Source organism: Streptomyces sp. NPDC054887, from assembly GCF_053610585.1.
Genome location: NZ_JBSGYQ010000012.1, coordinates 55,104 through 112,085, shown reverse-complemented (window position 1 = coordinate 112,085; position 56,982 = coordinate 55,104). Strand labels below are relative to the sequence as shown.

The following is a 56,982-nucleotide window of genomic DNA, read 5'->3' as shown; positions in this document are numbered from 1 at the left end:
ATGGGGGAGGTGGAGGCGGCCCTCGGCCACCGGGCCGTGGGGCTCACTCTGACCAACTGCGGCAAGGATCCCCACCAGGTCTTCGGTTACCCGAGCGTCCAGGCTCTAAGGACCGACGGCGAAGTGCTCGACGTCTGGGTGAGGCGCGGCTCCTCGTACATGGGCAGGGACGAGGGGCCCGTCCCGGTGCTCCTCGCCCCCGGCGAGAGCGTGCGGTCGCTCCTCTCCTGGACCAGTAATCCCAAGACCGGTCGACTGCAGCAGGCTTCCGCCCTGGAGATCGCCCCGGCCGCCGGTGAGAAGGCGCGGAGGTTTCCGCTGGAGGGCAGCGATGTGCGCACGGTGGACGAACTGACCCTGACCGCCTGGCGTTCGGCTCCCCGCGACTGATTCCGGCGGACGTCGTGACCGGTTGGGGCGGCCGCAGAACGCACATCGCCGGTGGGTCCTGGTGTGGGGGTGGCCGCGGCTCGCGGGCTTGACCTCAACCATGCTTCGGGTTCGAGCATGGGGATCACGAGAGGGCGCCGCCGGTGCCCCGGTGAGGAGGATTCGCCATGTCCGTACGAGGAGCGCAGGTCGGCATCCGTCCCGTGGTGGGGCGTTCGGACGTCGGTGTGACGCTGGTGAGCACCTGGCGGGTCGGTACGCCTGAGCGGCAGCGTGCGGTCGTCGAGGCGGTCGGGCGGGCGTGGCGCGGCCGTCCGTGGCCGGGCGAGGGGTTGCTCTCGTACAGCCTGTACGTCGGCGAGGACGGTGACACTCTGCTGCACTACTCGCAGTGGCGGGGCATGGGCGACTACCGTGCGTTCGCCGCCGGTCCCCGGGACGAGCGCAACGCCGAGATCGACGCGGCCGTACCCGGGATCGAGCGGTTGAGCGTGCGTTCCTACGAGTTGTATCGCAGTACGCCGCTGACGCCGGGTGGCGGCGACCGCGAGCCCGGGTGCGTCGTGATCGTGGACGTCGAGTTCGACGGGGCCGACGCCGCCCGGCAGCGGGACTGGGTCGACACGGTCTTCGAGGCGCTCGCCACCGACCCCGGACTGCACCCCGGCGGGATCGCCGGTCACTTCCACGTCGGCACGGACGGGACGCGTGTGCTCAACTACGCCGAGTGGGAGAGCGCCGGGGCGCACATCGAGGCGCTGGGGGGCACGGGGGGAGTGGGCGCGGCGACGCCGCAGTGGCGCAGGGTCCACGGCTACCCGGGTGTGACGGGCGGTGGCGTGCGGCGGTACACGCCCGCGCTCAGTCTGAGCGCGGGCGTGTGACCGACTACGGGCGGAAGCGGAGGACCTGGGGGTCGTGGTCGCTGTTCTGCTCGGCGAACTCGGCGTTGATGTGCACGCTGTCGTAGCTGAACTTCTTGATCGACGGGCTGGTCAGGATCTGGTCGAGCACCTGGCTGTTGCCCTGGAAGACGTACGAGTAACGCTCCGACCTCGGCAGTGACTTGACCGCCGGGTAGAGCGCGCCGTCCGCCGTGAGGGCCTGCGTCGTGGCGGAGAACTCGAAGTCGTTGATGTCGCCGAGGACGAGGACGTCCGCGGAGCGCTGCGCCTTGAGGATGTCCTTGACGAACGCGTTGACGGACTGCGCCTGCTCCAGCCGCTTGACCTCCGACTTGCGCACCGGCGGCTGGTGGTGCGACGGGAGACCCTCGTCGCCGCCCTTCGACCCGAAGTGGTTCGCGATCACGAAGACCGTACGGCCGCGGAAGGTGAATTCGCCGGCGAGCGGCTTGCGGCTGTTCTCCCAGGCGGCGTTCGCCGGGTCGATCCGGCCGGGGGAGTGGGTCAGGGCCGCGCGGCCGTCCTCCTGGACGACACCGGTCGCGGTGGCGGCGTCGCCGGCCCCGCGGTCGGTGAAGGAGACGCGCTCGGGGTTGAAGAGGAAGACCTGGCGGATGTTGCCGCCGGGCTCGCCGCCGTCCTTATTGTTCGCCGGGTCGATCGTGCGCCAGGCGTACGCCGGGCCGCCGGCCGCGGTGATGGCGGCCGTGAACTTCTTCAGCGTCTCCTCGGCGGAGACCGTGCCGTCGTTCTTCGCGCCGTTGTCGTCCTGGATCTCCTCCAGGGCGAGGATGTCGGGCGAGGCAAGGTTGTCCACGACCGCCGCCGCCAGCGCGTCGAACTTGTCCTGCGGGTCGCCCGGGTCGAGGTTCTCGACGTTGTACGTCGCCACCGCGAGCTCGCCGCGGCGCTGCGGGCGGGTCGACTCGCGCTCCAGCCCCCGGTCGGTGACCGTGCCCAGCGTGCGGGCCGTCAGGGTGTAGCCGCCGAACTGGTTGAAGTCCAGCGGGCCTTCGGTCGTACCGGAGAGCACGTCGCCGACGTTCGCCTTCGGGAACGGCTTCTCGGAGATCGGCGCGAGCTGCTGGATCTGGAGCCGGCCGGTGTTCTGCGAGGTGTACGAGCCGTAGACCGCGCCGCCGCGGCGGTTGTCGTTCTCGTGCGGCTTCACCGTGACCCAGAGCTCGGAGTACGGGTCGGTCGCGCCGACCACGCGGGAGGAGCCGATGCGGATGTTGCTGCCCTCCAGCGACTCGTAGTAGTCGAGGGCGTACGAGCGCGGCCGCAACGGGAGCGCGTTGATGCTGCCGCCGGCCGCCGGGTCGCCCTCGGGGGCGTACTCCGCCGGCACGGACTTGGCCGAGACGGTGACCGGCGCGGGCAGCGGGTTGCCGGAGGACACCACGGTCACGACCGGCTTGGTGATCTGGGTGAGCGACTGGTTGCCGGAGGCCGTGCCGCCGGGGACGTACTCCCCGACCGTGCCGGACACCTTGACCGCGTCGCCGACGGCGACCGTCGGCGCGGAGCCGGTGAAGACGAAGACGCCCTCGCTGGTGGCCGCGTCGGCGTCGGCCTCGGGGTCCTGGAACCAGAACCCCTTCGAGCCGTACGCCCGGACACCGGTGACGATGCCGGACACGTCGGTGACCTGCTGCCCGACGAGCGGGGATATGCGCGTGGTGCCCTGGATGTCGTGGATCCGGATTTCCGCGGCGGAGGCGGCCGTTGCGGCCGGGGGAGCCGAGGCGGAGGCCGAGCCCGCCAGCAGTCCGCCGGCCAGTGCGGCGGCTGCGACGGCCGCGGCGGCGGCGGATCCGGGGAGGGAGGAACGGGAAGTCATCTCGTGGCTCCGAGTGCGATGGATGAGGGGTGGAGCAGTGTTCTACGCGCGTCAATCTCTTGTGTGCGACCGGGGGTTGTCAAGGGTCGCCGGGTGTACGGATTCTGACGGGTACATGAACCCGGTGGCATGGGGGCAAATACGTCTACGCTGGGGGCCGCCCGACCCGCATGCGTCAAGGAGAACCCCCAGATGTCCGGTGACCGCCCGACCCTGCCGCCGGTGCGGCTCCACTCCGACGCCGAGCTGGCGCGGGCGGCGCTCGCCTCGCCGCTGCTCGCGCGCGCCGCGAGCCTCGCCCGGTGGGCCGGACCCGCCACGCGGGTCGGAGCCGGCGGTGAACTGGCCGACGAGCAACTGCCGGAGGCCGCCGCACACCTCGGCCTCGCCGCCGACGCGGACGGTGCGGCGGAGGCCAGCGAGGCGTGGCGGCTGGCCGTCGACACGGGGCTCGTCGACGTGACGGACCCCACCGAGGACCCCGGGGGTGCGGAAGGCGCCGAGGACGGGGCGGAGGCGGGCGGCACCGTGACGGTCGGCGAGAACCTGGCGCTGCTCACCTCCGGCAGCCCCCAGGACGTACTCGCCATCTGGCTCGACGCCTTCGACGCCGTCTTCGCGGACGCCACGGCGCCCGTACTCGAGGACCTGGCCGACTTCATCGGCGGCGACGGGGAGATCGACTTCGAGGCGCTGGACTGGGACCCGGAGGCGGAGGCGGAGTTCCTGGAGGGCGTCCTCGGGAACCTGTACCTGCTGACCGTCTCCGAGGGGGCGGGCGAGGGCCCGGTGCCGCTGCCCGCGCTGGCCGCCTCGATGATCGTCCCGGACGACATGGGCGAGCCGACCGACGACGTGCTGGAGCAGGTGTCGGACGCGATGATGCGGCTCGACGACCAGTTCAGGGTCCTGGAGCCGATCGGTCTCGTCGCGTACCGGCCGGTGGACGAGGCACTGATGGCCGAGGAGGGCGCGGAGCCGGAGCCGCCGGCCGACGACGAGGACGTGACGCGGTACGGAATGGTGGGCCTGACCCCCCTCGGCCTGTACGGCGTCCGGGCCCGGCTGCTCGAAGCGGGCGTCGACGCGCCCGCGGTGGGCGATCTGGCGGACAAGGGCGCGGAGGTGCTGCTCGACGGCATCGCGTACTTCGCCGAGGCGTCCGCGGGCGCCGAGACGCAGCTGTGGCTCGCCAAGCGCGAACCGGCCGCCGCCGCACGGGAGTTGCTCGCCGCCGCGCGTGGCACGGACGCGGGCGCGCCGCTGCGCAGGCTGCGCAGCCAGCAGGCGCTGTCGCTGGTGGGGCCGGAGGCGGAGGAGGCGGTGCGGGAGGTGCTGGACGACGCGGAGCTGGGCGGCCTGGCCCGCGTCTGGCTCGCCGAGCACGGGGCCTCCGACGTGCCGCCGCCGCCCGAGTCGATGATCTTCTGGCTCGCGATCGACACCATCGCCGCGCAGCTCGACGCGGACGGCGAACCCGAGGAGCTCCAGGGGCTCGTGGCGGGCCTGACCGGGCGGCACAGCGGATTCTTCGACGCGGCCTGGCGGGTGGACCACCCCGCCACGGCGGACGTCCTGGAGGCGATGGGCCGCCTGCACCCGGACAAGAAGGCGGCGAAGGAAGCGCGCAAGGCGGCGTTCAAGGCACGGTCCCGCAAGGGGAGTTGAGGGGACACGGGGGCGAACGGCGGTTGCCGCTGCGCACCGTGGCCGCGCCCTCGACGGCCGGCCGGTCGCGGATGGGTGCGACGGGGAGTGGTGCCGCGCGTCCGGTGCCTCGGCTGGTGTCATGAAGGGTGTCCGGTGGCGTGGGAGGCCCTGTTTCGCGGACGGTGGCCGGGGGCGACTCCTCGGCCGCGGCGCCCCCGGTCGCTTCTCCCTCAAGTCCGCAGGTGCGAGGCCCCGTTGAGGTCCAGCACCGCTCCCGAGGACCACTCGGCCTCCGGCGATGCCAGCCACACCACCGCGCTCGCGATCTCCTGCGCCGTCGCCACCCGTCCGAACGGGCTCTGCGCGCGGATCGCCTCGCCCTCCGCGCCGTTCAGCCGCTCCGCGACGCGCTCGGTGTCGAAGAACCCGGGGGCCACGGAGGCGACCCCGATGCCGTACGGAGCCAGGGACACCGCGAGGGACTGGCCGAGCGCGTGCACCGCCGCCTTCGTCGCTCCGTACGCCGGGTGGTCCGGCTCCCCGCGGAACGCGCCGCGTGAGCCGATGTTGACGATCCGGCCGGCCGTGCCCTGCTCGATCATGCGGCGGGCCGCCAGGTGGCTGAGGTGGGCCGTGGCCAGCAGGTTGACCTCCACATGGCGCTGCCACGCGGACACCCACGCGTCGTAGGGCGTCTCGGCGAGCGGGTGGCGCTCGTTGACGGCCGCGTTGTTCACCAGCACGTCGATGCCGCCGAGGCCGTCGGCCGCCAGGTCCGCGACGGCGGCGGCCCCCGCCGGGTCGGACAGGTCGCCGCCGACGAGCACATGGCCCGTACCGGCCAGCCCGTCCAGGGTCCGCTCGGCGTCCTCGCGCCGCGAGCCGTAGTGGACGGCGACGCGGTCGCCGCCCGCCGCGAAGGCGTGCGCGACGGCGCGGCCCAGACCGCGCGACGCGCCGCTGACGAGGACGCGACGCCCGGCGGACGGCAGGCGCGGGGGCGGCTGCGGCAGCGCGTGCGGGGGCAGGTGCATGACGGGTGGCCTCTCGTACGACGGGCACTGTTCAGCCCCCGTTTATACGCGCGCGCGAGCCTGACGCCGAAAACACGTGCCCCTCACGGGCCTCAGGAGGTACGCATGACGATCACCCGCAGGGACTTCGCCAGACACTCCGCCATCACGGGCGCCTCCGTGGCCCTCGTCGGCAGCGTCGGCGCGCTCGCCACCGCCCCCGGAGCCCTCGCCGCCGACGAACCGGCGGAGACCGGGGACGCCGGTGACCTGACGGGGAGCGGGCACGGCCTCGGCTACGGGCCGCTCGTACCCGACCCGAAGGGGATCCTGGCCCTCCCCGCGGGATTCTCCTACCGGATCGTCACGCACGCGGGAGTCACCCGGCTGGAGTCCGGTGAGTTCACCCCGTCCAAGCACGACGGAACCGGCGCCTTCGAGGGGCCGCGCGGGGTGACCCTGCTGGTGAACAACCACGAGCTCAAGGGCGCGCGGTCCAAGTGGAAGCACCCGGTGCCGCTCACCGAGGGCCTGGTGTACGACCCGGCGGCGGCCGGCGGCTGCACGGTCGTCGAGGTGCACCGCGGCGGCGAGGTCGCCGAATGGGTCGGCATCGCCGGCACGTCCACCAACTGCGCGGGCGGCACCACCACGTGGGGCACCTGGCTGACGTGCGAGGAGAACTCCGACCGGGCCGGCCAGAACGGCATGACCAAGGATCACGGCTACGTCTTCGAGGTCGACCCGCACGACCGCCGCGCCAATCTGGACCCGCAGCCGATCAAGGCCTTCGGACGCTTCGACCACGAGGCCGTCGTCATCGACCCGAAGCGCGGCCACGCCTACCTCACCGAGGACGACTCGGAGCCCAACGGACTGCTCTACCGCTGGGTCCCGCCGCACGGCTTCCGGCACGGCCGGGGCAAGCTGCGCGGGCTCGCGGACGACGCGGGCACCCTCCAGGCGCCCAAGTGCTTCGACTCGGGCGGGCGGTTCGTCGACGACCTGTCGCGCGCCACCCGCGTCGGCACGGTCTACGGCGTCGACTGGATCGACGTACCGGACCGGGACGGCCGTACGGTCCCGGTGCGCGAGCAGTTCGACGACGGGGACATCACGCGCGCCCGCAAGCTGGAGGGCATGTGGTGGGCCGACGGCGGCGCGTACATCGTCTCGTCGTACGCCCGTGACGAAAGCCCGGGCCAGCCGCACGACGGACAGGTGTGGTTCTACGACCCCCGGCGCCGCACCCTCACCCTCAAGGTGCTGCTCGGCACGGGCGGGCGGTTCGACGGGCCGGACAACATCACCGTCTCGCCCTACGGCGGGCTGGTCGTGGCGGAGGACGGCGAGGGCGGCCAGTACCTGTTCGGCGCCACGGAGAGCGGCCGTACGTACCCCATCGCGCGCAACGAGCTGAACGTCGGCACCGAGGCCGAGCCGGAGTACAGCGAGTTCGCCGGGGTCGTCTTCTCGCCGGACGGGAAGACGCTCTACGCCTGCGTCCAGGAACCGGGCGTCATGGTCGCGATCACCGGTCCGTGGCGGCGCCGCCGCCCTCACTGACGGCGAGGAGGCCGGCCAGGTCCTCCTGGTGCTCCCGGACGAGGCCGGCCACCAGCTCCTGCTCCCACCACGGCACGGGGGCGGCGCGCTCCGCGCACCAGGCGAGGGCCTCCGGCATGCTCGGCCGGTCGGCGGGGGCGGTGGCCAGGCAGGCCGCGAGGAAACCGGGCCATTCGGCGCCCGGCACGCCGACGAGGTCGGGGGTGTCGTGCAGGGTCCGCTCGGTGACCTGCTCGGCGCTGCCCGACCCGAACGGATTGCGTCCCGTACTGGACAGCGCGAGCAGCGCTCCCAGGGCGAACACGTCGGCGGGTGTGTCGGCCCGGCCGCCCGGCGTCAGCTCCTCCGGGGCGACGAAGCCGAGGAAGCCGGTGGCGGCCGGATCCAGCCCGGCGGAGCGGCCCGCGGTGCCGAAGTCGACGATCTTCGGGCCGCGGTCGGTGATCAGGACGTGCGCGGGCTTCAGGTCCAGCGGGGCGGGGCCCGCGCCGTGGATGGCCGACAGGGCCACGGCGATCGCGGAGCCGAACGTGCCGAGGTCCGCCGGCCCCATCGGTCCCGCCGTGGTGACGGCCTCCACCAGGGGCGGCCCCACGCAGAACTCGGCCGCGAGCCAGGGCTGCCGGTCCTCCGTGCCGGTGTCCACAACCGTCGCGGTGAACGGCCCGCGCACCCGCAGGGCGGCGGCCGCCTCCCGGCGGAAGCGCTCGCGGAACCGGGGGGTGGCGGTCAGCCGGTCGTGGACCGTTTTCAGGGCGACCAGGCGCCCGGCGGGGTCCCGTGCCAGGTGCACACGGCCGGTACCGCCCTCACCGATCAGCGAGACAATGCGGTACTCCGCGCGCTCGGCCATGCCGTGGTCCCTCCGGTCGTACGCGATCGTGATCGTGACCCAGTGTCCCGGATGTCAACTGCGACGCGTCCGGCGGCCGGGCGGTTGCGGTCGTGGGCGAACCATCCGGCTTCCGGCCCCGCATCCCGCGAATTCCCGTCGCCCGGCCACGGGGAATTCGGGGATTTTCGCCCTTGCTTTCCCGGTGGCGGCCCGAAAGGCATTCCCGGCGCCGGACCACACCTGTTGACCGTGCCCGGAGTGGCTTCCGGCCTGTGGCCGCCATGACGCTGAGCAGCGGTTCAGCCCGGCGACGCCCGTACGGACGCCCGCACGGACACCCGTCGGCACGCAATCGGCCGCCGTCATTTCCGCGCCGATACGAGGCCCTGCGGACGCGCATCGCACGGGCGCCCGGCGCCTTTTCCGCCCGCGCGGACAATTTCGTTCCACCGCAAAGTCCTTGCGGAACGGGCACGTGTGTTCGCCGGGCGGAGGGCGGTCGTTCCGCGACCGGCGGGGGGCGTCGGCCGGCCCGCGCGGCGGCGCGGATTCCGGTCTTTCCCGTGAATTTTTGCCGGTACCCGTCCGGTCACGCTCCGTTCGCAACGCCTGCCCCGCACACGCCCGGTGGCCTTGCGGGCCGGGCGTTTCGCGGGGTGCGGCCGTCGTCTCCGGACGGGGCCGCCGACCGGTCCCGGGTGAAGTGATCATGGACGGGCATGGCGTGGCGGCCTCGCGGGGCGCATACTCTCAACTAATGACAAAGTCAGCCGGAGCCCGGCGCTACCTGCCGTCCAGTCCCTTCAACGTCCCCGCCGCGGACGCCCCCCCGATCGAGGTCTTCGAGGTGGGCGACCGGGTTTCGCATGATCAGTTCGGACTCGGGAGGGTCGTCGCCGTCGAAGGCGAGGCGGCCGTTCTCATCGACTTCGCAGGGCGCCAGGGCCGCATCCTGAGCCCCTTCACCAAACTGACCAAGCTCTAGTCCCTCCCGCGCGCTAGCGCTAGAGGGCCTGGGCTGCCGGCTTGACCATGCCGCGAACGGTGCGACTCTTCACGAAGTCGCCCATCGCGGTCATTTCCCATTCTCCAGAGAACTGCTTGATCAGCTTCGCCATCATCACCCCCGTCTGCGGCTCGGCGCCCGTCAGGTCGAAGCGGACCAGTTCCTCACCGGTCGCCGCGTCCAGCAGTCGGCAGTACGCCTTGGCCACCTCGGTGAACTTCTGTCCCGTGAAGGAGTTCACCGTGAACACCAGGCCCGTCGCCTCCGGGGGGATCCGGCCGAGGTCGACGGTGATGACCTCGTCGTCGCCCGCGCCCTCGCCGGTGAGGTTGTCGCCGGAGTGCTTGACCGCGCCGTTCAGGATCGACAGCTTGCCGAAGTAGCAGCTGTCGAGGTGCTTGCGCGTCCCGTCGTACGCGATGACGGACGCGTCCAGGTCGATGTCCTTGCCGCGGAACGCCGGCTCCCAGCCGAGCCCCATCTTGACCTGGGAGAGCAGCGGGCGGCCGCCCTTGACCAGCGAGACCGTCTGGTTCTTCTGAAGGCTGACCCGGCCCTTGTCCAGGTTGACCTTGCCGCTGCCGGCGGGCGGCGCGGGCGGGGCGGCGGGGGCAGCCGGGGCCGCGGCGGCCCGCGGGTCGGCCGTCTGAGGCGCCGGCGGGGCCGCGGGGGCCTGTACGGGCGCCGGGGCGGCCGGAGCGGCGGGCTCCTCCTCCACCGAGACCCCGAAGTCCGTCGCGATGCCGGCCAGGCCGTTCGCGTACCCCTGGCCGACCGCGCGGACCTTCCATGCGCCGTTGCGGAGGTAGATCTCCACGACCACGAGCGCCGTCTCGGAGCCGAGGCGCGGCGGGGTGAACGTCGCGATGGCCGCGCCGTCGTCGGCGCCCCGCACCGTGGCGGTGGGCTCGATGCCCTGGAAGGTCTGTCCGGCGGCGTCCGGGCTCGCCGTGACCACGATCTTCTCGATGCCCGGCGGGACCGCCGAGGTGTCCACCACGATCGCGTCGGGGGCGGCGCCGCCGCCGGAGCGGTAGGTGACGCCGGGGCCGGCCGGCTGGTTGTAGAAGATGAAGTCGTCGTCCGAGCGGACCTTGCCGTCGGCGGTGAGCAGCAGGCCCGATACGTCGAGCCGCACGGGGGCGGCCACGTCCACGGCCACGCGGGCGGTGGGGAGCGGAATGTTCGAGCCGGGGGTCATTGCGGTCATGCCAAAGCTAACGACCGAGCCCGCTGTGCCGTTCCCCCACCCGTCACCCGTTGCGCGGGTGATTCCTCGCCGCCCGCTCGTTGCCGTGTTTGTACGCCCCTGTCCAGCGGGCCATGACCAGCTGCTCGTCGCCCGCCTCGGCCTGGGCGAGGAACTTCTCGGCGCGGGCGCCCCGCAGGGTGCCGGCCGGCCGGCCCTGGTGGGTGAGGGTGACGCTGCCGTCGCCGAAGCGTTCGTAACGGAATCCGTGAGGTCTGGGCATGGACGGCATCATGCCCGCCGCCCGGCCGCCCGTCTCCTCGTTTTCAGTGGGGCCACCGGGGCGGGTCGGTGCAGAACGGGCCGCCCAGGTGGGCGTGCTCCGGATTGGCCGGGTCGAGTTCCCCCTGGTCCGCGATCAGCTTCCCGGCGTACTGCTCGGAGTCGTCCCGCGGCTCGTACCCGAGGGCCCGCGCGGTCGACAGGTCCCACCACAGGCGGGTGTTGGCGGAGGAGCCGTAGACGACGGTGTGGCCCACGTCCTCGGCGGTGAGCGCGGCGTGCAGGAGGCGGGCGCCGTCCCCGGGGCTCAGCCACACGGACAGCATCCGCACGGACGTGGGCTCCATGAACAGGGAGCCGATCCGGACCGACACGGTCTCGACGCCGTGCAGGTCCCAGTACAGCTGGGCCAGGTCCTCGCCGAAGGCCTTGGAGAGGCCGTAGAAGGTGTCGGGGCGGTGCGGGGTTCCGGCGGGGATCAGGGGCGCGCCCTCGGCGGGGACGGGGGTGAAGCCGACCGCGTGGTTGGAGGAGGCGGAGACGATCCGCCGGATCCCCTCCGCGCGGGCCGCCTCGTAGAGGTTGTACGTCCCCTCGATGTTGGCGCGCACGATCTTCTCGAAGGGCGCTTCCAGCGAGATGCCCGCCAGATGGATGACGGCGTCGACGCCGCGCACGGCCTCGCGCAGCGCCTCCTTGTCCGCGAGGTCGGCGGTGATCGCGTCCGGCTCGCCGTCGACGGGCGTCATGTCGAACAGGCGCAGGGTGTAGCCGTACGCCGGAAGCAGGCCGCGCATCAGGGTGCCGACCCCTCCTGCGGCGCCGGTCAGCAGGACGGTGCGGGGTGCGGGCATCGGCGGCTCTCCTCGGGCGAGTACGTATGCGTGGACCGCATTCACATGCGTGGACACGCTAAGGAGTGGCGGCGAACCCCGTCAAGTGTCGCGCCAAGGCCCGCTGTCCGCTTCCCTCTTGGTGTTTCTCGTCTTGACCGCCCCCTGGTGGCTGCTTTAGCGTGACGGCGTTCAGGGATATAGACGCGGATCATAATTGTGCACGCACAGGGAGCGCCCGTGACCTCAGCCCCGCTCGCCGGCCGACTCGACGGCCTGCTGTTCTTCCCCGTCACCGCGTACGGGCCGGACGGAGCCCTCGACGTGGACGTCTTCCGCGCCCATGTGCGCGCCGGCATCGAGGACGGCGCTGCCGCCGTCTTCGCCTGCTGCGGCACCGGCGAGTTCCACGCCCTCACACCCGAGGAGTTCCGCGTCTGCGTGGCCGCCGCCGTCGAGGAGGCGGCCGGCCGGGTCCCCGTCGTCGCCGGAGCGGGCTACGGCACGGCCCTCGCCGTCCAGTACGCGCGCATCGCCGAGGACGCGGGCGCCGACGGCCTGCTCGCCATGCCCCCGTACCTCGTCGTCGCCGACCAGCGGGGGCTGCTGCGGCACTACACCGAACTGGCCGCCGCCACCTCCCTCGACGTGATCGTCTACCAGCGCGACAACGCGGTCTTCACCCCCGAGACGGTCGTCGAACTCGCCCGGGTGCCCGGCATCATCGGGCTCAAGGACGGCCACGGCGACCTCGACCTGATGCAGCGGGTCATCGGCGCGGTCCGCCGCGAGCTGCCGCCCGGCCACCCCTTCCTGTATTTCAACGGCCTGCCCACCGCCGAACTCACCGGACTCGCCTACCGGGGCATCGGCGTCACCCTCTACTCCTCCGCCGTCTTCTGCTTCGCCCCCGACATCGCCCTCGCCTTCCACCGGGCCCTGAACAGCGGCGACGACGACACCGTCAACCGCCTGCTCGACGGTTTCTACGCCCCCCTCGTCGAACTGCGCGGTCTCGGCCGCGGATACGCCGTGTCGCTCGTCAAGGCCGGGGTGCGTCTCACCGGTCTGGACGTCGGCGGAGTACGGCCGCCGCTCAGCGAGCCGGACCCCGCGCACGTCAAGGCGCTGGCCGAACTCGTCGAGCGCGGCCGGGCCCTGATCGGCGCGGGCGACGGCGGTGAGGGCGTGTGAGAGCCGCCGCCTTCCTCTACCCGTGGGACGTCGTCGGCGACCCGGACGCCGCCGCCCGCGTCGCGGACCTCGGCGTCCAGCAGGTCACCCTCGCCTCCGCCTACCACTCGACCCGTGCCCTCACGCCCCGCCACCCCCGCCACCGCGTCGTCACCGCCGAACACGCCGCCGTGCTCTACCCCGTGGACGCGTCCCGCTGGTCGGGCCGCGGCCTGCGGCCGTACGCCGCGGGCGACTGGGCGCCCTGTGCCGACGCGTACGGCGAGGCGGCCGAAGCGCTCGCGGCGGCCGGGCTCGACGTCCACTCCTGGGTCGTGCTCGCGCACAACTCCCGCCTCGGCGCCGAGCATCCGGACACCTCCGTCGTCAACGCGTACGGCGACCGCTACCCCTGGGCGCCCTGCATCGCCCGGCCCGCCGTCCGCGCGTACCTCACCGATCTCGCGGCCGAGGCGGCCGTACGCCCCGGAGCGCGCGGCACCGAGCTGGAGTCCTGCGGCTGGTACGGCCTGGCCCATCTGCACGCGCACGACAAGACCGCGGGGGTGGCGCTCGGGGACGCGGCGCAGTACCTGATGTCGCTCTGCTTCTGCGCGGACTGCCGCAGCGGGTACGGCGAACAGGGCCTGGACGCGGACGAGCTGGCGGCCGTCGTGCGCCGGGCCCTCGACCCGGCCTGGGCCGCCGGTTCCACGGACGCCGGATGGCAGGCCGTCGAGAAGCTGATCGGGGCCGACTCGGCCGCCGCGACGCTCGCCTGGCGCACCCGTGCCGCCCGTACGCTCCAGGAGGCGGCGGTCGCGGCGGTACGGGCCGCCGCGCCCCCCGGCTTCCAGGTGCTGCTGCACGCCGATCCGGCGGCGTACCGCTGCGGGGCGAACGCGGGGGTCGATCCCCGGCACATCCTCGGTGTCGCGGACGGGGTGGTGGTCCCCTGCGCCGCAGGCCCCGAACCGCTCGCGCCCTTCGCGGCGCACCGGAGCCCGGGTGCGGCGAGCGTCCTGGCCGCCAATCTCGGCGTCGTCTCGGGGATGGGCGGCAGCCCCGCCACGCTCGCCCGGGACGCCGAGCGGGCGGCGGAGCTGGGCGCGAGCGAACTGCGCCTCTATCACGCGGGGCTGGCGTCCGACGCCGACCTCGCGCTCGTACGCGCCGCTCTGTGCCCGTAGTGGGCGCCGGGGCGCCGCCTCACCGGCGGGCGCCCCGGCCCACCAGGACCCCGGCTTGGCTCCCGGCACGGCGTCGATTAGGTTAGGCGAACCTTACCTGCCTGGCCGGACGCGTCAGTGGAATCAAGATGGGGAACAACGTGCACACCGAGGTCTTCCGGGACGCCTGGGGAATCCCCCATCTCCGCGCAGCCACCGCACACGAGCTCGCGTTCGCGCAGGGCCGCAACGCCGCCACCGACCGCGCCTGGCAGATCGAGGTCGAGCGGCACCGCTCCCAGGGCACCACCGCCGCCTTCCTCGGCCCCGACAGCGCCGGCTGGGACGTCTTCGCCCGCCGCTCCCGCCTGGACGACACCGCCCGGCGCTGCTTCCGCGCCCTCGACGCGGACACCGCCGCCTGGGTCACGCGGTACGTCGAAGGCGTCAACGCCGGTCTCGCCGAGGGGGCCCGCCGCGCACCGGAGTTCGCCGCCACGGGGCTCACGCCGGGGACGTGGCAGCCGTGGACGCCGCTCGGGATCTGGCTGTCCACGCACATCCTCTTCGCCGGTTTCCCCACCAAGCTGTGGCGCGAGGAGGTCGCCCGCAGGCTCGGCGACGAGGCGATCACCCTGTTCGCCACCGACGGTCCCGGCACCTCCGGCAGCAACGGCTGGCTGGTCACCGGCGGGCGCACCGCCACCGGCGCACCGCTGATCGCGGGCGACCCGCACCGGTTCATCGAGGACCCGGGCGTCTACCAGCAGGTACGGCTCGCCTGCCCCGAGTACGACGTCGTCGGCCTCGCCGTGCCCGGTGTCCCCGGCATCGCGCACTTCGGCCACACCTCGTCCGTGGCCTGGGCGATCACCAACGCCATGGCCGACTACCAGGACCTCTACCGCGAGCAGCTGCGGCGCACCCCCGACGGCTCCGGCGTCGAGGCGCTCGGCCCCGACGGCTGGCGGCCCGCCGCCGTCCACACGGAGACCGTCGAGGTGGCGGGCGGCGACCCGGTCGAGACGGAGGTCGTGGAGACCGAGCGCGGCCCCGTCGTCGTCGGCGGCCCCGACGAGGCCCTGACCATCAGCCTGCGCTGCCCGACGCGCGTGTACGAGGACCTCGGCTTCGCCGCGCTGCCCGCGCTGCTCAGGGCGCGCACCGCCGCCGATGTGGACCGGGCGTTCGACCGGTGGGTCGAGCCCGTCAACGTCGTCCAGGCGGCCGACACCGAAGGCGGCCTGCTGCACCGGGTCGCGGGTCGCGTGCCGCTGCGCCACCGGGACAACGGGCTGCGCGTCGTGCCCGCCTGGGAAGCGGCGTACGCATGGCGCGGCGACCACGGCCCGCTGCCCCGGGCCGAAGTCGACGGCGTCGCCGTGATGGCCAACCAGCGGGGCCTTGCCGCACCGCTGGGCGTCGAGTTCGCACCCCCGTACCGCGCCGACCGCATCGGGCACCTGCTCGCCGGGTCGGACTCCTGGACCGCCGGCGGGATGGCGGACGTCCACACCGACACCCACCTCGCGTCCTCCCGGCCGCTGCTGGAGCTGGCCGCCGGCCTCGAAGGGCTCAGCGAGCGGGCCGCCGGGCTGCGGGACCGGCTGCTGCGCTGGGACCGCCGGATGGAGGCCGGCAGCACGGACGCCACGGCGTACGCCGCCGTACGGAGCGAGGTGGTCCGGCGGATCGCCGCCCACCCGGAACTGGCCGCGCTGACCGAGCCGGTGGCGGACCCTGCGTACCCCGGCGTCTTCCTGCCGTGGCTCCACCTCACCTCGCGCGTCGGCTTCGCCCTGGAGACCCTGCTGACGACCGGCCTGCTGCCCGGGATCGACCGGCCCGGCATCGTCGCGGCGGCCGTCGAGGCGGTCGCGGCGACGGACGTAGCGCCGGTGGCCTGGGGCGACGTGCACCGGCTCGCGCCGTGGCAGGCCCTGCCGTCCGCGCCGCCCGGCGGCTGGCCGGGGGTGGCCGGGGACCACGACTGCGTGCTGTCCACGTCCAGCGTCCCCGGCGTCACCGACCGCTGCGCGCGCGGACCGGCCGCCCGCTACGTGTGGGACCTCGCGCGACGCGAGGACAGCCTGTGGGTGGTGCCCCTCGGCGCGTCCGGCGTCCCGGGCGACGCGCACCACCGCGACCAACTGCCGCTGTGGCTGCGGGGCGAACTCGTACCCGTGACCACCGACTGGAACCGTCTGACCAAGGAGTCCCGATGACCACGCCCCCGACGAGCACCGCCGCGACCGTGTACGAGCGGAGGATCGACGGCTTCGGCACGGTCCGCCTGGTCCCCGTCGACCCGGGGCGCGACGCCGGGCTGCTGCACGGCTGGGTCACCGAGGAGCGGGCCCGGTTCTGGGGCATGCGGGAGGCGACCGTCGAACAGGTCGAGGAGATCTACGCGCACCTGGACACCCTCCCCACGCACCACGGCTACCTGGTGCTGCGGGACGACGCGCCCGTCGCGCTCTTCCAGACGTACGACCCCGAGGCCGACCGCGTCAGCGAGTGCTACGACGCCCTGCCGGGCGACTTCGGGGTGCACATCCTCATCGGGCCCACCGACGGGAGCGCCCCGGAGCACGGGTTCACCGCGCACCTGCTGACCGCGCTGATCGCTTTCGTGTTCTCGGACCCGGAGCACCTGCGCATCGTGGCGGAGCCGGACGCGCGCAACGCGAAGGCGGTGGCGCTGCTGGAACGGACCGGGTTCCGACTCGGCCCGGAGATCGTGATGCCGGAGATCGACCTGCCGGAGGTCTTCCTGCCGGAGAAGCGCGCCCGACTGGCCTTCCTGACCCGTACGGCGTTCGAGGCGTCCTCGGCGTTCGTGGCTTGACCGGCCCGGGGGGCGGGAAAGGGCGGGTGGCGCACCGATGAGTTCCCGGCCCGCCGGCGGTCTCCCCTGCGCAGGCATCGTCCGCCCACCGGAGGCAGCGCCATGACCGTCCACGACACCACGCCCGCCACGCCGCCCGTGCCCGACTTCGCACCGGTCGCCGGCCAGATCGCCCGACTCGCCGAGGCGGTCGAAGACGACCGGCTCGGCGACCCCACGCCCTGCGAGAAGTACGCCGTGCACCACCTTCTCGCGCACCTCGTCGAGCTGGCCGCGGCCTTCCGCGACGCGGCGGGGAAGCGGCTGGGGCCGACGACCGACACGGCGCCCGACGGCCTCGCGCCGGTACTCGGCGACGACTGGCGCACCGTCCTCCCGCGGCGGCTGGACGAGCTCGTCGCGGCCTGGCGCGACCCCGCCGCCTGGCAGGGCACGACCCGGGCGGGCGGCGTGACGCTGCCCGGCGAGGTCGCGGGGCGGGTCGCCCTCAACGAGCTCGTCGTCCACGGCTGGGACCTGGCCCGCGCCATCGGCCGGCCGTACGCCCCGGACACCGCCGCCCTCCGGTCCTCGTACGAGCTGCTGGAGCCCACGGGCGAGCCCTCGGGCGACGACCCCATCTTCGGGGTCCCCGTCGACGTGCCGCCGGACGCCCCGCTCCTCGACCGCGTCGTCGGGCGCGCGGGCCGCAGCCCGTCCTGGCCGGCCGGGTAAGGGGGTTCGCGCGGGGGCGGGCGGCCCGACGAGCGGCCGGCCCGCCCGCCGACCGGTGCCCGCCAGGGCGGGCGCGCACGGTGGGGGACAGGGGCGCCACCACGCAGGGGCGCACGCTCCGGTCCCGGGGGTCCTCCCGCCCCGTATCCGGCGGACGGTGAGGCGGGCACAGGCAGTGCGGCGTCACCGTCCGCCCCTGCTCGGGCGGCGGTGCGCAGCGTCATGTCCGCGAACGGCCCCGGCCCCGGCGGACGGACGCGGACGCCCGCCGCCACGCCTGCACTCTCCCACCGGGCACACGCCCGCCCCGCGGCCCGGCCCCGGCAACATGGCCCCCGTAGTCCGCCGCCGGCTGACACGGAAGCCGAAGATCCTGACTGAGGCAGATCACCGACCGAAAACGCATACCATGCGGCGCGTCGCATCCATCGCTCATCTCCGACCGAGGGGACTTCCGCGTGCGCACCCAGGTCCTGCCTTCTCTGCTCTGTGCCGGTCTCATAGCGGCAACCGGTCTGTCGGCCGCCTCGCCCGCACTCGCCACCACCGACAGGACCGCGACGCACGCGCCGGCGGCGGCCACGGCCTCAGGGCCCGCCACGGCAGCGGCCGCACCGGCGGCAGCCGACGACATCCGCGAAAAGCTGGAGCGCGTCCCCGGCCTGACGGTCGTTTCGGTGGCCGACAAGGGCGGTTTTCCCTTCTACACGCTGACGCTCACTCAGCCCGTCGACCACAGCGACCCCGGCAGCGGCACCTTCGCGCAGCGCCTCACGCTGTGGCACAAGTCCGAGACGGCGCCGGTCGTCCACTACACGGGCGGCTACGGACTGTCCTCGGGCACCCGCGAGATCACGACGCTGCTCGGTGCGAACCAGGTCAGCGTGGAGCACCGCTACTTCAACACCTCGCGTCCCGCCGCCGTCGACTGGGACGACCTGAACGTCTGGCAGCAGGCGAGCGACGAGCACGCCATCGTCCAGGCGCTCAAGAGCGTCTACCGGGGGAAGTGGCTGGGGACCGGCGCCAGCAAGGGGGGTATGACGCAGGTCTACCACGAGCGCTTCTACCCGGACGACCTGGACGCGGTCGTCGCGTACGTCGCGCCGAACGACGCGAACAACCGTGACGACAGCGTCTACGAGAACTTCTTCCGCACCGTCGGCACCCCCCGGTGCCGCACCGCCCTCGACGCCGTGCAGCGCGAGATGCTCGTGCGGCGCGGGGCGATGCTGTCGCGCTTCGAGGCCACCTCCAAGGAACAGGGCCTCACGTTCACGTACCTCGGCTCGGCCGACCGCGCCTTCGAGTTCTCGGTGCTCGACCAGGTGTGGAACTTCTGGCAGAGCGGTACGTACACCGACTGCCCGTCCGTCCCGGACGCCGAGAAGGCGACCGACGACGAGCTGTACGCGTGGTCCCTCGGCCACGGTCTGAGCATCTACTCCGACCAGGGCAACGGGTCCGAGGGCGCGGGTCCCTACTACCGTCAGGCGGCCGCCCAGCTCGGCTGGGCGGACCTGAAGTTCAAGCACCTGCGCGATGTCCGCAGGTACCCGGACATCTACCAGCCCAACTCGGTGCTGCCCTCCGACATGCGCACCACGTACGACGGCCGTGTCATCAAGGACATCGACCGCTGGGTGGCGACCCGGGGGGAGCGCATGATGTTCGTGTACGGGCAGAACGACCCGTGGAGCGCCGAGCGGTTCAGGCCCGGCAAGCACGACTCGCACCTGTACGTCGCACCCGACACCAACCACGGGGCGCTCATCTCCAGGCTCACGCCCTCCGACCGGGCCGAGGCCGAGGCCACGGTCAAGCGCTGGGCCGGCCGGTAGGCCCGCGCCCCGCGTCAGCGGCTGAGCGCCGCCCTCATCGTCTTCTCGGCGATGGGGGCCGCCAGGCCGTTCCCGCTCACCTCCGAGCGCGCCGCGCCTGAGTCCTCGACGACGACCGCCACCGCCACCTCCTTGCCGGTCGAACCGTCCTTCGCGTACGACGTGAACCACGCGAACGGCGTCTCGCTGTTGGCCACGCCGTGCTGCGCGGTGCCCGTCTTGCCGCCGACCTCGGCGCCGCCGATCCGCGCGTTCGTGCCCGTGCCGTCCTCGACGACCGTCACCATCGCGCTGCGCAACTGCTCTGCGGTCGAGGACGACACGACCCGCTCGCCGTCCCCGTCCCCGGTCTCCTCCAGCGTGTCGCCGTCCGCGTCGGTCACCTTGGAGACCATGTGCGGCGCCGCGAGCTCGCCGCCGTTGGCGAGGGCCGCGGAGACCATCGCCATCTGGAGCGGGGTCGCCGTCACGTCGAACTGGCCGATGCCCGTGAGCGCCGTCTGCGCCTCGTCCATGCCCGACGGGTACACGCTGGGCGAGGCGCGCACCGGCACGTCCAGCTTCTCCGTGTTGAAGCCGAACTTCTCCGCCATCGCCTGCACCTTGTCCTGGCCCAGATCGACGGCCAGTTTCGCGAAGACGTTGTTGCACGAGTACTGCAGCGCGGTGCGCAGCGTCGCGTCCTCGCACGGCGCCGACGCGTTCTCGTTCCTCAGCACGGTCCGGGTGCCGGGCAGCGTGTACGGATCGGGGCTGTCCGTCTGGTCGTCGACCGATGCGTAGCGCCCGTCCTCCAGCGCCGCCGCGGCGACCACCAGCTTGAACGTGGAGCCCGGCGGCAGCGGCCGGCGCAGGGCCCGGTTGACCATCGGCTTGTCCTTGTCGCCGGTCAGCCGCTTCCAGGCGTCGCCGTCCGTCGTCCCGCTGATCCGTGACGGATCGTACGAGGGCGTGGACACCATGCCGAGGATCCGCCCCGTCTTCGGGTCGATCGCGACCGCCGCGCCCTTCTTGTCGCCCAGCGCCTGGTACGCCGCCTTCTGCACGCCGGGGTCGATCGTCGTGACGACGTCGCCGGGGTCGCTCCGCTTGTTCAGGAGCAGGTCGGCCGGGTTCTTCAGCCGGGTGTCGGACCCGTCGAGGACGTCGCTGTAGATGCCTTCGAGCTGGGTGGCTCCGTACGCCTGCGAGCTGTACCCGGTGACGGCCGAGTAGAGCTCGCCGTCCGTGTAGGTCCGCCTGTACTGGAGATCACTGCCCTCCGTCCTCTTCGATCCGGTGACCGGAGAACCGGCCACGACGATGTTCCCGAGCGGCTGCGCGTACTGCGCGATGACCTTCCGCCGGTTGTGCTTGTCGTCCGCGAGGGCCTGGCCCTGATACGCCTGCACCCAGGTGATCCGCACCAGCAGGGCGAGCACCAGAAGCAGGCAGAAGACCGAGGCGCGCCTGATTGTCTTGTTCATCCCGTACGAGAGACGAACGGGACGCCCGGGCGCGTTCCACCCGGCGGCACTTCTCAGACAATCCTCATCCGCCGTGCGGCACACCCGGTGGGCCGGGCGACCTCGGGGCGGGGCTCAGCGCGGTGCGACGAAACCCGACTCGTACGCCGCGATCACCGCCTGCGTCCGGTCGCGCGCCCCCGTCTTCGCCAGCACGGCCGCCACATGGCTCTTCGCCGTCGCGGGTCCGACCCGCAGCCGGCCGGCTATCTCCGCGTTGGTCAGCCCCGTCGCCATGAGCCGCAGCACCTCGGCCTCCCGGTCGGTCAGCCGCCCGGCCCAGGGCGGCGGCGCGGGCCGCCGCCGCGCGTACTCGGCGGCCAGGTCCCGCACGGCCGCGGGGAAGAGCAGCGAGTCGCTGCGCGCCACCAGCCGGACCGCCTGCACCAGGTCCTCCGCCGCGGCGCGCTTCAGCAGGAACCCGGCGGCGCCGGCCCGCAGCGCGTCGTACACGTAGGAGTCGTTCTCGAAGGTGGTGACGACGACGATGCGCGGGGGGCCGTCCATGCCCCCGACGATCTGCTCGGTGGCACGGATGCCGTCGATCCCGGGCATGCGCACGTCCATCAGCACCACGTCGGGCCGCAGCTCACGCACCACCGACACGGCCTCGGCGCCCGTCGCCGCCTCCCCGACGACCTCCAGGCCGGGCTCGGCGTCGAGGATGACGCGCAGCGCGGTGCGGACCATGCGCTCGTCGTCGGCGAGCACGACCCTGACCGGCGCGTTCACCGCCGTCCTCCCGCGCCGCCGGCCGGCAGGCGGGCCGTGAGCCGCCACACGCCGCCGTCCGCCCCGGCCGCGGCGCGTCCGCCGAGCAGAGTGGCCCGCTCCGCCATGCCGGGCAGGCCCCGGCCGCCTCCGGGCCGTACGACGGGAGCCCTCCCGGGCAGCGCGTTCTCCATCACGATCTCCAACTCCTCGCCCCGCAGGGCTATCCGTAGCGACACCGGGGCGGCGTCGCCGTGGCGCAGGGCGTTGCTCAGCCCTTCCTGGATGATGCGGTAGGCCTCGCGGGACACCTGATTCGGCAGCCGGGCGACCGGATCACCCTCCCGCGTGTACGCGACCTCCACCCCGCTGCGGGCCAGCAGGTCCTCCAGTACGTCGAGGCCCGGTCCCGGGAGGTCGCCGTCGGCGTCCTCTCCCCGGCGCAACAGGCCGAGCACGGCGTCCAGTTCGCCCACCGTGCGGCGCGTGGTCTCCTCGATCGCGGTCAGCGCCTCCCGTACGAACTCCACGTCGCTGTCCAGCACCCGCCGCGCCGCCCCCGCCTGGAGTGTGACCGCGCTCAGCGCGTGCCCCACCGAGTCGTGCAGCTCGCGGGCCAGCCGGTTGCGTACGGCGAGATCCGCGGCCCGCCGCTCCGCCGCCGCCAGCCGGTCGGCCGGTGTCGGCCCGAGCAGCAGCGGCGCGCAGCGGGCCAGCAGTGCCCCCGCCAGTGCCGCGCACGCCGCGAGCGCCACCAGCATCGCGACCCCGGCGACCGGGGCGAGGGCCATCGTCCAGGTGCGGGTGAGGACTTCGGGCAGACCTCGCGGGACGCCGCGCAGCCGGGTCAGCAGCGGCAGGAGGATCAGTACGCCCGCGAACGGCGGCACCGCGAGCGTCATGCCGCTGATGATGCCGCCGAGGCCCAGATGCAGCGTGAACCAGCCGGCGGTCCGCACCCGCGCCGCCGTGGACCGCGGCGGGCCGTCGGCCAGCCGCCCGTCCGGCACCGCGCACAACGCCCGTACCGCCCCCACGGACAAGGGCCGGACCAGGGGGAAGAACGCCGTGAGCGCGGCCACCGGCAGCGCGACGGCGAAGGCGGTGAGCTGGAGCGTCGTGGAGGTGAAGACGTTGTCGTTGCCGATGAACGGGCCCACGAAGACGCTGCCGAGGAGGAAGTACGGCATCGACAGCGCGCCGCCGAGGACCAGATGGATCCAGCGCAGGCGGGCCCGCGCCCCGAACAACCGCTTCACGCCGTGCGTCCCCGTATCCGTCCCCGTGCCCGGCCGCTCGCCCGGCTCCCCGCCCGTACGCCCGCCCCGCCGTCCGTGGGGCCGCCGATCCGGCCGCCCCGCAGGAAGCGGGCTCCCGCGGCCAACACCACCAGACCGGCGAGCGTCTGCACAGCGTAGGTCAGCATCATCGGCGTGGTGGCCCGATCTGCTTCCCCGGCCACCGGCATCAGTGAGGCGACGAGCAGCCAGGCGCCCCAGCACCCGAGCACGGCCGACCCCACCCAGGCGAGCGCCAGTGGCGTCCGCACCGGCAGGCCGCGACCGCGCCGCAGCACGAGTGCCAGGACCCCGGCCACGGTCACGGCGGCGAACAGGACGTACGTCCCTTCCAGCAGGCGGAATTCCGCCGTGCTGCCCTCGATCCGGTCCCGGCCGAGTCCCGCGGTCACGCCGGCGGCCCACAGGGCGTGCGGCACGGCGGCCAGCGCCGCGAGCACCGACGCGCCGACACCGGCCGCCCTCAGCCCGGGCCCGGCGGCCGAGCGCGGCAGGTCACCCACCGTGCCCCGCAGCATCTGCCCCCAGCGGTCGCGGACGTACAGGGCGAAGAGGCCGCCGAGCGCGAGGCCCTGAACGATGAAGCCCGTGTAGACGACCGCGAAGACCCATGCGTCGAGGAACGGTTCGCTGCCGCCGGGCGCGCCCGCGCCCGGCGCGTCCGTGACCGCCCGCGCCAGCAACTGGAGGGGGTACCCGGTCATGATCGGCGCCAGCAGCCCCGTCGCCACCCACAGGGGAAGCGCCGGCAGCCAGGCCGGTACGCGCAGGCCCCAGGCCTGGGTCAGCAGCAGGGCCAGGGCGACGACGGCCGTGTCCATGAGCACCGTGACGACGTTGGCCACCGCCAGCGGACCGGGGTGGTCGAGGAGCACGCTGCCGTCGGGGATCCCGGCGCGGCTGCCCGCGAGCCAGGCGATCTTCAGAGCGACGTACGGCACGCAGGAGACGACGGCGGCCGCGCGCAGCGAGGCGCGCAGCCGCCCGACGGGCGCGGAGGCGGGGCGACGGCCCCGGGACGGGGGAGCGTGCGTGGTCTCGGTCATGGCGTCCACGCTCCCGGACCGGCCGCGGCGCCACCTCCCGCACAGGGGTGAACCGTCTCCCCCGCGCGGGGGAGAGCGCTCAGCCGGTGAGGACGAGGACCAGCTCGTCGATCTCCGCCCCGCGCGCGTTCGCGAACCCGCGCTCGCGCCCCGTGACGGTGAACCCGCACTTCTCCAGCACCCGCAGCGACCCGGCGTTGTCCGCCGCGGCGCGCGCGAACAGCGGCCGTTCCCCGACCACTTCGAGCAGCGCGCCCAGGGCGGCGGTGGCCACCCCCCGGCCCCAGTGGGCCCGGTCGATCCAGTACGTCACCTGGAGGTCGCCCGGCTCCCCGTACACGCAGGCGCTGCCCGCGACCTCACCGTCGGCGAGGACGGTCCGCACGACGTACTCGGCGATGTTGCGCTCCCAGTGCGCGTCGAACCGGGCGCGGTCCACCGGACCGGCCGGTCCGAAGGCCGCCATCCGCTTGGCCTCGGGGTCCTGGAAATGGGCGTAGAAGAGCCCGAGGTCGTCCGGCAGGACCTCGCGCAGCGTCACGTCGGGCGCCACGTCAGAGCCTGCGGGTGGCGAGCGTCAGCCGGTCGCGCGCGTCGAACAGGGCGTCCTTGACCATCTGTTCGTGCGCCGGGGTGAGCCGGGCGACCGGCACCGAGCAGCTGATGGCGTCCCGGGCCGGCGTCCGGTACGGGATGGCGACGCCGAAGCAGCGCAGGCCGAGCGTGTTCTCCTCGCGGTCGACGGCGTACCCCTGTTCGCGGACGAGGTGCAGCTCCTGGATGAGCTTCTCGCGGTCGGTGATGGTGTGCTCGGTCAGCGCCGGCAGCGTCTCCGGCAGCAGCTTGCGCACCTGTTCGTCGGTGTGCGTCGCGAGCAGCGCCTTGCCCAGGGACGTCGAGTGCGCGGGCAGGCGGCGGCCGACCCGGGTGAAGGGGCGCAGGTAGTGCTGGGACTGGCGGGTGGCGAGGTACACGACGTTCGTACCGTCGAGGCGGGCCAGGTGAATGGTCTCCGTCGTGTCGTCGGAGAGCCGGTCCAGGGTGGGGCGGGCGGAGGCCACGACCTCGTCGCCGTCGATGTACGACGTGCCGACGAGCAGCGCCCGTACGCCGATGCCGTACCGCGTGCCCGTCGCGTCCGTCTCGACCCAGCCGAGCTCGACCAGGGTGCGCAGCAGCATGTAGAGGCTGGACTTGGGGTACCCGACGGCCTCCTGGACCGCGGCGAGGGAGTGCATGCCGGGGCGGCCGGCGAAGAATTCGAGCAACTCCACGGTCCGCACCGCCGATTTGACCTGCGCACCGCCCGTATCGGCAGTTGACATTGAGCCTCGCCCCTTCTTGGCCACTCTTGACCGCTCAGAACGTCCGTTAATAGAGTCCCCAGCATATTCAGTATCAGGAACTCTGTTCAGAATACCGAACAGCTGGAAGGACGCCACGGTGGCAGCTACACCAGTCTGGAGTGTCGACCCCCGAACGGGGAAGCCGCGCGAGCAGGTCGCGGTCGAGGCCACGGCGGAGGAGGTCGACCGCGCGGTGCGGTCCGCGCACGCCGTTCGCTCCGCCCTCGCCGACCGCGCGGTGCGGTCCGCCCTCCTGCGCACCGCCGCCGGTCTCCTCGACGAGGCCGTGACGCACGTCGTCGAGGCGGCCGACGCGGAGACCGCGCTCGGCCCGGCCCGGCTGACGGGCGAACTCGCCCGTACGACGGCCCAGCTCAGGGCGTTCGCGGACGTCGTCGACGAGGGGGCCTTCCTCGACATCAGGATCGACCACGAGGACGGTACGAAGACCCCGCCCTGGCCCGACCTGCGCCGCTTCAAGATCCCGCTGGGCGTCGTGGCCGTCTACGCGGCCAGCAACTTCCCGCTGGCCTTCTCGGTGCCCGGCGGAGACACCGCCAGCGCGCTCGCTGCGGGCTGCCCGGTGGTGGTCAAGGCGCACCCCGACCACCCCGCCACGTCGGAACTCTGCGTGTCCGTACTGCGCAGGGCGGCGGCCCGGGTCGGCCTGTCCGAGGACGTGGTGAGCCTGCTCCACGGCTTCGACGCGGGCATCGAGCTGGTGCGCCACCCATTGGTCGCGGCAGCCGGCTTCACCGGTTCAGTGCGCGGCGGCCGGGCGCTCTTCGACGCCGCGGCGGCCCGGCCCGCCCCGATCCCCTTCCACGGCGAACTCGGCTCCCTCAACCCGGTCGTGATCACGACGGCCGCCGCGGAGGAGCGGGCCGAGCAGATCGGGGCGGGGCTCGCCGGCTCCCTGACGCTGGGCGCCGGGCAGTTCTGCACCAAGCCGGGCTTCGTGCTCGCCCCCGAGGGCGCGGCCGGCGACCGGCTGCTGAAGTCGCTCACCGCGGCGCTCAGCGACACCGACCCCGGCGTCATGCTGGACCACCGCATGCGCGACGCGTTCGTCGAGGGCGTGCGGGAGCGGGCGGGGCTGCCCGACACGCAGGCCCCCGTCACCCCCGGCGCGGGCGGCGAGCACACCGTGAGCGCGGGCTTCCTCACCGTCCCGGCGCGGCTGCTGGCCGAGGAGGGGGCGCACGACCTGCTCCTGGAGGAGTGCTTCGGACCCGTCACCGTGGTCGCGCGCTACGAGGAACCCGCCGAGATCGGGGCCGTGCTGTCCCGGCTGCCGGGCAACCTCACCGCCACGCTCCAGCTCTCCGCGCAGGAGGAGGCGGGCGACGCGGGCGCCGGAGCCGAGCTGCTCGCCGAGCTGACGCCGCTCGCGGGGCGCGTGCTCGTCAACGGGTGGCCGACGGGCGTCGCCGTCGCCCCCGCGCAGCACCACGGCGGGCCGTACCCGGCGACGACCTCGACCTCCACGTCGGTGGGCGCGACGGCCGTCGAGCGGTGGCTGCGGCCGGTCACGTACCAGTCGACGCCGCAGGCCCTGCTGCCGCGGGAGCTGCGCGACGACAACCCGGAGGGCCTGCCGCGCCGGGTGGACGGCCGCCAGGAGTAGGGACCGCAGGGCAGGGGCCCGGGCCCCTGCCCCTCCCGACGGCGGGAATGAGTCGCTCCGGTCGGCTGTTGAGCGGGGAGCGGAGGCGCCCTCCGCCCCCGCACACCGACTGACCTGGAGTGAAGAACCACATGCGCGTCGAGATCTGGAGCGACATCGCCTGCCCCTGGTGCTACATCGGCAAGGCCCGCTTCGAGAAGGGGCTGGCCGCCTTCCCGCACCGGGACGGCATCGAGGTGGTGCACCGCTCCTTCGAGCTCGACCCCGCGAGCCCCAAGGGCGTCACCGAACCGGTGACCGGCATGCTGGCCAGGAAGTACGGGCGCACGCACGAGGAGGTGCGGGCCATGGAGGAGCAGGTCGCCTCCCACGCGCGCGCCGAGGGGCTCGGCTTCCTGACCGAAGGCCGGGACCACGGCAACACCTTCGACATCCACCGGCTGCTGCACCTCGCCAAGGCCCGCGGCCGCCAGGACGAGCTGCTCGACCTCGCCTACCGCGCCAACTTCGCCGAGGAGCGGTCCGTCTTCGACACACGGGTGCTCCTTGACCTGGCCGTGGAGGCCGGGCTCGACGCCGACGAGGCGCGCGCGGTGCTGGATGACGAGAGCGCGTACGCCGAGGAGGTGCGCGGCGACGAGCGCGAGGCCGCCGAGCTGGGCGCGAGCGGCGTGCCGTTCTTCGTCCTCGACCGGCGTTACGGCATCTCCGGGGGCCAGCCCGCCGAGGTCTTCACCCGGGCGCTGGAGCAGGCGTGGGAGAGCCGCGTGGTCACACCGCTCGCCACGGCCGGCTCGGGCGGCCAGACGTGCGACGCCGCCGGGGCGTGCGGCGTATAAGTCTCACTTGGAGAGAGCAGCCAAAGATATGCCGTGGACGGGGAGTTGGCGGCATAGCAGAGTAGGGGCATGAAGCCCCTGACTCTCACCGACGTCGTGGCCGCCGAGTTCGCGCCGGAGACGACGTACCTCAACACCTCGTCCTGCGGCCTGTCGCCCCGCCGCGTGGTGGCGGCAGTCAAGGCCGCGGCCGAACTCAACGCCACCGGACGGGACACCTTCGACTTCGCCCCGGTGGCCGCCGCACGGGCCTCCTACGCCCGTATCGTCGGCGTCCCCGAGGAGCGGGTCGCCGTGGGCACGGCGGTCTCCGTCCACGTCGGCCTGATCGCGGCCTCCCTGCCTCCCGGGGCCGAAGTCCTGTGCCCCGAGGGGGACTTCTCCTCGGTGGTCAACCCCTTCGCGGTCCGCGGCGACCTCAAGACGCGGTACGTGCCGCTGGAGGCGCTGGCCGAGTCCGTGCGGCCCGGGACCGCGCTGGTGGCCTGGTCGGCGGTGCAGTCCGCCGACGGGCGCGTCGCCGACCTCGACGCCGTACGGGCGGCGGCCGCCGCGCACGGGGCCCGCACGCTGGTCGACGCGACCCAGGCGGTGGGCTGGTTCCCGTTCGAGGCGGGGCTCTACGACTACACGGTCGCCGGAGGCTACAAGTACCTGCTGGCGCCGCGCGGCACCTCGTTCCTCACCGTCACGGAGGAGGCGCAGGAATCCCTCACGCCGCTGCACGCCGGATGGATCGCCGGCGAGGACATCTGGGGCAGCACCTACGGTCCGGTCGGCCGGCTGGCCCGCAGCGCGCGCCGGTTCGACGAGCCGCCGCCCTCCCTCGCGTACGCCGGGGCCGAGCACGCCCTCGCGCTCCTGGAGGAAGTCGGCATCGCCACCGTGCGCGAGCACGACCTGGCCCTCGCCGCGCGCTACCGCGAAGGGCTCGTGTCGCTCGGCCACACGCCGGTCCCCGGCGACTCCGTGGTCGTGGCCGTCCCGGGCCTCGCGCACCGGGTCGACGCGCTGGCGGCGGCGGACATCGCCGTGTCCGTGCGGGCGGGCAACCTGCGCGCCTCGTTCCACCTCTACAACACCACCGCCGACGTGGACCGCACGCTGGACGTGCTCGCCGGCTGAGCACGACGCCGGGCGGGCCCGGTCTCCACCAAGCCCGCCCGGCATCGCCCGCGTCGTACGCTGCCCTCACTTCACCGGCGTGAAGTCCCTCGCGCCGATGAACTCGGGACGGCGTACGGGCGCGGCGAACGGCTCGACCGCCGTGTTCTCCACGCTGTTGAAGACGATGAAGACGTTGCTGCGCGCGTACGGCGTGATGTTGTCGCCCGAGCCGTGCATCGCGTTGCAGTCGAACCAGGTCGCCGAGCCGGCCTTGCCGGTGAACAGCCGGATGCCGTGGCGGTCCGCCATGCGCGTCAGCACCTCGTCCGACGGGATGCCGGCGTCCTGCATCTGGAGCGAGCGCTTGTAGTTGTCCTTGGGCGTCTCACCCGCGCAGCCCAGGAACTCCTTGTGCGACCCCGGCATGATCATCAGGCCGCCGTTGGTGTCGTAGTTCTCGGTCAGCGCGATCGAGACGGACACGGTCCGCATGTTCGGCAGACCGTCCTCGGCGTGCCACGTCTCGAAGTCCGAGTGCCAGTAGAACCCCGAGGCCCCGAAGCCCGGCTTGACGTTGATCCGCGACTGGTGGACGTACACGTCCGAGCCGAGGATCTGACGGGCCCGGCCGACGACCCGGGGGTCCCGCACGAGCCGCGCGAAGATCTCGCTGATGCGGTGCACCTCGAAGACCGACCGTACGTCCTGCGACTTCGGCTCGATGATCGAGCGCTCGTCCGCGCGCACGCCCGGGTCGCCGATCAGCCGCTCCAGCTCCGCCCGGTAGAGCGACACCTCTTCCGGCGTGATGAGCTGGTCGACGGTGAGGAAACCGTCCCGCTCGAAGCCCATGAGCTCGGTCGGCTCGATCGGCCCCGGCGCGCCGGGCGCGGACCAGACGACCGGGTCCTGGCGGGGGGTGGTCACCTCGGCGGCGCCGCGCGTCGGGTAGAGGTCGGCGCGTCGGGTCTCGGTATGTGCGGTCAGTACGTCGGTCATGGTTCAGACCTCCTCGGTCAGCAGCGGGTAGACACCGTTCTCGTCGTGGTCCTCCCGTCCGGTGACGGGAGGGTTGAAGACGCATACGCAGCGGAAGTCGGTCTTGGGGCGCATGGTGTGGCGCTCGTGGCCGTCCAGCAGGTACATCGTGCCCGGCGTGATCCAGTGGGTCTCGCCGGTCTCGTCGTTGGTGAGCTCGGCCTCGCCCTCCGTGCAGAGCACGGCCTCGATGTGGTTCGCGTACCACATCGACGTCTCCGTGCCCGCGTACAGCACGGTCTCGTGGAGCGAGAAGCCGACCTTCTCCTTGGCGAGCACGATGCGCTTGCTCTCCCAGGTCCCGGAAGCGGCCTTCACATGGCGGTCGGTTCCCTCTATGTCCTTGAACGATCGGACGATCACGGTGAGTTGAGCCCTTCTGTGTTGCTTCGGTACTGCCTGGGACGCCGGGCGTGCGGGCGTTCAGGTCTTGGTGACCCCGTGCGCGGCCGTCCTCAGCCGGTCTCGCGGACGGAGCGGGCCAGGATGCTGAGGCCCTGGTCGAGCTCCTCGGGGGTGATGGTGAGCGCCGGCAGCAGCTTGACGACCTCGCTCTCCGGGCCCGAGGTCTCCAGCAGCATGCCGAGCTCGAAGGCGCGGCGGCAGACGGCGGTGGCGCGCGACTTGTCGGCGAACTCCATGCCCCAGACCAGGCCGCGGCCGCGGAAGCTCACGCCGGCCCCGGCGTTCTCGTCGGCGATGGAGAGCAGCGCCCGCTCGACCTGCTCGCCGCGGGCCAGCGTCTGCTTCTCCATCTGGCCGTCCGCCCAGTACGTGTTGAGCGCGGCGGTGGCGGTGACGAAGGCCGGGTTGTTGCCGCGGAAGGTGCCGTTGTGCTCACCCGGCTCCCAGACGTCCAGCTCCGGCTTGAACAGGCAGAGCGACATGGGCAGGCCGTAACCGCTGATGGACTTCGACAGCGTGACGATGTCCGGGGTGATGCCGGCCTCCTCGAAGGAGAAGAAGCCGCCCGTACGGCCGCAGCCCATCTGGATGTCGTCGACGATCAGCAGCATGTCCTGGCGGTGGCACAGGTCCTGGAGCGCGCGCAGCCACTCGGCGCGGGCCACGTTGATGCCGCCCTCGCCCTGGACCGTCTCCACGATCACGGCGGCGGGCTTGTTGAGGCCCGAGCCCTGGTCCTCCAGCAGGCGCTCGAACCACAGGAAGTCCGGGACCTGGCCGTCGAAGTAGTTGTCGAACGGCATGGGCGTGCCGTGCACGAGCGGTATGCCCGCGCCGGCGCGCTTGAACGCGTTGCCGGTGACGGCGAGCGAGCCGAGCGACATGCCGTGGAAGGCGTTGGTGAAGGACACGACCGACTCGCGGCCCTTGACCTTGCGGGCGAGCTTGAGCGCGGCCTCGACGGCGTTGGTGCCGGTCGGGCCGGGGAACATCACCTTGTACGGCAGGTCGCGCGGCCGCAGGACGACGTTCTCGAAGGTCTCCAGGAAGGCGCGCTTGGCAGCCGTCGCCATGTCGAGGCCGTGGGTGATGCCGTCGCGCTCGATGTAGTCGATCAGCGCCCGTTTCAGCACCGGGTTGTTGTGGCCGTAGTTGAGCGAACCGGCGCCGGCGAAGAAGTCGAGGTAGGTGTGGCCGTCCTCGTCGTGCAGGTGGCTGCCCTGCGCGCGGTCGAACACGGCCGGCCAGCCGCGGCAGTAGCTGCGTACCTCGGATTCCAGGGTTTCGAAGACGCTCAGGGCGGGGGGAGTGATGGTCACAGCGGTCTCCTGGGAGAGAGAGGACGTACGAAGGGGGAAGGGGGAGGGGCCGGTTCAGGCGGCGAGCGGGCCGATGCGGTACAGCACCTCGGGCAGGTGGGTTCCCTCGGGGAACAGCCCGCCGTCGAAGAGCACTTCGCGTTCGAGGCCCGCTCCGCGCCGCTCGGCGTAGGAGGTGAACAGCCGGTTGGAAGCGGTGTTGTCCGGGGTCACGGTCGTCTCGACCGTCGTCACCCCGTGCCGGGCGGCGACCTTCTCGGTCAGCGCCTCCAGGAGCGTGCCGGCCAGCCCCCGGCCGCGGTGGTCGTGGTCGACGGCGACCTGCCACACGACGAGGGTCTCGGGGCGCTCGGGGCGTATGTAGCCCGTGATGAAGGCGATCGGCTCACCCCCGGGGCTGTCCCTGGCCACGACGGACGTCGCCGCGAAGTCGCGGCACCACAGCAGATAGCTGTACGAGGAGTTGAGGTCCAGGGCCTGGGAGTCGCGGGCGATGCGCCAGATCGCGGCTCCGTCCTCCACTCGCGGAGCATCGATCTGCAGGAATTCGCTTCGGGCACTTGCAAGGTCTGCTGGTGCGGCGGTCATGCGGAAGGAATTTACCGAGCAAATTCAAAAAGTGCATCGTCGGAAGGGGTTGGGTGGGAGCGCGTCATGTGTTATCGCGCGAGACCGGTCTTCCCGCGAGCAGACTGCAAATGCGGGCGATTTGACCGGAAATAACCGGGCAAATCGTCTTCGTTGTGGGGTCGGTCACACCGTCGAAACCCGGCCGAGTTCTTGTTGAAACCTTGGCGTTTACGGTCCGGGAAACGGGGCAGAAGAAAACGGGAAGCTGCGCTGATAAAGCGGCTTCCCGTTATCCGTTAATTCACTGAATTCATACAACCTATGCGCTGGGCCAGGTTTCCGCCACGGCCTTTCGGGCACCTTCGGAGTCGACATGCGCACCCGACTCGGTCAGTGCCGCCCCGATGGCGGCGAGCGACGACCCGACCACGTCCCGCGTGGCGTCCGCGCCGTAGTGATTGACGCGGATCATCTCCTCGGACAGCGCTCCGCCGCCCGCGACGAGCGGCAGGGACGGGTCGGCGGCGAGCGCCTTGGCGACGACCTCCGACGCGCTGACCCCGGCCGGGGTGCGCAGCGTCGTGGCGACCGGAGCGGCCTCCCGCGCCTCGTGGACGTACAGCTCCAGGCCGCCGCTCAGCGCGAGCGCTCCCGCGCGGGTGGCCGACGCTGCGGCCTGGTGCCGGGCCTGCACCGCGCCGAGCCCCTCGGCGTCGATGCGCTCCAGGCACGCCTCCAGCGCCAGCATCTCCAGCTGCGCGGGCGCGTGCAGCAGCGCCCTGCGCCCGCCGTCGATCCAGCGCTCCTTCCAGTCCAGCAGGGAGAGGTACGAGCGGCGCGGGGCGGCGGGGTTCGCGGCGAAGCGCTCCCAGGCCCGCTCGCTCACCGACACGGCGGACACCCCGGCCGGCCCGCCCATCGCCTTCTGCGCCCCGATCACACACAGGTCGACGCCCCAGGCGTCGGGCAGCAGGGGCTCGGCGCCCACCGAGGCGACCGCGTCCAGCATGAACAGGGCGCCGTGGGACCGTACGGCCTCACCGATCTCCGCGACGGGGTTGGTGTTGCCGGTCGCGGCCTCCGCGTGCACCAGCGAGACGAAGTCGATCTCCGGGTGCTCTTCGAGCGCCCGCGCGATCTGCCCGGCGGTGACCGCCGTGTCGAACGGCACGGTGAGGTCGAAGACGGCCGCGCCGCAGTCGCGCAGCCAGTTCCCGAAGGTCTGTCCGTACGGGCCCGTCACCACGTTGAGCGCGGCCGAGCCGGGACGGGCGCCGCCCCGGATGCAGCCTTCGAGGGGCAGCAGCGCCTCGCCCTGCATGACGACCACGTCCTGCTCGGTGGAGAGCAGCGAGGCGACCCGGCGTTCGATGGCCGCGAAGTGCGCGGCGGTCAGCGGGGGCAGGTCCAGAAGCGGGTGTGTCACGGCGGAGCTCTCTTCGATCTTCGGATGTTCGATCTCTCCCGGCCGAGCGTAACCGCCCCCTCGTAGAGTGCTGTGCATGAGCGATCGCATGGTGCTGCGGGTGAAGGGGCGGGTGCTCGCCGGGCCCGACGACGTACGGGACGAGCTGTGGGCCGTCGACGGCAGGATCACCTACGAACGGCCCCTCGGCGTCCGCGACGTGCCGGTCGTCCACGGCTGGGCGCTGCCCGGTCTCGTCGACGCGCACTGCCATGTCGGACTCGACCGGCACGGTCCCGTCGACGAGGCGACCAGCGAGAAGCAGGCGCTCACCGACCGGGACGCGGGCACGCTGCTGATCCGGGACGCCGGATCGCCGTCCGACACCCGCTGGATCGACGACCGCGCCGACCTGCCGAAGATCATCAGGGCGGGCCGTCACATCGCCCGCACCCGCCGGTACATCCGCAACTACGCCCACGAGATCGAGCCGGGCGACCTGGTGGCGTACGTCGCCCGGGAGGCGCGGCGCGGCGACGGCTGGGTCAAGCTCGTCGGCGACTGGCTCGACCGGGAGACCGGGGACCTGGGCGCGTGCTGGCCGCGCGGCGAGGTCGAGGCGGCCATCGCCGAGGCGCACCGGCTCGGCGCCCGCGTCACCGCGCACTGCTTCGCGGAGGAGTCGCTGCGCGACCTCGTCGAAGCGGGCATCGACTGCGTCGAGCACGCCACGGGCCTCACCGAGGACACCATTCCGCTCTTCGCGGAGCGGGGCGTCGCGATCGTGCCGACACTCGTCAACATCGGCACGTTCCCGCACCTCGCGGACAGCGGCGAGGCGAAGTTCCCCCGCTGGTCGGCGCACATGCGCGAGCTGCACGCGCGCCGGTACGACACGGTCCGCGCGGCGTACGACGCGGGCGTCCCGGTCTTCGTCGGCACGGACGCCGGCGGCTCGCTCGCCCACGGACTGGTGGCGGACGAGGTCGCGGAACTGGTGAAGGCGGGCATCCCCCCGACCGAGGCCCTCTCGGCCACGGCGTGGGGCGCCCGCCGGTGGCTCGGGCGGCCGTTGCTGGAGGAGGGCGACCCGGCGGACCTGGTGGTGTACGAAGAGGACCCGCGCGCGGACGTACGGGTGCTGGCGGCGCCGCGGCGGATCATCCTGAACGGGCGGATCGTCTCGGGGTGACGGAACGGCCGGCCGTCTCCGGCCGACGCGGGGGAACGGGCGTGCGTGGCGGGGTGCCGAGATTCGAATGCCAGGGCGGAAACCCCACGAAGGGGTGAACTCACCGCAGGTGGCTGACCGTTCACTCTAAGTGCGTAAGTATTCCTGTGTCTCAGCTGCCCCGGCGCTCACGTGTCCCCGTGGAGTGCGCCGGGCGGCGCCGTGTCACTCGTGGGGGTTCCACCACCTTGAACAGCACCTTCTTCAGCATGCCCGCACGCCGGTCCGCGGACCGGCCCGTACGCCGGTTCACGCGCCGGTCCGCAGCCGCGGCGGCTGCCGCCGCCCTCACCGCGGGCCCCGCCGGCGCACTGCTCCTCGCCCCCGCGGCGCACGCCACCGGCGGTGCGGGCGACGGGAAGGCGAGCGCCGTGGTGCTCCGCACCGGCCTCGACGTCTCCCTGCTCGACAAGACGGTCGACGTGCCGCTGACCGCCGCGCTCAACGAGGTCGAGGCCCCGGGGAACGCCGGGAAGACCGCGCTGACGGTCGAGTTGGACGGCGTGGAGCAGAACGGTCCGGTCAACGTGCTGCGCGCCGACGTGGCCACGGCGAAGGCGACGGCCGACAAGCACCGCGCCGAGGGGTACGTCAACCTCGCGCACGCCAAGGTGCACGTGCCCGGGCTGCCGCTGCTCTCCCTCGTCGAGGTCGAGAAGGTCACCTCGAAGGCCCGGTGCGAGGCGGGCGCGCAGCCGGTCGCGGAGTCGAACGTCCTGGGCGCGGTGACCGTGCTCGGCAAGAAGGTCACGCTGTCGGCGGGCGGGCCGACGCGGGTCGAGGTGCCGGCGGTGGGCGTGGTGACGCTCGACCTGTCGAAGACGCACACCACCTCCCGTACGGCGGCGGCCACGGCGCTCGAACTCAAGGTGTCGGTGAACCCGCTCAAGCTGAACGTCGCCGAGGTCGAGGGCACGGTGACGCTCGCCGCCGCGACGTGCGAGTCGCCGAAGGCCCCGCCCGCGAAGGAGGCGCCGCAGGATGAACCCGGCGCCCCCGCGCCGGACGTGAAGCCCCAGACGCAACCGGCGCCGGAGGCGGACCTGGCCGAGACGGGCGGCAGTTCGGCGACCCCCTACCTCGCGGGCGGATCGGCCCTCCTGCTCGCGGCAGGCGGCGGCGCCCTGGCGGCGGCCCGGCGCCGGTCCCGCAACGGCGCCTGACCCGAGGGCGGATCCGGGGCCCCCACGGGGCGAAAGGCCGGCCGGGCCCGACGGACCCGGCCGCGCCGCCCCGGTCCCACGCCGGGCTACGGTGACGCGTCCGGCTTCCGGGCGAGGAGGCAGACGTACGACCTCGTGGCCGGTTCGTCCCGCGCCTCCTCCAGCCGCGCGGTGACGACGAGACCGGCACCGGTCAGCAGTGCGGCGATGCGGTCCACGGGCAGGAAGTAGGACGTGTACGACACGGGGCGGCCGTAGGCCCGCGCCGGTCGCACCTCCTCGTCCCCGGCGTGCCCGCCCAGCAGCAGGTGGCCGCCGGGCGCGAGCACGCGGCGGAACTCCGCGAACAGCACCGGCAGCGACTCGGGCGGTGTGTGGTGCGTGGAGTACCAGGCCAGAACGCCGCCGAGCGTGCCGCTCCCGAGCCCCACCGCGGTCATCGAGCCCACCGCGAACGCAAGGCCGGGGTGGGCGCGCCGGGCGAACCGGATCATCTCCGGTGACAGGTCGACGCCGATCATGGGCAGCCCGAGACCGGCCATGTACGCCGTCACCCGGCCGGGCCCGCACCCGAGGTCCGCGACCGGCCCGAGGCCGGCGCCCCGTACGAGTTCCGCGAACGCGGTCAGCATCGCACGGGACGGCGCGCTCATCTCGCCCGGCGACTTGACGCGTGCCGCGTAGTCACCGGCGACGGTGTCGTACGACTCCCGGACCGCGGCCAGGTACGAAGGTTCACTCACGCGCCAACCCTACGGCGCACAGGCCGTGTTGCCGTGGCCAGGGGCTCGCGGCCGGGGCGGCGGGGGTGCGACCCCCGGCGCCCCCGCGGTCAGCGTCCGACCAGCGTCAGTGCCTGGTCCAGGGCCTGGAGGAAGCGGCCGGTCGTCGCGCGGTCGCGTACGGCCAGGCGCAGCCACTGCGGGCCGAGGCCCGGGAACGTGTCCCCCCGGCGCACCGCGAAGCCCAGGCCGCGCAGGCGTACCCGTACCTCGTCGGCCCGGTCCATCCGTACCAGTACGAACGGCCCTTCGGCCTCCCCGACCACCCGCACCTCATCGAACTCCGCCAGACCGGCCAGCAGGTGCGCCCGGTCCTCCGCCACCCGGTGCGCGGCCCGCTGCGCCTCCGCGAGCGCCGCCGGAGCGACGCACGCCTGCGCGGCGGCCAGCGCGGGCGACGACACCGGCCACAGCGGCTGGGCGCGCTCCAGCGCCGCGACGGTCGCCGGCGCCGCCAGGACGTAACCGATGCGCAGGCCGGCCAGGCCCCACGTCTTCGTCAGGCTGCGCAGGACCACGAGGCCGGGCACGTCCGTGCGCCCCGCCAGGGCCTGCGGTTCGCCCGGCACCGCGTCCATGAACGCCTCGTCCACCACCAGCGTCCGCCCGGGACGGGCCAGCCGGACGATGTCTTCCGCCGGGTGCAGGACCGACGTGGGGTTGGTCGGATTGCCGATCACCACCAGGTCCGCGTCCTCGGGCACGTCGGCCGGATCCAGCCGGAACCCGTCCCGCTCCCGCAGCAGCACCCGCCCGACCTCGTGCCCCGCGTCCCGCAGCGCCGCCTCCGGCTCCGTGAACTGCGGGTGCACGACGACGGGCCGCCGCACCGCGAGCGCCCGCGCGAGCAGCACGAACGCCTCCGCCGCGCCGGACGTCAGCAGCACCCGCTCCACCGGCAGCCCGTGCCGCTCCGCGACCGCCGCGCGCGCGGCCCGCCCGTCCGGGTAGGCCGCGAGCGTGTCCAGGGAGGCCGCGACACGGGCCTTCAGCCACTGCGGGGGAGTGCCGGCCCGTACGTTGACCGCGAGATCGGTGAGACCGCCCTCGCGGACCTCGGCGTCCCCGTGGTGCCGCAGATCGTGCGCCGGGAACTGCGCGCCGGTCTCAGTGGGCGTGTGCATGGCTGCCGTGGTGGTGATGGTGGTGTCCGTCGTCGTCCGGGTGGAAGTGCGGCTGCTGCGGCGCCCCCACCTTGTCCTCGAAGCCCGGCAGGGCGATGCGGTAGACGCAGGAGTCGCAGTTCATCCGCAGGTCCCCCTTCACGGCTTCCCGGTAGCGCTCCATCACGAGGTCCATCAACTCCTCGGTGGGGCCGATCACGTCGGCCGAGCGCACCTCGGTCCCCGGGTGCGCCTCGGCCCAGTCCCGCGTCTGCTCCTTCACCCGGTCCGGCAGGATCCCGGTGAAGAGGAAGTACGGCAGGACCACGATGTGCCGGGCCCCGAGCCTGGTGCAGCGGTCGAGTCCGCTCGGCACGTCCGGCGCGGCGAGCGACACGAACGCGGTCTCCACCCCCGCGTACCCCCGTCCCTCCCAGAACAGTCGTGCCGCCTTGTGCACCTCCGCGTTGGCGTCCGGGTCGGTCGAGCCCCGCCCCACGAGCAGCACGGTCACGTCCGACCTGTCCACCTCGCCGAGCACCTCGTCGACCCGCCGCTCCAGCACGGCGAGCAGCCCCGGGTGCGGGCCGAGCGGACGGCCGTAGGTGTACGAGATCCCCGGGTGCCGCTCCTTCTCGCGGGACAGCGCGGCCGGTATGTCGCCCTTGGCGTGACCCGCGGACACGAGCATCAGGGGAACGGCCGCGAAGCGCGAGACGCCCCGCTCGACCAGCGAGGTCACCGCGTCGCCCAGCGGCGGCGGCGACAGCTCGATGAAGCCGCCCGCGACGGGCAGTTCGGGATGGCGCCGGCCCAGTTCCCCGACGAAGTCGCGGAAGGCCCCGGCCCCGGCTTCGTCCCGGGTGCCGTGGCCGGCGATGAGCAGTGCGGGCGCGGTGGTCACGCTTTCTCCTTGGTGAGGGGGGTGGGGGTGTCGTGCGCGAGAGGGGTGTAGAGCAGGGCGTTCAAGGCCGCCGCCGCGACCGCCGAACCGCCCTTCTCCGACACGTTGCTGACCGCCGGCAGACCGCTCTCGCGCAGCGCCGCCTTGGACTCGGCCGCCCCGACGAAACCGACGGGCAGGCCGATGACGAGAGCGGGTTCGGCGTCGAGGAGCAGCAGCTCCTCCAGCGCGGTGGGCGCGCAGCCGATCACCCACAGGGCCCCGGGCCCCACCTGCTCGTAGGCCAGCCTGATCGCGTGGGCGCTGCGGGTCAGCTCCGGGCCCGCCTTCGCCTCCTTCAGCCGGCACACGGTCTCCCGCCGGGTGATGCCCGCCGCGACCATCTCCACGTCCACGACGACCGGCGCGCCGGCGTGCAGCGCGGCGTGCGCGGTGCGGAGCGTGCGCTCGTCGCAGACCAGGTCGGTGGCGTACTCCAGGTCCGCCGCCGAGTGGATGACCCGTTCCACGACGGCCCGCGTCAGCGGCGGGAAGTGGGAGGTGTCGAGGCGGGAGCGCAGGCGCCGGAAGGACTCCTGCTCGATGGGGTGGACGATCCTGTCGGCCGTGTCCGTCGTCGGTGTCGTGCCGGTCGTCATCGCGGTCCCTCCGTCTGCCAGCGGTAGCCGCGCGGTGTCACCATGCGGCCGGCGATCTCGCGGGCGGCGGTGTTGCCGACGACCACGACGGTCATCATGTCGACGGTCGCCGGGTCGAGCGCGGCGATCGTGGTGAGGCGGCTTGTTCCGTCCGGTCGCGAGGCGTTGCGGACCACGCCGACGGGCGTCGTGGGCTCGCGGTGCTCCGCGAGGATCGACAGCGCCTTGGGGAGCTGCCAGTCGCGGCCCCGGCTGCGCGGGTTGTAGAACGTCACGACGATGTCGGCCTCGGCCGCGGCCCGGACCCGCCGTTCGATGACCTCCCACGGCGTGTGCAGGTCGGACAGGCTGATCGAGACGTGGTCGTGGCCGAGCGGCGCCCCCAGGATCGCGGCCGCGGCCAGCGCCGCCGTCACGCCCGGTACGCCGACGACGTCGATGTCGTCGCTCGCCTCGGCGAGCGCGGGCGACGCCATGGCGTACACGCCCGCGTCCCCCGACCCGATGAGCGCGACCGCGTGCCCGGCGCGGGCCTCCGCCACGGCGGTACGGGCCCGCTCCTCCTCGGCGCCGAGCCCCGACTCCAGCACCCGGGTGCCCGGTCGCAGCAGGTCCCGGATCTGGTCCACGTACTGGTCGAGTCCGACGAGCACCGAGGCGCGCCGGATCTCGTCGCGGGCCCGCGGCGTCAGCAGGTCGCGGGCGCCCGGCCCGAGTCCGACGACCGCGAGCCGGCCGCGCGGCGCGCGGCGCACGACCGCGCAGGTGGCCATCGCCGCCCGGCCCTCGGGGGCCGCCTTGCGCTTCGGTACGACGAGTTCGCCGCCACCGGCGAGGGCGGCGGCCTCCGCGACGGACGGCGTGCCGACGGCCGCCAGCGGCGCCCCCGACGGGTTCGGCACGTCGATACGGGCCAGCTGCTCGGCGGCGTACGTCCGCAGTGGCACACCGAGGCGGGCCGCCGCCTCCACGATCCCGGCCTCGTCCGCCTTGGCGTCCACGGTCGCGAGCGCGGCGACGGAACGTGCCGACAGTCCGGCTTCCGCGAGCGTCCGCCCGATCAGTTCGGAGACCTCGTCGGCGGACGCGCCCCTGCTGGCGCCCACCCCGACGACCAGCGACGGCGGTCGCAGCACGGCCTCGCGCTCCCCGATGCCGAGGAGCCGGTCGCTGACGCGCACCACGGCGGGCGCCTCGTGCGCCTCACGCGCCGCCTCGGCGACGGCGGCCTCGGCGACGACGCCGGCGGCGACGGTGGCGGCCATGGCCCCCGGCAGCCCGCCCACCGGCACGGCGGCGGCCGCCGTGGCCTCCGCCATGCCGACGGCGTCCTCGCCGTCGTGCCCGGCGTCGCCCGACCGCGTGGCGTCCGCGCGCATGGCGTTCTCCCGCGTGACGTTGCCCGGCAGCGGCGGCAGCGGCCACACCGCGTCCGCCGCCAGCGTGACCGGTTCGCCGTCCAGGATGGCGCGGGTCACCGCCGCCGTCGCGCCCTCGACGGGCCAGCCCAGCGTGTCCAGGCCGGGTATGTCCGTGGCGTCGGTGGCCGTCGTGACCACCGGGGCGCAGCCCAGGACGTCCGACACGGCGAGCGCCAGTTCGTTCGCGCCGCCGCCGTGGCCGCCGAGGAGCGCGACCGCGTGCCGCCCCGCCTCGTCGACGCACACCACACCCGGGTCGGACGCCTTGTCCGCGAGGAGCGGGGCGAGAAGCCGTACGACCGCTCCCGTCGCGAGGAAGCACACCAACTGGTCGCACTCGGCGAAGGCGCGTCCGACCGCCTCCCGCACCGGGCCGTCGTACACCCGGGTACGACCGGGCCAGGCCGCGGCCAGCCGGTCGCGGGCCGCGGCGCCTGCCGCCGTGGCGGAGATGAGGCCGATCACTGAACTGCTCCTTCACTTGCCGGATCCGCGGGGCGGTGGCCCCACAGCAGAAAGACGGGGTTGGCGGCCGCGAGCCGGGTCACGTCCCCGGGCAGCGGCGCGAGGCGCGACGACTGGAGCAGCACGCCCTCGGGTTCGAGCCCGGCGGACGCCAGGGCCGCCCGAACCGCCGGGACCCGGTCCAGCGCCGCCAGCGCGACCACGACGGTGCGCCGCGCCCTGCGCGCGCACGCCGCCACGATGGCGGGCAGCTCGCTCCCGCCGCCGCCGACGAACACCGCGTCGGGCTCGGGCAGTTGGGACAGTACCGTCGGCGCAGCCCCGTGCACGGTCTGTACGTCGACTCCGTGCGCGGCGGCGTTCGCGCGCACGCGCTCGACGCCGTCGCAGGTCTTCTCCACCGCGATCGCCGCCGCCCCGAGCCGCGCGCACTCCACGGCCACGGAACCCGAACCGGCCCCGATGTCCCACACCAGGTCGCCCAGGCGCGGGCCGAGCCTGGCGAGCGCCAGCGCCCGTACCTCGAACTTGGTGATCATGGAGTCGCGGTGCTCGAACGCGGCCTCGGGCAGCGCCCACCGGGCCGGTCCCGCGCCGCGTCCGGCGACCGTGCGCTGCGCCGGGGCGAGCGTGCGGGACGCGTCGAGGCACACCACGACGCTGACCGCGGCCGGCCAGTCGCGCGCCGCCGCCTCCGACGGCGTGAGGCGCTCGACGCGCTCGCCGCCGTCCGCGTCCCCGAGCGCCGACGCCACGACGAGGGTGCGCGTGATGCCGGTACGGGCGAGGGCCGCGCCCAGTTCGCCGGGCCCGGCGCCGGGCCCGGTCAGGACGGCCGTCTTCGGGTGCGCCCGGCACACGTTGACGGCGGTCCGCAGCTCGCGCCCGTGCGCGCTCACGACCACCGCGTCGTCCCACGGCAGCCCGAGCCGCGCGAACGCCACCGCCACCGACGGCGAGCCGGGCCGTACGTCCAGGGCGTCCGCGCCGAACCGTTCCGCCAGCGCCCGTACGATCCCGAAGAACCCGGGGTCGCCGGAGGCCAGCACCACGACCCCGGCGCCGGGCCCGTCCGCCGCCTTGGCCAGGTGCTCCGCGACCGCGTCCAGCGCGGGCGCCAGCGGCCCCAGCACCACCCGGGCCGTGCCGTCGGGCAGCCCGGCGGCGTCCAGGTGCCGCCGGCCGCCGACGACGAGCCCGGCGGCGTCGAGCGCCGTACGGGCGTCGGGGCCGAGCGGGGCGCCCGTCCCCGTGCCGAAGACAGTGATCATGAGCCGGACTTCCCCGCCGCGGGTTCCGCGCCCGCCTGTGCCGACTGCCGGCCCGCGCGCAGCGCCGCGCGCGCCGCGCGGTCCGCCCGGCGGAACCCGTGGAAGTGGCCCGGGTGGTAGAGGTGCGAGCGCGTGCCGGAGGCGGACAGCGCGGGCCCCACCAGGAAGAGCGTGTGCTTCCAGAGCTTGTGCTCCTTCACCGTCTCCTCCAGCGTGGCGATCGTGCAGCGCAGCACCAGCTCCTCGGGCCAGGTGACCTGGTACGCGATGACGACCGGGGTGTCGGTCGGGTAGCCGCCCTCCAGGAGCTCCGCCGTCAGCTGCCCCGAACGGGCCGCCGAGAGGAAGACGGCCATCGTCGTGCCGTGCCGCGCGAACTCCCGTACCTCCTCGCCGGGCGGCATCGGCGTCTTGCCGCCGCCGAGCCGGGTCAGGATCACGGACTGCGCGACCTCGGGAATCGTCAGCTCGCGCCGCGCGATCGCGGCGACCGCCGAGAAGGACGAGACGCCCGGCACGATCTCGACGTCCAGGCCGAGCGCGTCGCACCGGTCGACCTGCTCCTGCGTGCCGCCCCACAGCGCGGGGTCGCCGGAGTGCACGCGGGCCACCTTCAGCCCGTCCCGCAGCGCCCGCTCGTACACCGCCACCACGTCCTCCAGGGACATCGCGGCGGAGTCCAGGATCTCGGCGTCCTCACGCGCGTGCTCCAGGATCTCGGCCTGTACGAGGCTCGCCGCCCAGATCACCACGTCGGCGTCGGCGATCGCGCGCGCGGCACGGAAGGTCAGCAGGTCGGCGGCGCCGGGGCCGGCGCCCACGAAGGTCACCTTGCCGGTGGGGGCATCGGCCATGAGTGGGGTCCTCTCGGGATTCAGGGGTGCAGCGGGGGTGATCACGGATGTGCGCGGCGGGGGGTCGATCGACTAGCAAGAGCACATGGCGGTGTTCGTCGCGCTCGGCGCGTTCCTCATGACGCTCTTCGGTGGCTGGGTGGCGCTGCGCGTCACCGACCGCCGCCACCTCGTCCTCGGACTGGCCGGCGGGCTGATGCTCGGCGTCGTCGGCCTCGAACTGCTGCCGGAAGCGCTGGAGGCCGCGGGCGACGAGGTGTTCGGCGTACCGCGGGCCCTCCTGCTGTTCGTCGGCGGCTTCCTGGTGGCGCACCTGGTGGAGCGCCTGCTCGCCGTACGGCGGGCGGCGCACGGCGCGTACGACCCCGGGGCGGGCAGCGGCGAGGGTCCGGCGGCGGGCGGGCGGGTCCCCCAGGTGGGACTCACCGCCGCCGGCGCGATGGTCGGGCACAGCCTGCTCGACGGCATCGCGATCGGCGCCGCCTTCCAGGTCGGCGAGGGCATGGGAACGACCGTCGCGCTCGCCGTCGTCACCCACGACTTCGCCGACGGGTTCAACACGTACACGCTCACCAGCCTGTACGGGAACGCGCGCCGCAAGGCCGTGGCGATGCTGTTCGCGGACGCGCTGGCCCCGGTGGCGGGTGCCGCGTCCACGGTCCTGTTCACCCTTCCGGGGGAACTTCTCGGCAGCTACCTGGGCTTCTTCGGGGGCGCGCTGCTGTACCTCGCGGCCGCCGAAATCCTGCCCGAGGCCCACCACGACCACCCCGCCCGCTCGACACTGCTGTGCACGGTCGCGGGCGTGGCGTTCGTCTGGCTCGTGGTGGGCGTCGCGGGCTGAACTCACAACTTTCCCCCGCGACCGCCGTCGCGCCGCGGGGGCGCGATCAGCGTGGAGAGGTACGGCAGGGACCCGCCCTCCGCCAGCTCGGCGGCGGGCCGGATCGACTCCTCGGGCAGCCCGAGCGCCGAGCCCCACACCGCGTCCCCGGTCCGCCCGGTCTCCCGCAGCGCGGTCGCCACCTCGCCCGCGAGCCGCCCGAACTTGTACGCCACGACGGTCCCCGGGCCCTCCAGCGCCTCCTTCAGCACAGCCGCCCCGGCCGTCACGGGTACGAGCGTCAGCGGTTCCGTGCCCTCCGTGAGCACGGCCCCGCTGCGGGCGGCGAGGTCCTGCATGGCGGTGATGCCCGGCACGGTCACCACCTCCGTCCCCGGCACCAGTTCGGCGATGGTCTGCGCGAGGTACGTGAACGTCGAGTAGACGTTGGGGTCGCCGATCGTCGCGAACGCCACCGAGCCGTGCTCCCGCAGGAGTTCGGCCACGCGCGAGCCCGCCGCGTCCCAGGCGGCTTCGCGCCGCGCCCGGTCCTCGCGCTCGTTGAGCGCGAAGACGACCCGGACGACCTTCGCCGCGTCGACGTAGTGCAGCACGGTCGCCTCGGCCCGCCCGCGCTCACCGCTGTCCATCACCGGTACGACGACAACGGCCGCGTCCCGCAGGGCGTTGACGCCCTTGACGGTCACCAGCTCGGGATCACCGGGCCCGACTCCGACACCGGTCAGCCTGGTGCCCGGACCCTCCACGCCACTCAACCCGCTCATCCCGCACACCTCTCGACAAATCTCATGGCCATCCCTGGCTCGGCAGCCCAGTGGGTATGCAGATAACTCGCATGCACACCCAGTTGTACGAACCCCTCGACCCGCCGCTCCGGCAGGCGCATCCCCCACGCGGGAGCCGCGCCCGCACCGGGCTCGATCACGGTCCGGTGGAACTCGTGCCCGCGCAGCCGCGTTCCGGTGGCCGCCAGCGAACTGTCCGACACGGCGACCGCCTCGCGGTACCCCAGCGTCAGCCGCTCCGACATCCGCGCCTCGGCGTCGAGCACCCCGCACATGGGCTGCCCGTCGAGGGACCGCGACAGATACAGCAGCCCGGCGCACTCCGCGGCGACGGGCGCCCCCGACCGGGCCAGGCGCGCGACGGCGTCGCGCAACGGCTCGTTGCCGGACAGCTCCGGGGCGTACACCTCGGGGAACCCGCCCCCGACGACGAGACCACGGGTCCCCGGCGGCAGCGCCTCGTCCCGGAGCGGGTCGAACGGCACGACCTCCGCGCCGGCGGCGGCGAGCAACTCGCCGTGCTCGGCGTACGAGAAGGTGAACGCGGGCCCGGACGCGACGGCGACCACCGGGCGCCCCGGCACGACGGCCGGCGCCGCCGGGTCCCACGCCGCCACGCCGAGCTCCGGCGCACCGCGCGCCAGGGCCAGCAACGCCTCCAGGTCGCAGCCCGCCCGCACCTGCTCCGCGAGCGCCGCGACCGCGTCGACGGCCTCCGCGCGCCGCTCGGCGACCGGCACGAGACCCAGGTGCCGGGAGGGCGTCCGTACCTGCCGCTCGCGCCGCAGCGCGCCCAGCACCGGTACGCCGGACTCGTCCAGGGCCTCCCGCAGCAGCTCCTCGTGGCGCGCGGACCCCACCTTGTTCAGGATCACGCCGCCGATCCGCACCTCGGGGTCCCAGGACGCGAAGCCGTGCACCAGCGCCGCCACGGACCGCGACTGCGACGACGCGTCGACGACCACCACCACGGGCGCCCGCAGCAGCTTCGCGACCTGGGCGGTGGACGCCAGCTCCCCGTGCCCGGAAGCCCCGTCGTACATCCCCATCACGCCCTCGACGACGGCCAGGTCGCACCCGGCCGCGCCGTGCGCGAAGAGCGGCGCGATCAGCTCCGTACCGCACAGGTACGCGTCCAGGTTCCGGCCGGGCCGGCCGGTGGCGAGCGCGTGGTACCCCGGATCGATGTAGTCGGGCCCCACCTTGTGCGGCGACACGGCGAGCCCGGCCGCCGTGAAGGCAGCCATCAGCCCGGTCGCGACCGTGGTCTTCCCACTGCCCGACGACGGAGCGGCGACGACGAGACGTGCTACCACTCGATGCCCCGCTGCCCCTTCTGGCCCGCGTCCATCGGGTGCTTGACCTTCGACATGTCCGTCACCAGGTCGGCGGCCCCGACGAGCTTCTCCGGAGCGTTGCGCCCGGTGATCACGACGTGCTGGGTCCCCGGCCGGTCCCGCAGCACCTCGACCACCTCGTCGGTGTCCACCCAGCCCCAGTGCATGGGGTACGCGAACTCGTCGAGCACGTACAGCTTGTACGTCTCGGCCGCCAGGTCCCGCTTGACCTGCTCCCACCCCTCGCGCGCCGCCGCCTCGTTGTCGAGCTGCGCGTCGCGCTGGACCCAGGACCAGCCCTCGCCCATCTTGTGCCAGGCGACGGACCCGCCCTCGCCGCTCGCGCCCAGCACCTTCAGCGCGTTCTCCTCGCCGACCTTCCACTTCGCCGACTTGACGAACTGGAACACCCCGATCGGCCACCCCTGGTTCCAGGCGCGCAGCGCCAGCCCGAAGGCGGCGGTCGACTTGCCCTTACCGATCCCCGTGTGCACGACGACCAGCGGCCGGTTGCGGCGCTGGCGCGTGGTGAGTCCGTCGTCCGGTACGACGCTCGGCTGTCCCTGCGGCATCAGGCCGCCCTCCTGTTGGTTTCCCGTACGTCCTTGACCAGCCCGGCGATGCTGTCGGCCCGCAGTTCGTCGAGCGTGACGGCCGTACCGCCCAGCTCGCGCGCCAGGTCGCCCGCGAGGCCGAGCCGTACCGGCCCCGACTCGCAGTCCACGACCACCGAGGCGACGCCCTCAACCTCGTGCAGCCGGGCCGCGCGCGCCGCCAGAGCCACCGGCTCCGGCCCGCCCGTCGCCCGCCCGTCGGTCACGACCACGAGCAGCGGCCGCCGCGAGGGGTCCCGCAGCCGCTCCACCCGCAGCACGTCGTGCGCCTTCAGCAGCCCGGCGGACAGCGGCGTACGGCCGCCCGTGGGCAGCGTCTCCAGCCGGACGGCCGCCGCGTCGACGGACGAGGTCGGCGGCAGCACGAGCTCCGCGTCCTTCCCCCGGAACGTGACCATCCCGACCTTGTCCCGCCGCTGGTACGCGTCCAGCAGCAGCGACAGCACGGCGCCCTTGACGGCGCTCATCCGCTGCCGCGCGGCCATCGAACCGGACGCGTCCACCACGAACAGCACCAGGTTCCCCTCGCGCCCCTCCCGCGTCGCCTGCCGCAGATCGTCCCGCCGCACCACGAGACCCGGCCCGCTGCGCCCGCGCGCCCGCTGATGCGGGGCGGCGGCCTGCACCGTCGCCGCCAGGTGCAGCTTGGTGAGCGCGCCCCGCGGCCGGCGGGCCCCGGTCGTACGACCGTGCTCGGTACGGGCACGGGAACGGCGCCCGGCCGCCCCCTCGCCCAGACCCGGGACGCTCAGCGTCTTCGTGCGGAACGCCTCCCCGGCCCGCGCCGCCGCCTGCTCGCCGCCGGACCCGGCAGGAGCCTGCTGCCCTTCTCCGGCCTCGGGCTCGGCGGGAGTGTCGCCCTGATCGGCCTCGCCCTGGGACGGCGAGTCCGGACCGTCGTCTCCCTGCGGCGGCTGCCCGCCCCCACCAGGACCGTCCGGATCGGGCTCGTCGTCGTCCGACCCGCTGTTCTGCTCCAGCGTGTCGTCAAGCTTGTCCTCGTCGAGCCCCGGCGCGTCGAAGGGGTTGCGCCGCCGCCGGTGCGGCAGCGCGAGCAGCGCGGCCTGCCGTACGTCCTCGGCGAGTACGTCGGTGCGCCCGGCCCAGGCCGCCAGCGCGGTCGCCGTACGGGCCATCACGATGTCCGCGCGCATCCCGTCGACCTCGAACGCGGCGCACGTGGCCGCGATCTGCCGCAGCGCCCCGTCCCCGAGCCGCACCTCGGGCAGCAGCGCCCGCGCGGCCACGATCCGGGCCCGCAGCGCCGCCTCCTCCCCGGCCCACTTCGCGGCGAACGCGGCGGGGTCGTCGTCGTACGCGAGCCTGCGCCGTACGACCTCCACCCGCTGATCGGTGTCCCGGGACGCGGACACCTCCACGGTCAGCCCGAACCGGTCGAGCAACTGCGGCCGCAGCTCGCCCTCTTCGGGGTTCATGGTGCCGACGAGCAGGAACCGCGCGGCGTGCCGCACGGACACGCCCTCGCGCTCGACGTACGACGCGCCCATCGCGGCGGCGTCGAGCAGCAGGTCGACCAGGTGGTCGTGCAGCAGGTTGACCTCGTCGACGTACAGGATCCCGCGGTGGGCGTCGGCCAGCAGACCCGGCTCGAACGCCTTGACGCCCTCGGACAGCGCCCGCTCGATGTCGAGCGCGCCGACGAGCCGGTCCTCGGAGGCGCCGACGGGCAGCTCGACCGTCCGCGCCGGCCGCGACACGCCCGCCCGTCGCCCGCCACCACCCTCACGCGAGGCGCTGCGCGCCGCCCCTGGTTCCCCGGCCTCGTGCGGCCCGTCCGGGCACGCCGGATCGGGGGAGCCCGGGTCGCAGGAGAACCGGCACCCGGCGACCACCGCGACCTCCGGCATCAGAGCCGCCAGGGCCCGCACGGCGGTCGACTTGGCGGTGCCCTTCTCGCCGCGCACGAGCACACCGCCGACGGCGGGTGAGACGGCGTTGAGCAACAGCCCGAGCCGCAGGTCGTCCTGCCCGACGATGGCGGTAAAGGGGTACGGCGTACTCAAGAGGAAGCCTCCACTTCAAGCTGGTTCAGGGCACCCGGAACGCACTGCGGCCCGCTCACGCGTCGTCCCCTTCCAGGTCGCCTTCGAGCTCCAGGTACGTGGCCCGCAGCCGCTCCAGGGTGTCCGCGTCCGGCTCCGCCCACAGGCCCCGCTCGGCCGCCTCCAGCAGCCGCTCCGTGATGCCGCGCAGCGCCCACGGGTTGGACTTCTTCATGAAGTCCCGGTTCTCCGGGTCGAAGACGTACTCGCTCGACAACTTCTCGTACATCCAGTCGTCGACCACACCCGCCGTCGCGTCGTACCCGAAGAGGTAGTCGACGGTGGCGGCCATCTCGAAGGCGCCCTTGTAGCCGTGCCTGCGCATCGCCGCCATCCACCGGGGGTTGACCACGCGCGCGCGGAAGACGCGGTGCGTCTCCTCGCCGAGCGTCCGGGTCTTGACCTGGTCGGGCGTCGCGCTGTCGCCCACGTACGCCTCGGGGGAGTCGCCCGTCAGGTGCCGCACCATGGCGACCATGCCGCCGTGGTACTGGAAGTAGTCGTCCGCGTCGACCAGGTCGTGCTCGCGGGTGTCGACGTTCTTCGCCGCCACCGCGATCCGCCGGAACGCCGTCTCCATGTCCCCGCGCGCGGCCTTCCCCTCCAGCCCGCGCCCGTACGCGTAGCCGCCCCACACCGCGTACACCTCCGCCAGGTCCGCGTCCGAGCGCCAGTTCCGCGCGTCGATCAGCGGCAGCAGACCGGCCCCGTACGCCCCCGGCTTCGAACCGAAGATACGGGCCGTGGCGCGCCGCCGGTCGCCGTGCTCGGCCGTGTCCTCGTCCGCGTGCGCCCGTACGAAGTTGCGGTCGGCGGGCTCGTCCAGCTCGGCCACCGCGCGCACCGCGTCGTCGATGAGCCCCACCACGTGCGGGAAGGCGTCCCGGAAGAAGCCGGAGATGCGCACGGTCACGTCGATGCGCGGCCGTCCCAGCTCGTCCAGCGGCACGACCTCGAAGCCGGTCACCCGGCGCGAGGCGTCGTCCCACACCGGACGGCAGCCCAGCAGCGCCAGGATCTCCGCGATGTCGTCGCCCTGGGTGCGCATGGCGGAGGTGCCCCAGACCGTCAGGCCCACCGACTTCGGGTAGTCGCCGGTGTCCGCCAGGTACCGCGCCACCAGCGAGTCGGCCAGCGCCTGCCCCACCTCCCACGACAGCCGCGAAGGAATCGCCTTGGGGTCGACGGAGTAGAAGTTGCGCCCGGTCGGCAGTACGTTGACCAGCCCGCGGGTCGGCGACCCGGAAGGCCCGGCGGGGACGTAACCGCCGTCCAGCGCGTGCAGGATGTTGCCGATCTCGTCCGTCGTACGGGCCAGCCTCGGCACCACTTCGTCGCACGCGAACCGCAGCACCGCCTCGGCGGCCGGCAGTCCGACGCCCAGGACCTCGGTCACCAGACCGGCGGCCTCGGCCGCGTCCCAGCGCCGCTCCTCCATGCCCTCCGCGAGCCGCCGGCACAGCTGTTCCAGCAGGTCGATCGCGTCCGCGCCGGTACGCGCCGGACCGTCCACCAGCGCCGTCAGCCCGTCCGCCACCTTGACCGGTGCGCCCGGCTCGCCCAGCAGCTCCTTCTCGACGAGCCCGAAGTGCTCGGCCAGGCAGGCGCGCAGCCCCGGCAGGGCGTTGGCCTTGCCGCCCCACACCTGCGAGGCCCGCAGCACGGCCAGCACGAGGTTGACCCGCGCCTCGGCCTCCGGACCGCCGCCCAGGATGTGCAGCCCGTCGCGGATCTGCACGTCCTTGATCTCGCACAGGTAGCCGTCGATGTGCATGACGAACTCGTCGAAGTCGTCGTCGTCCGGCTGCTCGTCGAGGTGCAGGTCGTGATGGAGCTGGGCCGCCGTCACCAGCGTCCAGATCTGCGCCCGCACGGCGGGCGCCTTCGCCGGGTCGAGATCGCTCACCAGCGCGTACTCGTCGAGCAGTTGCTCCAGCTTCGCCAGGTCGCCGTACGTGTCCGCCCGCGCCATCGGCGGCACCAGGTGGTCCACGACCGTGGCGTGCCCGCGCCGCTTGGCCTGCGTGCCCTCACCGGGGTCGTTCACGATGAACGGGTAGATCAGCGGCAGTTCGCCCAGGACGGCGTCGGGGCCGCAGCCCGCCGACAGGCCGAGGCCCTTGCCCGGCAGCCACTCCATCGTCCCGTGCTTGCCCATGTGCACGATCGCGTCCGCCCCGAAGCTGTTCTCCAGCCAGCGGTACGCCGCCATGTAGTGGTGCGACGGCGGCATGTCGGGGTCGTGGTAGATCGCGATCGGGTTCTCCCCGAAGCCGCGCGGCGGCTGGATCATCACGACGACGTTGCCGAACTGGAGCGACGCGAGCACGATGTCGTCGCCGTCGACGTACAACTGCCCGGGCGCCTCGCCCCAGTGCTCCAGCATCCCGTCGCGCAGCTCCGGCTCCAGCCGGTCGAACCACGCCCGGTAGTCGGCGAGCGGCACGCGCGCGGGCGCGGCGGCGAGCTGCTCCTCGGTCAGCCATTCCACGTCGTGGCCACCGGCGTTGATGAGCCGGTGGATCAGCTCGTCACCGTTGTCCGGGTGGCCCTCGACCGCGTATCCGGCGTCGCGCAGGGCGTCCAGCACCCGTACCGCCGACGCCGGGGTGTCGAGCCCCACCGCGTTGCCGACGCGCGAGTGCTTCGTCGGGTACGCCGTGAACACGAGCGCGAGCCGCTTCTGCGCGTTCGGCTTGTGCGCCAGCCGGGCGTGGCGCACGGCGATGCCGGCGACGCGTGCGGCGCGCTCGGGGTCGGCGACGTACACGGGAACGCCGGCCGCGCCCTCGCCGTCCTGCTCCTTGAAGGAGAACGGCACCGTGATGAGCCGCCCGTCGAACTCGGGAATGGCCACCTGCATCGCCGCGTCCATCGGCGACAGCGCCGCGTCGGACGCCTCCCAGGCGGCGCGCGACGAGGTGAGGCACAGTCCTTGCAGCACCGGCACGTCCAGGTCCGCGAGCGCGCCGATGTCCCACGCCTCCTCGTCCCCGCCGGCCGACGCGTCGCTCGCGCGCGTGCCGCCCGCCGCGAGAACGGTCGCGATCAGCGCGTCGGCCTTCCCCAGCTCCGCGTACAGCTCCGGATCGGCGCTGCGCAGGGAACCGCAGTACACGGGAAGCGCGTTCGCGCCCTTCGCCTCGATCTGCTCGCACAGCACGTCGACGAACGCGGTGTTGCCCGACAGCTCGTGCGCCCGGTAGAACAGCACGCCCACCGTGGGACGACGGTCGTCGTACGCACGCGTCCCGTGCACGCCCCACTCGGGCATCTTCCGCGGTTCGGCGAAACCGATGCCCGTCAGCAGCACGGTGTCCGACAGGAACCTGGCCAGCTCGGCCAGGTTCTCCGGCCCGCCCTCGACGAGGTAGCGCAGCGCCTCCGCGACGACACCGGCCGGCACGGACGACTCGGCCATCAGCTCGGCGTCGGGCACGCTCTCGCCGCCCAGCAGCACCGTCGGGATCCCGGACGCCCGCAGGGCGGCGAGCCCGTCCTCCCAGGCGCGCTTGCCGCCCAGCAGCCGCACGACGGCCACGGACGCGCCCTCGACGAGCGCGGGCAGGTCCTGCGCCGCGTCGATGCGGGTCGGGTTGCCGATCCGGTACGGGGCGCCGCAGGCGCGCGCCGCCAGCAGGTCCGTGTCGGCGGTGGACAGCAGCAGCACGGTGTGGCCGCTCTCCGTGCCTTCGGTGCTCTCGGTCTCAGTGCTCATGCGGGCGCTCCAGGTGCGATGAAGGGAAGTCCTGAGGGCGCGCCCGACTCGATGAGCCGCAGCAGCGCGTCCGTATCCGCGTGTTCTTCGATCAGGTCGCCGAGGCGGTCCAGCTGCTCCTCGCGCAGTGTCCCGAACGAGGTGTCCGGCGCCGGTACGAAGCGGCGCCCCGCGGCGGCGGCCACCTCGCGCAGGAACGCGCGCCGGAACGCGTCGCTCTCCAGCGAACCGTGCCAGTGCGTACCCCAGACGGAACCCACCCGGCACCCGTCGAGGAACGGCTCGCCCTCCACCACGTCGGCGACCCCGTGGTGGATTTCGTACCCCTCGACGCTCTCGCCGAGGGCGCTGCCGACGGGCCGCGCCAGCGTCTTCTCGACGGCGAACCGCACGCGCACGGGCAGCAGTCCGAGCCCGTCCACGATCCCGGCCTTCGACTCGACGTCGTCCTCGATGCGCTCGCCCAGCAGCTGGAAACCGCCGCAGATGCCCAGCACGGGACGGCCCTCGGCCGCCCGCCGCGCCAGCGCGGCGGCGAGCCCGCGCTCGCGCAGCCACTCCAGGGCCTTCACCGTGCCGCGCGTGCCGGGCACCACGACCAGGTCGGCGTCGACGAGCTCATCGGGCCGGTCCACGAACCGCACCACGACGCCCGGTTCGGCGGCCAGCGCGTCCACGTCGGTGAAGTTGGACATGAGCGGCACCGCGCACACGGCGACCCGCAGCACGTCGTCCCCGACGGGCGGCGCGACGACCGACTCCCGTACGGCGCCGCGCAGCGACACGCGCAGCCCGTCCTCCTCGTCGATGCCGAGGCCGTGCGCGTAAGGCAGCACACCGTACGTACGCCGTCCCGTCAGGCCCTCCAGCATGTCGAGCCCGGGCTCCAGCAGCGAGACGTCGCCGCGGAACTTGTTGACCAGGTAGCCGGCCACCAGTTCCTGGTCCTCCCGGCTCAGCAGCGCCGTCGTGCCGAAGAAGGAGGCGAACACCCCTCCCCGGTCGATGTCGCCGACGACGAGCACCGGGAACCGGGCCGCTCGCGCGATGCCCATGTTCACGATGTCGGTACGCCGCAGATTGATCTCGGCCGGACTGCCCGCCCCCTCGCAGATCACGGCGTCATACGTGCCCCGCAACTCCCGCAGGCAGTCCGTCACGGTGCCGAGCAGCGCTTCCTGCCTGCCCCCGTGGTAGCCGCGCGCGCTCATCTCGCCCACCGGCCTGCCCAGCAGCACCACCTGGCTGCTGCGGTCACTGCCCGGCTTGAGCAGCACGGGGTTCATGAGCGCCGTCGGCTCGACCCGCGCGGCCTGCGCCTGCATGGCCTGGGCCCGGCCGATCTCCGCGCCCTCGCGGGTCACGAACGAGTTCAGCGACATGTTCTGCGCCTTGAACGGCGCGACCTTCACCCCCCGGCGCACGAGCCACCGGCAGATCCCCGCCGTCACCACGCTCTTGCCCGCGTCGGACGTCGTCCCGGCGACGAGCAGGCCGCCCCCCAGTCCATCGCTCATGCGTGCTTCCTTCCGGTACGTGTGCCACCTCGTGCGCGGCGCCCGAGCGCACCGAGCGCCAGCCGCCCCCCGGCGGCCGCCGCCAGCGCGAGCACCCCCACGCGGCGCGAAAGCCGCGCCGCCCGCTCGATGTCGGGTACGCCGACGGGCCGCCCGTCGGCGTTGAGCACGGGCCGGTGCTCGACGCGGCCCGCGTACGAGAGCGTCCCGCCGAGCCGTACGCCGAGCGCCCCGGCGAACGCGGCCTCCACCGGGCCCGCGTTGGGGCTCGGGTGCTTGGCGGCGTCCGCGCGCCAGGCCCGCAGCGCCCCGCGCGGGTCGCCGCCGCGTACGGCCGCGAGCGCCGCGAGGGCGGCCGTCAGCCGCGCGCCGGGCCAGCCGGCCACGTCGTCGAGGCGGGCCGAGGCCCAGCCGTAGCGCAGGTGCCTCGGGGACTTGTGGCCCACCATGGCGTCGAGCGTGTTCACGGCGCGGAAGGCCACGAGCCCCGGCACTCCGCCCACGGCGCCCCACACGAGCGCGCCGACCACCGCGTCCGAGGTGTTCTCGGCGACCGACTCGACGACGGCGCGGGCGATCTGCTGGGCGTCCAGGGACTGCGGGTCCCGCCCGCACAGGTGGGGGAGGCGTTCGCGGGCGGTCTCGACGTCCCCGGCCGCCAGGGCGCCGCCCACCGCCCTGGCCTCGCGGCCCAGGGACGTACCGCCGAGGACGGCCCAGGTGGCCGCGGCGGTCAGGGCGACGGAGGCGGCGGGGGAGCGGCGTACGGCCCGGGAGGCGAGCACGGCGGCTCCGGCGGCGCCTCCGGCGCACACCAGGGTGTGCACCGCGCCCCACCCGCGGTGGTCGCGCCACAGCAGGGACTCGACGGCGCCCGCCGCCCGCCCGAACGCGGCGACCGGATGGCCCCGGCGTGGATCACCGAGAACGAGGTCGCCGAGCAGGCCGGCGGTGGCGCCGTACGCGAAGATGCGATCGGCACGCATGGCTCAGCCGGCCGATGCGCCTCGAAGCGCTGTCGTGCGTGTACTCACAGGTATGACGGAACGGCAGCCAGGCATGGCGGTATGTCCTCACTCAGGGTCCGCGCCCTGGTTCGACGTGACCGGCGGTGAGAGTTCCTGGCTTCCGGGGGGTCGTGCTCCCCGGTCACAGTGGCGGGACCGCGCCGGTTTCGCACCGGGCTTCCTCTCGTGCCGCCGTATTTCGGCTCGGGAAGTCCACCACGCTCCGCGAACGCCGTCAACTTGCCGTTGACCTGCGACGGGAGAGTGTGCTGAGGCACACAGAGACCGCCCCGCCGACGGCCGCGAGGGGCCGGGGACGGGGCGGTCTCTGTGCTGGTTCGCCCGGATTCGGGCGGCGCGTCAGACGACGATCAGGTAGATGCCGAACGCCACGGCCGCCGCGCACAGCGCGAAGCAGGCGTACGCGCCGGTGCGGGCCAGGGCGGCGGAGCCGCCGCCCTGGGCGGAGGCGCTCTCCTGCTTGGAGAGGCCCACGATGCCGAGGGTGAACAGGCCCACCAGTGCGACGGTCGCCAGGAGGCTGACGCCGAACACGGAGCCGAGTGCTGCCCAGTCGATCTTCATGCTGCTGTGTCCCTGTCCTTACACCGCGGCCGGGCTGGCCGGCTCCGCGGAGCTGCCGGCCTGGGCCGGGATGGCGGTCTTGAGGTCCTCGGCGGCGAGGGCGCCGGCCGTGGGCGGCACGCTGACGGCCGCCATGGCGGTGGTCACGACGCCCGCGGGCTCGTCCTCCACGTCCACGTCGTTGACGTTGGTGTGGTCGACCACCTGACGGCGGGAGATGAACCAGATCGCGACGCACGAGCCGATGAGGAAGGCGGCCACGGCCGCGACACCCCAGTCGCCCTGCTTGGTCACGTACTCCGAGCCCGCGGCGACCAGACCGGCGGCCGGGAGCGTCAGGCCCCAGGCGACGAACATCCGGGTGGCGGTGGACCAGCGGACCACGCCGCCCTTGCGGCCCAGGCCCGCGCCCATCACCGCGCCGGAGCACGAGTGGGTGGTCGACAGGGAGAAGCCGAGGTTCGAGGAGGCGAGGATGACGCTGGCCGCGCCGGTCTGGGCGGCGAAGCCCTGCTGCGGCTGGAGGTCGGTCAGGCCCTTGCCCATGGTGCGGATGATGCGCCAGCCGCCGAGGTAGGTGCCCAGCGCGATCGCGACGCCGGCGGACACGATGACCCACAGCGGGGGGTTCGAGCCGGGGGCGAGGATGCCGCCGGCGACGAGCGCCAGCGTGATGATGCCCATCGTCTTCTGCGCGTCGTTCGTGCCGTGGGCCAGCGAGACCAGGCCCGCCGAGGTGATCTGACCGGCGCGGTAGCCCTTCGCGGTCGCCTTCGGGTCGGCGTTGCGGCCGATGCGGTACGTCAGCCGGGAGGCGAGGTACGCGGCGAGACCGGCGACGAGCGGGGCGGCGATCGCCGGGATCAGCACCTTGGTGACGACGGTGCCGCCGTTGACGCCGCCGAAGCCGACCGACGCGACGGTGGCGCCGACCAGGCCGCCCATCAGGGCGTGGGAGGAACTGGACGGCAGGCCGATCAGCCACGTCAGCAGGTTCCACAGGATGGCGCCGACCAGCGCCGCGAAGATCACTTCGGGTGTGATGCCCTCTTCGGTCACGATGCCGCTGGAGATCGTCTTGGCGACCTCCACGGACAGGAACGCGCCGACCAGGTTGAGCACGGCGGACATGGCCACCGCCGTCTTGGGCTTCAGGGCACCGGTCGAGATGGTGGTCGCCATCGCGTTCGCGGTGTCGTGGAAACCG

50 protein-coding genes and 1 riboswitch (2 of these 51 running past the window's edge) are annotated in these 56,982 nt (G+C 73.6%); of the genes, 17 read left to right on the top strand and 33 right to left on the bottom strand.

The annotated features are described in order from the left end of the window. Positions 1-390, top strand: the 3' portion of a protein-coding gene (locus tag ACWGH0_RS09700; RefSeq protein WP_453403615.1) for a DUF4232 domain-containing protein. Its footprint begins 231 nt before the window's first position; only the last 390 of its 621 coding nucleotides appear in the window; its start codon lies off the left edge, out of view; the stop codon is at positions 388-390. A gap of 167 nt (positions 391-557) precedes the next feature. Next, positions 558-1,274, top strand: coding sequence for an antibiotic biosynthesis monooxygenase (locus ACWGH0_RS09695; protein WP_453403614.1), 717 nt, complete (start codon positions 558-560; stop codon positions 1,272-1,274). A gap of 4 nt (positions 1,275-1,278) precedes the next feature. Here the strand turns inward: ACWGH0_RS09695 and ACWGH0_RS09690 are convergent, their stop codons facing one another. Then, a complete protein-coding gene (locus ACWGH0_RS09690; protein ID WP_453403613.1) occupies positions 1,279-3,138 on the bottom strand; it encodes an endonuclease/exonuclease/phosphatase family protein in 1,860 nt (619 codons plus the stop codon). A 192-nt stretch (positions 3,139-3,330) separates the two neighbouring features. Here ACWGH0_RS09690 and ACWGH0_RS09685 point away from each other — a divergent pair, with 192 nt between their 5' ends. Continuing rightward, positions 3,331-4,806: a hypothetical protein gene (locus tag ACWGH0_RS09685; RefSeq protein WP_453403612.1), complete on the top strand. Its 1,476-nt coding sequence runs from the start codon at positions 3,331-3,333 to the stop codon at positions 4,804-4,806. 212 nt (positions 4,807-5,018) lie between these two features. On the opposite strand, the gene ACWGH0_RS09680 is transcribed toward ACWGH0_RS09685, so the two are convergent. Further along, positions 5,019-5,822, bottom strand: a complete 804-nt coding sequence (locus ACWGH0_RS09680; RefSeq protein ID WP_453403611.1) for an SDR family NAD(P)-dependent oxidoreductase — start codon at positions 5,820-5,822, stop codon at positions 5,019-5,021. Positions 5,823-5,927: 105 nt separating this feature from the next. Here ACWGH0_RS09680 and ACWGH0_RS09675 point away from each other — a divergent pair, with 105 nt between their 5' ends. Beyond that, entirely contained in the window at positions 5,928-7,367 is a 1,440-nt protein-coding gene (locus ACWGH0_RS09675) for an alkaline phosphatase PhoX (RefSeq protein WP_453403610.1), read from the top strand. Here the strand turns inward: ACWGH0_RS09675 and ACWGH0_RS09670 are convergent. After that, the gene (locus ACWGH0_RS09670) at positions 7,333-8,220 is read right to left on the bottom strand and encodes a serine/threonine-protein kinase (RefSeq protein WP_453403609.1); all 888 of its coding nucleotides are present in this window, start codon (positions 8,218-8,220) and stop codon (positions 7,333-7,335) included. The two genes, ACWGH0_RS09675 and ACWGH0_RS09670, sit on opposite strands and share 35 nt — an antisense overlap. Positions 8,221-8,959: 739 nt before the next feature. Between ACWGH0_RS09670 and ACWGH0_RS09665 the strand changes: the two genes are divergently transcribed. Continuing rightward, positions 8,960-9,187 carry a hypothetical protein gene (locus ACWGH0_RS09665; protein WP_138898319.1) on the top strand — a complete coding sequence of 76 codons (228 nt, stop codon included), beginning with the start codon at positions 8,960-8,962 and terminating at the stop codon, positions 9,185-9,187. A 19-nt stretch (positions 9,188-9,206) separates the two neighbouring features. On the opposite strand, the gene ACWGH0_RS09660 is transcribed toward ACWGH0_RS09665, so the two are convergent. The 3 genes from ACWGH0_RS09660 to ACWGH0_RS09650 are packed head-to-tail and all read right to left on the bottom strand — an operon-like array spanning position 9,207 to position 11,533. Next, positions 9,207-10,418, bottom strand: coding sequence for a TerD family protein (locus tag ACWGH0_RS09660; protein WP_453403608.1), 1,212 nt, complete (start codon positions 10,416-10,418; stop codon positions 9,207-9,209). A gap of 43 nt (positions 10,419-10,461) precedes the next feature. Continuing rightward, the gene (locus ACWGH0_RS09655; RefSeq protein WP_453403607.1) at positions 10,462-10,680 is read right to left on the bottom strand and encodes a hypothetical protein; all 219 of its coding nucleotides are present in this window, start codon (positions 10,678-10,680) and stop codon (positions 10,462-10,464) included. A gap of 43 nt (positions 10,681-10,723) precedes the next feature. Beyond that, the gene (locus ACWGH0_RS09650; protein WP_453403606.1) at positions 10,724-11,533 is read right to left on the bottom strand and encodes an NAD-dependent epimerase/dehydratase family protein; all 810 of its coding nucleotides are present in this window, start codon (positions 11,531-11,533) and stop codon (positions 10,724-10,726) included. A gap of 219 nt (positions 11,534-11,752) precedes the next feature. Between ACWGH0_RS09650 and ACWGH0_RS09645 the strand changes: the two genes are divergently transcribed. The 6 genes from ACWGH0_RS09645 (at position 11,753) to ACWGH0_RS09620 (ending at position 19,257) form a co-directional block, all read left to right on the top strand. After that, positions 11,753-12,706 (top strand): 5-dehydro-4-deoxyglucarate dehydratase, encoded by a 954-nt coding sequence (locus ACWGH0_RS09645; protein ID WP_453403605.1) that lies wholly within the window; start codon positions 11,753-11,755, stop codon positions 12,704-12,706. Further along, positions 12,703-13,875, top strand: coding sequence for a hypothetical protein (locus tag ACWGH0_RS09640; RefSeq protein WP_453403604.1), 1,173 nt, complete (start codon positions 12,703-12,705; stop codon positions 13,873-13,875). Before ACWGH0_RS09645 ends, ACWGH0_RS09640 begins: the two co-directional genes overlap by 4 nt. A 140-nt stretch (positions 13,876-14,015) precedes the next feature. Continuing rightward, positions 14,016-16,079, top strand: a complete 2,064-nt coding sequence (locus tag ACWGH0_RS09635; RefSeq protein WP_453403647.1) for a penicillin acylase family protein — start codon at positions 14,016-14,018, stop codon at positions 16,077-16,079. Then, positions 16,076-16,702: a GNAT family N-acetyltransferase gene (locus ACWGH0_RS09630; RefSeq protein WP_453403603.1), complete on the top strand. Its 627-nt coding sequence runs from the start codon at positions 16,076-16,078 to the stop codon at positions 16,700-16,702. The genes ACWGH0_RS09635 and ACWGH0_RS09630 overlap by 4 nt, the downstream gene beginning before the upstream one ends. 102 nt (positions 16,703-16,804) lie before the next feature. Beyond that, the gene (locus ACWGH0_RS09625; RefSeq protein WP_453403602.1) at positions 16,805-17,416 is read left to right on the top strand and encodes a TIGR03086 family metal-binding protein; all 612 of its coding nucleotides are present in this window, start codon (positions 16,805-16,807) and stop codon (positions 17,414-17,416) included. A 458-nt stretch (positions 17,417-17,874) separates the two neighbouring features. Continuing rightward, on the top strand, positions 17,875-19,257 hold the full coding sequence (locus tag ACWGH0_RS09620; RefSeq protein WP_453403601.1) for a S28 family serine protease: 1,383 nt from the start codon (positions 17,875-17,877) through the stop codon (positions 19,255-19,257). Positions 19,258-19,271: 14 nt separating this feature from the next. On the opposite strand, the gene ACWGH0_RS09615 is transcribed toward ACWGH0_RS09620, so the two are convergent. The 6 genes from ACWGH0_RS09615 to ACWGH0_RS09590 all read right to left on the bottom strand — a co-directional run bounded on the left by ACWGH0_RS09615 (position 19,272) and on the right by ACWGH0_RS09590 (position 25,142). Further along, positions 19,272-20,723, bottom strand: a complete 1,452-nt coding sequence (locus tag ACWGH0_RS09615) for a peptidoglycan D,D-transpeptidase FtsI family protein (protein ID WP_453403600.1) — start codon at positions 20,721-20,723, stop codon at positions 19,272-19,274. Between the two features lie 114 nt (positions 20,724-20,837). Next, positions 20,838-21,452, bottom strand: coding sequence for a response regulator (locus ACWGH0_RS09610; protein WP_453403646.1), 615 nt, complete (start codon positions 21,450-21,452; stop codon positions 20,838-20,840). Positions 21,453-21,490: 38 nt separating this feature from the next. After that, complete coding sequence (locus tag ACWGH0_RS09605; RefSeq protein ID WP_453403599.1) at positions 21,491-22,732, bottom strand: sensor histidine kinase; 1,242 nt, start codon at positions 22,730-22,732, stop codon at positions 21,491-21,493. Next, positions 22,729-23,817 carry a hypothetical protein gene (locus ACWGH0_RS09600; protein WP_453403598.1) on the bottom strand — a complete coding sequence of 363 codons (1,089 nt, stop codon included), beginning with the start codon at positions 23,815-23,817 and terminating at the stop codon, positions 22,729-22,731. Before ACWGH0_RS09600 ends, ACWGH0_RS09605 begins: the two co-directional genes overlap by 4 nt. 79 nt (positions 23,818-23,896) lie before the next feature. Beyond that, positions 23,897-24,370 (bottom strand): GNAT family N-acetyltransferase, encoded by a 474-nt coding sequence (locus ACWGH0_RS09595; protein ID WP_453403597.1) that lies wholly within the window; start codon positions 24,368-24,370, stop codon positions 23,897-23,899. A gap of 1 nt (position 24,371) precedes the next feature. Next, positions 24,372-25,142 (bottom strand): IclR family transcriptional regulator, encoded by a 771-nt coding sequence (locus tag ACWGH0_RS09590; protein WP_453403596.1) that lies wholly within the window; start codon positions 25,140-25,142, stop codon positions 24,372-24,374. Positions 25,143-25,260: 118 nt separating this feature from the next. Here ACWGH0_RS09590 and ACWGH0_RS09585 point away from each other — a divergent pair, with 118 nt between their 5' ends. The 3 genes from ACWGH0_RS09585 (at position 25,261) to ACWGH0_RS09575 (ending at position 28,754) form a co-directional block, all read left to right on the top strand. Then, entirely contained in the window at positions 25,261-26,790 is a 1,530-nt protein-coding gene (locus ACWGH0_RS09585) for an aldehyde dehydrogenase (NADP(+)) (RefSeq protein WP_453403595.1), read from the top strand. 131 nt (positions 26,791-26,921) lie between these two features. Beyond that, positions 26,922-27,629, top strand: coding sequence for a DsbA family oxidoreductase (locus tag ACWGH0_RS09580; protein ID WP_453403594.1), 708 nt, complete (start codon positions 26,922-26,924; stop codon positions 27,627-27,629). A 69-nt stretch (positions 27,630-27,698) separates the two neighbouring features. After that, positions 27,699-28,754: an aminotransferase class V-fold PLP-dependent enzyme gene (locus ACWGH0_RS09575; RefSeq protein WP_453403593.1), complete on the top strand. Its 1,056-nt coding sequence runs from the start codon at positions 27,699-27,701 to the stop codon at positions 28,752-28,754. A gap of 66 nt (positions 28,755-28,820) precedes the next feature. On the opposite strand, the gene thpD is transcribed toward ACWGH0_RS09575, so the two are convergent. The 5 genes from thpD to ACWGH0_RS09550 form a co-directional block, all read right to left on the bottom strand. Further along, positions 28,821-29,735 carry an ectoine hydroxylase gene (gene thpD / locus ACWGH0_RS09570; protein ID WP_453403592.1) on the bottom strand — a complete coding sequence of 305 codons (915 nt, stop codon included), beginning with the start codon at positions 29,733-29,735 and terminating at the stop codon, positions 28,821-28,823. 3 nt (positions 29,736-29,738) lie between these two features. After that, complete coding sequence (locus ACWGH0_RS09565) at positions 29,739-30,137, bottom strand: ectoine synthase (RefSeq protein ID WP_069929355.1); 399 nt, start codon at positions 30,135-30,137, stop codon at positions 29,739-29,741. Between the two features lie 92 nt (positions 30,138-30,229). After that, positions 30,230-31,498 carry a diaminobutyrate--2-oxoglutarate transaminase gene (ectB, locus tag ACWGH0_RS09560; RefSeq protein ID WP_453403591.1) on the bottom strand — a complete coding sequence of 423 codons (1,269 nt, stop codon included), beginning with the start codon at positions 31,496-31,498 and terminating at the stop codon, positions 30,230-30,232. 54 nt (positions 31,499-31,552) lie between these two features. Continuing rightward, positions 31,553-32,086 (bottom strand): diaminobutyrate acetyltransferase, encoded by a 534-nt coding sequence (gene ectA, locus ACWGH0_RS09555; RefSeq protein WP_453403590.1) that lies wholly within the window; start codon positions 32,084-32,086, stop codon positions 31,553-31,555. A gap of 301 nt (positions 32,087-32,387) precedes the next feature. Beyond that, the gene (locus ACWGH0_RS09550; protein ID WP_453403589.1) at positions 32,388-33,494 is read right to left on the bottom strand and encodes a pyridoxal-phosphate-dependent aminotransferase family protein; all 1,107 of its coding nucleotides are present in this window, start codon (positions 33,492-33,494) and stop codon (positions 32,388-32,390) included. Positions 33,495-33,570: 76 nt separating this feature from the next. On the opposite strand from ACWGH0_RS09550, the gene ACWGH0_RS09545 reads away from it, so the two are divergent. Continuing rightward, the gene (locus ACWGH0_RS09545; protein ID WP_453403588.1) at positions 33,571-34,665 is read left to right on the top strand and encodes an amidohydrolase family protein; all 1,095 of its coding nucleotides are present in this window, start codon (positions 33,571-33,573) and stop codon (positions 34,663-34,665) included. Between the two features lie 227 nt (positions 34,666-34,892). Further along, on the top strand, positions 34,893-35,867 hold the full coding sequence (locus ACWGH0_RS09540; RefSeq protein WP_453403587.1) for an SCO1860 family LAETG-anchored protein: 975 nt from the start codon (positions 34,893-34,895) through the stop codon (positions 35,865-35,867). Positions 35,868-35,953: 86 nt separating this feature from the next. On the opposite strand, the gene ACWGH0_RS09535 is transcribed toward ACWGH0_RS09540, so the two are convergent. The 7 genes from ACWGH0_RS09535 to cobM form a co-directional block, all read right to left on the bottom strand. Beyond that, entirely contained in the window at positions 35,954-36,610 is a 657-nt protein-coding gene (locus ACWGH0_RS09535) for a class I SAM-dependent DNA methyltransferase (RefSeq protein ID WP_453403586.1), read from the bottom strand. Between the two features lie 89 nt (positions 36,611-36,699). Next, positions 36,700-37,773 (bottom strand): Rv2231c family pyridoxal phosphate-dependent protein CobC, encoded by a 1,074-nt coding sequence (gene cobC / locus ACWGH0_RS09530; RefSeq protein WP_453403585.1) that lies wholly within the window; start codon positions 37,771-37,773, stop codon positions 36,700-36,702. Further along, positions 37,757-38,656: a sirohydrochlorin chelatase gene (locus ACWGH0_RS09525; RefSeq protein ID WP_453403584.1), complete on the bottom strand. Its 900-nt coding sequence runs from the start codon at positions 38,654-38,656 to the stop codon at positions 37,757-37,759. Before ACWGH0_RS09525 ends, cobC begins: the two co-directional genes overlap by 17 nt. Then, a complete protein-coding gene (locus ACWGH0_RS09520) occupies positions 38,653-39,294 on the bottom strand; it encodes a precorrin-8X methylmutase (RefSeq protein ID WP_453403583.1) in 642 nt (213 codons plus the stop codon). The genes ACWGH0_RS09525 and ACWGH0_RS09520 overlap by 4 nt, the downstream gene beginning before the upstream one ends. After that, positions 39,291-41,180: a precorrin-3B C(17)-methyltransferase gene (gene cobJ / locus ACWGH0_RS09515; protein WP_453403582.1), complete on the bottom strand. Its 1,890-nt coding sequence runs from the start codon at positions 41,178-41,180 to the stop codon at positions 39,291-39,293. Before cobJ ends, ACWGH0_RS09520 begins: the two co-directional genes overlap by 4 nt. Next, on the bottom strand, positions 41,177-42,451 hold the full coding sequence (gene cbiE, locus ACWGH0_RS09510) for a precorrin-6y C5,15-methyltransferase (decarboxylating) subunit CbiE (protein WP_453403581.1): 1,275 nt from the start codon (positions 42,449-42,451) through the stop codon (positions 41,177-41,179). The genes cobJ and cbiE overlap by 4 nt, the downstream gene beginning before the upstream one ends. Then, on the bottom strand, positions 42,448-43,305 hold the full coding sequence (cobM, locus tag ACWGH0_RS09505) for a precorrin-4 C(11)-methyltransferase (RefSeq protein ID WP_453403580.1): 858 nt from the start codon (positions 43,303-43,305) through the stop codon (positions 42,448-42,450). The genes cbiE and cobM overlap by 4 nt, the downstream gene beginning before the upstream one ends. A gap of 85 nt (positions 43,306-43,390) precedes the next feature. Between cobM and ACWGH0_RS09500 the strand changes: the two genes are divergently transcribed. Next, the gene (locus tag ACWGH0_RS09500) at positions 43,391-44,149 is read left to right on the top strand and encodes a ZIP family metal transporter (RefSeq protein WP_453403579.1); all 759 of its coding nucleotides are present in this window, start codon (positions 43,391-43,393) and stop codon (positions 44,147-44,149) included. A 2-nt stretch (positions 44,150-44,151) separates the two neighbouring features. Here ACWGH0_RS09500 and cobI read toward each other — a convergent pair whose 3' ends face one another. The 9 genes from cobI to ACWGH0_RS09455 all read right to left on the bottom strand — a co-directional run. Beyond that, positions 44,152-44,913, bottom strand: coding sequence for a precorrin-2 C(20)-methyltransferase (gene cobI, locus ACWGH0_RS09495; protein ID WP_453403578.1), 762 nt, complete (start codon positions 44,911-44,913; stop codon positions 44,152-44,154). Then, on the bottom strand, positions 44,910-46,250 hold the full coding sequence (locus tag ACWGH0_RS09490; RefSeq protein WP_453403577.1) for a cobyrinate a,c-diamide synthase: 1,341 nt from the start codon (positions 46,248-46,250) through the stop codon (positions 44,910-44,912). The genes cobI and ACWGH0_RS09490 overlap by 4 nt, the downstream gene beginning before the upstream one ends. Continuing rightward, positions 46,244-46,843, bottom strand: coding sequence for a cob(I)yrinic acid a,c-diamide adenosyltransferase (gene cobO, locus ACWGH0_RS09485; RefSeq protein WP_069929368.1), 600 nt, complete (start codon positions 46,841-46,843; stop codon positions 46,244-46,246). Before cobO ends, ACWGH0_RS09490 begins: the two co-directional genes overlap by 7 nt. Beyond that, complete coding sequence (locus ACWGH0_RS09480; RefSeq protein WP_453403576.1) at positions 46,843-48,909, bottom strand: putative cobaltochelatase; 2,067 nt, start codon at positions 48,907-48,909, stop codon at positions 46,843-46,845. The genes cobO and ACWGH0_RS09480 overlap by 1 nt, the downstream gene beginning before the upstream one ends. 55 nt (positions 48,910-48,964) lie before the next feature. Further along, positions 48,965-52,666, bottom strand: a complete 3,702-nt coding sequence (gene cobN, locus ACWGH0_RS09475; RefSeq protein ID WP_453403575.1) for a cobaltochelatase subunit CobN — start codon at positions 52,664-52,666, stop codon at positions 48,965-48,967. Further along, the gene (locus ACWGH0_RS09470) at positions 52,663-54,171 is read right to left on the bottom strand and encodes a cobyric acid synthase (RefSeq protein ID WP_453403645.1); all 1,509 of its coding nucleotides are present in this window, start codon (positions 54,169-54,171) and stop codon (positions 52,663-52,665) included. The genes cobN and ACWGH0_RS09470 overlap by 4 nt, the downstream gene beginning before the upstream one ends. An 8-nt stretch (positions 54,172-54,179) precedes the next feature. Further along, complete coding sequence (locus tag ACWGH0_RS09465) at positions 54,180-55,169, bottom strand: cobalamin biosynthesis protein (RefSeq protein WP_453403574.1); 990 nt, start codon at positions 55,167-55,169, stop codon at positions 54,180-54,182. A gap of 129 nt (positions 55,170-55,298) precedes the next feature. Continuing rightward, positions 55,299-55,374: riboswitch (cobalamin riboswitch) on the bottom strand. Between the two features lie 176 nt (positions 55,375-55,550). Further along, positions 55,551-55,775, bottom strand: a complete 225-nt coding sequence (locus tag ACWGH0_RS09460) for a hypothetical protein (RefSeq protein WP_453403573.1) — start codon at positions 55,773-55,775, stop codon at positions 55,551-55,553. Between the two features lie 18 nt (positions 55,776-55,793). After that, a protein-coding gene (locus tag ACWGH0_RS09455; protein ID WP_453403572.1) for an anion permease crosses the window boundary here: on the bottom strand, positions 55,794-56,982 show its 3' portion. 65 nt of this gene lie beyond the right edge of the window; 1,189 of the gene's 1,254 nt are visible here — the last part of the coding sequence; its start codon lies beyond the right edge, outside the window; it ends in the stop codon at positions 55,794-55,796.

Bases quoted from the DNA above. Each gene is read 5' to 3' on its own strand.
- ACWGH0_RS09695 (WP_453403614.1), top strand. From the start codon at position 558: ATGTCCGTACGAGGAGCGCAGGTCGGCATCCGTCCCGTGGTGGGGCGT.
- ACWGH0_RS09690 (WP_453403613.1), bottom strand. From the start codon at position 3,138: ATGACTTCCCGTTCCTCCCTCCCCGGATCCGCCGCCGCCGCGGCCGTC.
- ACWGH0_RS09685 (WP_453403612.1), top strand. From the start codon at position 3,331: ATGTCCGGTGACCGCCCGACCCTGCCGCCGGTGCGGCTCCACTCCGAC.
- ACWGH0_RS09680 (WP_453403611.1), bottom strand. From the start codon at position 5,822: ATGCACCTGCCCCCGCACGCGCTGCCGCAGCCGCCCCCGCGCCTGCCG.
- ACWGH0_RS09675 (WP_453403610.1), top strand. From the start codon at position 5,928: ATGACGATCACCCGCAGGGACTTCGCCAGACACTCCGCCATCACGGGC.
- ACWGH0_RS09670 (WP_453403609.1), bottom strand. From the start codon at position 8,220: ATGGCCGAGCGCGCGGAGTACCGCATTGTCTCGCTGATCGGTGAGGGC.
- ACWGH0_RS09665 (WP_138898319.1), top strand. From the start codon at position 8,960: ATGACAAAGTCAGCCGGAGCCCGGCGCTACCTGCCGTCCAGTCCCTTC.
- ACWGH0_RS09660 (WP_453403608.1), bottom strand. From the start codon at position 10,418: ATGACCGCAATGACCCCCGGCTCGAACATTCCGCTCCCCACCGCCCGC.
- ACWGH0_RS09655 (WP_453403607.1), bottom strand. From the start codon at position 10,680: ATGCCCAGACCTCACGGATTCCGTTACGAACGCTTCGGCGACGGCAGC.
- ACWGH0_RS09650 (WP_453403606.1), bottom strand. From the start codon at position 11,533: ATGCCCGCACCCCGCACCGTCCTGCTGACCGGCGCCGCAGGAGGGGTC.
- ACWGH0_RS09630 (WP_453403603.1), top strand. From the start codon at position 16,076: ATGACCACGCCCCCGACGAGCACCGCCGCGACCGTGTACGAGCGGAGG.
- ACWGH0_RS09625 (WP_453403602.1), top strand. From the start codon at position 16,805: ATGACCGTCCACGACACCACGCCCGCCACGCCGCCCGTGCCCGACTTC.
- ACWGH0_RS09615 (WP_453403600.1), bottom strand. From the start codon at position 20,723: ATGAACAAGACAATCAGGCGCGCCTCGGTCTTCTGCCTGCTTCTGGTG.
- ACWGH0_RS09610 (WP_453403646.1), bottom strand. From the start codon at position 21,452: ATGGTCCGCACCGCGCTGCGCGTCATCCTCGACGCCGAGCCCGGCCTG.
- ACWGH0_RS09600 (WP_453403598.1), bottom strand. From the start codon at position 23,817: ATGACCGAGACCACGCACGCTCCCCCGTCCCGGGGCCGTCGCCCCGCC.
- ACWGH0_RS09590 (WP_453403596.1), bottom strand. From the start codon at position 25,142: ATGTCAACTGCCGATACGGGCGGTGCGCAGGTCAAATCGGCGGTGCGG.
- ACWGH0_RS09580 (WP_453403594.1), top strand. From the start codon at position 26,922: ATGCGCGTCGAGATCTGGAGCGACATCGCCTGCCCCTGGTGCTACATC.
- ACWGH0_RS09575 (WP_453403593.1), top strand. From the start codon at position 27,699: ATGAAGCCCCTGACTCTCACCGACGTCGTGGCCGCCGAGTTCGCGCCG.
- thpD (WP_453403592.1), bottom strand. From the start codon at position 29,735: ATGACCGACGTACTGACCGCACATACCGAGACCCGACGCGCCGACCTC.
- ectA (WP_453403590.1), bottom strand. From the start codon at position 32,086: ATGACCGCCGCACCAGCAGACCTTGCAAGTGCCCGAAGCGAATTCCTG.
- ACWGH0_RS09545 (WP_453403588.1), top strand. From the start codon at position 33,571: ATGAGCGATCGCATGGTGCTGCGGGTGAAGGGGCGGGTGCTCGCCGGG.
- cobC (WP_453403585.1), bottom strand. From the start codon at position 37,773: ATGCACACGCCCACTGAGACCGGCGCGCAGTTCCCGGCGCACGATCTG.
- ACWGH0_RS09520 (WP_453403583.1), bottom strand. From the start codon at position 39,294: ATGACGACCGGCACGACACCGACGACGGACACGGCCGACAGGATCGTC.
- cbiE (WP_453403581.1), bottom strand. From the start codon at position 42,451: ATGATCACTGTCTTCGGCACGGGGACGGGCGCCCCGCTCGGCCCCGAC.
- cobM (WP_453403580.1), bottom strand. From the start codon at position 43,305: ATGGCCGATGCCCCCACCGGCAAGGTGACCTTCGTGGGCGCCGGCCCC.
- ACWGH0_RS09500 (WP_453403579.1), top strand. From the start codon at position 43,391: ATGGCGGTGTTCGTCGCGCTCGGCGCGTTCCTCATGACGCTCTTCGGT.
- cobI (WP_453403578.1), bottom strand. From the start codon at position 44,913: ATGAGCGGGTTGAGTGGCGTGGAGGGTCCGGGCACCAGGCTGACCGGT.
- cobO (WP_069929368.1), bottom strand. From the start codon at position 46,843: ATGCCGCAGGGACAGCCGAGCGTCGTACCGGACGACGGACTCACCACG.
- cobN (WP_453403575.1), bottom strand. From the start codon at position 52,666: ATGAGCACTGAGACCGAGAGCACCGAAGGCACGGAGAGCGGCCACACC.
- ACWGH0_RS09465 (WP_453403574.1), bottom strand. From the start codon at position 55,169: ATGCGTGCCGATCGCATCTTCGCGTACGGCGCCACCGCCGGCCTGCTC.
- ACWGH0_RS09460 (WP_453403573.1), bottom strand. From the start codon at position 55,775: ATGAAGATCGACTGGGCAGCACTCGGCTCCGTGTTCGGCGTCAGCCTC.